Source organism: Moorena sp. SIO3B2, from assembly GCF_010692525.1.
Taxonomy (GTDB): domain Bacteria; phylum Cyanobacteriota; class Cyanobacteriia; order Cyanobacteriales; family Coleofasciculaceae; genus Moorena; species Moorena producens.
The window spans coordinates 355-58,025 of sequence record NZ_JAAHHE010000029.1; the positions used below are offsets into that span (position 1 = coordinate 355).

General features: G+C 42.8%; 51 protein-coding genes and 2 pseudogenes (1 of these 53 running past the window's edge). 32 read left to right on the forward strand and 21 right to left on the reverse strand.

Annotation, left to right across the window (positions count from 1 at the left end; all coding sequences use genetic code 11):
• Positions 1 to 1,162 precede the first annotated feature (1,162 nt).
• From F6K38_RS09875 to F6K38_RS09920, 10 genes are all read left to right on the forward strand, one after another.
• A complete protein-coding gene (locus tag F6K38_RS09875; protein ID WP_287356522.1) occupies positions 1,163 to 1,834 on the forward strand; it encodes a hypothetical protein in 672 nt (223 codons plus the stop codon).
• A 59-nt stretch (positions 1,835 to 1,893) separates the two neighbouring features.
• Positions 1,894 to 2,403 carry a hypothetical protein gene (locus F6K38_RS09880; RefSeq protein ID WP_287356524.1) on the forward strand — a complete coding sequence of 170 codons (510 nt, stop codon included), beginning with the start codon at positions 1,894 to 1,896 and terminating at the stop codon, positions 2,401 to 2,403.
• Positions 2,404 to 2,406: 3 nt separating this feature from the next.
• Positions 2,407 to 2,652 (forward strand): hypothetical protein, encoded by a 246-nt coding sequence (locus F6K38_RS09885; protein WP_287356526.1) that lies wholly within the window; start codon positions 2,407 to 2,409, stop codon positions 2,650 to 2,652.
• A gap of 66 nt (positions 2,653 to 2,718) precedes the next feature.
• Entirely contained in the window at positions 2,719 to 3,171 is a 453-nt protein-coding gene (locus F6K38_RS09890; protein WP_287356528.1) for a hypothetical protein, read from the forward strand.
• Between the two features lie 182 nt (positions 3,172 to 3,353).
• Entirely contained in the window at positions 3,354 to 5,540 is a 2,187-nt protein-coding gene (locus tag F6K38_RS09895; protein ID WP_287356529.1) for a hypothetical protein, read from the forward strand.
• Positions 5,541 to 5,559: 19 nt separating this feature from the next.
• Complete coding sequence (locus F6K38_RS09900) at positions 5,560 to 6,189, forward strand: hypothetical protein (RefSeq protein ID WP_287356530.1); 630 nt, start codon at positions 5,560 to 5,562, stop codon at positions 6,187 to 6,189.
• 78 nt (positions 6,190 to 6,267) lie between these two features.
• Positions 6,268 to 6,786, forward strand: coding sequence for a hypothetical protein (locus F6K38_RS09905; RefSeq protein WP_287356531.1), 519 nt, complete (start codon positions 6,268 to 6,270; stop codon positions 6,784 to 6,786).
• A 242-nt stretch (positions 6,787 to 7,028) separates the two neighbouring features.
• Positions 7,029 to 8,624, forward strand: coding sequence for a DEAD/DEAH box helicase (locus F6K38_RS09910; protein ID WP_287356533.1), 1,596 nt, complete (start codon positions 7,029 to 7,031; stop codon positions 8,622 to 8,624).
• A gap of 125 nt (positions 8,625 to 8,749) precedes the next feature.
• Positions 8,750 to 11,839: a hypothetical protein gene (locus tag F6K38_RS09915; protein WP_287356535.1), complete on the forward strand. Its 3,090-nt coding sequence runs from the start codon at positions 8,750 to 8,752 to the stop codon at positions 11,837 to 11,839.
• A gap of 153 nt (positions 11,840 to 11,992) precedes the next feature.
• Entirely contained in the window at positions 11,993 to 12,703 is a 711-nt protein-coding gene (locus F6K38_RS09920; protein WP_287356537.1) for a hypothetical protein, read from the forward strand.
• Positions 12,704 to 12,802: 99 nt separating this feature from the next.
• Here the strand turns inward: F6K38_RS09920 and F6K38_RS09925 are convergent, their stop codons facing one another.
• Positions 12,803 to 13,414 carry a hypothetical protein gene (locus F6K38_RS09925; protein WP_287356538.1) on the reverse strand — a complete coding sequence of 204 codons (612 nt, stop codon included), beginning with the start codon at positions 13,412 to 13,414 and terminating at the stop codon, positions 12,803 to 12,805.
• Between the two features lie 295 nt (positions 13,415 to 13,709).
• On the opposite strand from F6K38_RS09925, the gene F6K38_RS09930 reads away from it, so the two are divergent.
• Both F6K38_RS09930 and F6K38_RS09935 read left to right on the forward strand, forming a co-directional pair.
• Entirely contained in the window at positions 13,710 to 14,099 is a 390-nt protein-coding gene (locus tag F6K38_RS09930; RefSeq protein WP_287356540.1) for a hypothetical protein, read from the forward strand.
• A 588-nt stretch (positions 14,100 to 14,687) separates the two neighbouring features.
• On the forward strand, positions 14,688 to 15,368 hold the full coding sequence (locus F6K38_RS09935) for a hypothetical protein (RefSeq protein WP_287356542.1): 681 nt from the start codon (positions 14,688 to 14,690) through the stop codon (positions 15,366 to 15,368).
• A gap of 128 nt (positions 15,369 to 15,496) precedes the next feature.
• Here the strand turns inward: F6K38_RS09935 and F6K38_RS09940 are convergent, their stop codons facing one another.
• Complete coding sequence (locus tag F6K38_RS09940; RefSeq protein ID WP_287356544.1) at positions 15,497 to 15,808, reverse strand: hypothetical protein; 312 nt, start codon at positions 15,806 to 15,808, stop codon at positions 15,497 to 15,499.
• Positions 15,809 to 16,443: 635 nt separating this feature from the next.
• On the opposite strand from F6K38_RS09940, the gene F6K38_RS09945 reads away from it, so the two are divergent.
• Positions 16,444 to 16,875, forward strand: a complete 432-nt coding sequence (locus F6K38_RS09945; RefSeq protein WP_287356546.1) for a nuclease A inhibitor family protein — start codon at positions 16,444 to 16,446, stop codon at positions 16,873 to 16,875.
• A gap of 2 nt (positions 16,876 to 16,877) precedes the next feature.
• Here F6K38_RS09945 and F6K38_RS09950 read toward each other — a convergent pair whose 3' ends face one another.
• The 4 genes and pseudogenes from F6K38_RS09950 to F6K38_RS09965 all read right to left on the reverse strand — a co-directional run bounded on the left by F6K38_RS09950 (position 16,878) and on the right by F6K38_RS09965 (position 20,335).
• The gene (locus tag F6K38_RS09950) at positions 16,878 to 17,864 is read right to left on the reverse strand and encodes a DNA/RNA non-specific endonuclease (protein ID WP_287356548.1); all 987 of its coding nucleotides are present in this window, start codon (positions 17,862 to 17,864) and stop codon (positions 16,878 to 16,880) included.
• A 237-nt stretch (positions 17,865 to 18,101) separates the two neighbouring features.
• Positions 18,102 to 18,281: pseudogene (locus F6K38_RS09955) on the reverse strand (tetratricopeptide repeat protein); the annotation flags it as partial.
• Between the two features lie 267 nt (positions 18,282 to 18,548).
• Positions 18,549 to 18,692 (reverse strand): hypothetical protein, encoded by a 144-nt coding sequence (locus F6K38_RS09960; protein WP_287356565.1) that lies wholly within the window; start codon positions 18,690 to 18,692, stop codon positions 18,549 to 18,551.
• 119 nt (positions 18,693 to 18,811) lie between these two features.
• Positions 18,812 to 20,335: a hypothetical protein gene (locus tag F6K38_RS09965; protein WP_287356549.1), complete on the reverse strand. Its 1,524-nt coding sequence runs from the start codon at positions 20,333 to 20,335 to the stop codon at positions 18,812 to 18,814.
• Positions 20,336 to 21,174: 839 nt separating this feature from the next.
• Between F6K38_RS09965 and F6K38_RS09970 the strand changes: the two genes are divergently transcribed.
• Positions 21,175 to 21,336, forward strand: a complete 162-nt coding sequence (locus F6K38_RS09970; RefSeq protein WP_287356551.1) for a hypothetical protein — start codon at positions 21,175 to 21,177, stop codon at positions 21,334 to 21,336.
• A gap of 390 nt (positions 21,337 to 21,726) precedes the next feature.
• Here F6K38_RS09970 and F6K38_RS09975 read toward each other — a convergent pair whose 3' ends face one another.
• Entirely contained in the window at positions 21,727 to 22,377 is a 651-nt protein-coding gene (locus F6K38_RS09975; RefSeq protein WP_287356553.1) for a PEP-CTERM sorting domain-containing protein, read from the reverse strand.
• 239 nt (positions 22,378 to 22,616) lie between these two features.
• Here F6K38_RS09975 and F6K38_RS09980 point away from each other — a divergent pair, with 239 nt between their 5' ends.
• The gene (locus F6K38_RS09980; protein WP_287356555.1) at positions 22,617 to 23,243 is read left to right on the forward strand and encodes a hypothetical protein; all 627 of its coding nucleotides are present in this window, start codon (positions 22,617 to 22,619) and stop codon (positions 23,241 to 23,243) included.
• Positions 23,244 to 23,253: 10 nt separating this feature from the next.
• On the opposite strand, the gene F6K38_RS09985 is transcribed toward F6K38_RS09980, so the two are convergent.
• On the reverse strand, positions 23,254 to 23,685 hold the full coding sequence (locus F6K38_RS09985; protein WP_287356557.1) for a pentapeptide repeat-containing protein: 432 nt from the start codon (positions 23,683 to 23,685) through the stop codon (positions 23,254 to 23,256).
• Positions 23,686 to 23,932: 247 nt separating this feature from the next.
• On the opposite strand from F6K38_RS09985, the gene F6K38_RS09990 reads away from it, so the two are divergent.
• On the forward strand, positions 23,933 to 24,676 hold the full coding sequence (locus F6K38_RS09990; RefSeq protein ID WP_502709573.1) for a tyrosine-type recombinase/integrase: 744 nt from the start codon (positions 23,933 to 23,935) through the stop codon (positions 24,674 to 24,676).
• Between the two features lie 771 nt (positions 24,677 to 25,447).
• On the opposite strand, the gene F6K38_RS09995 is transcribed toward F6K38_RS09990, so the two are convergent.
• The 3 genes from F6K38_RS09995 to F6K38_RS10005 all read right to left on the reverse strand — a co-directional run bounded on the left by F6K38_RS09995 (position 25,448) and on the right by F6K38_RS10005 (position 30,100).
• Positions 25,448 to 25,621, reverse strand: coding sequence for a hypothetical protein (locus F6K38_RS09995; RefSeq protein ID WP_287356561.1), 174 nt, complete (start codon positions 25,619 to 25,621; stop codon positions 25,448 to 25,450).
• A gap of 190 nt (positions 25,622 to 25,811) precedes the next feature.
• Complete coding sequence (locus tag F6K38_RS10000; RefSeq protein ID WP_287356562.1) at positions 25,812 to 29,255, reverse strand: plasmid replication protein, CyRepA1 family; 3,444 nt, start codon at positions 29,253 to 29,255, stop codon at positions 25,812 to 25,814.
• A 536-nt stretch (positions 29,256 to 29,791) separates the two neighbouring features.
• Positions 29,792 to 30,100 carry a helix-turn-helix domain-containing protein gene (locus F6K38_RS10005; RefSeq protein WP_287356564.1) on the reverse strand — a complete coding sequence of 103 codons (309 nt, stop codon included), beginning with the start codon at positions 30,098 to 30,100 and terminating at the stop codon, positions 29,792 to 29,794.
• Positions 30,101 to 31,339: 1,239 nt separating this feature from the next.
• Here F6K38_RS10005 and F6K38_RS10010 point away from each other — a divergent pair.
• The 10 genes from F6K38_RS10010 to F6K38_RS10055 all read left to right on the forward strand — a co-directional run bounded on the left by F6K38_RS10010 (position 31,340) and on the right by F6K38_RS10055 (position 42,880).
• Positions 31,340 to 32,011, forward strand: a complete 672-nt coding sequence (locus F6K38_RS10010; RefSeq protein WP_287356522.1) for a hypothetical protein — start codon at positions 31,340 to 31,342, stop codon at positions 32,009 to 32,011.
• A gap of 59 nt (positions 32,012 to 32,070) precedes the next feature.
• Positions 32,071 to 32,580 carry a hypothetical protein gene (locus F6K38_RS10015; protein ID WP_287356524.1) on the forward strand — a complete coding sequence of 170 codons (510 nt, stop codon included), beginning with the start codon at positions 32,071 to 32,073 and terminating at the stop codon, positions 32,578 to 32,580.
• A 3-nt stretch (positions 32,581 to 32,583) separates the two neighbouring features.
• Positions 32,584 to 32,829: a hypothetical protein gene (locus F6K38_RS10020; protein WP_287356526.1), complete on the forward strand. Its 246-nt coding sequence runs from the start codon at positions 32,584 to 32,586 to the stop codon at positions 32,827 to 32,829.
• Positions 32,830 to 32,895: 66 nt separating this feature from the next.
• Positions 32,896 to 33,348 (forward strand): hypothetical protein, encoded by a 453-nt coding sequence (locus tag F6K38_RS10025; protein WP_287356528.1) that lies wholly within the window; start codon positions 32,896 to 32,898, stop codon positions 33,346 to 33,348.
• Between the two features lie 182 nt (positions 33,349 to 33,530).
• The gene (locus F6K38_RS10030; protein ID WP_287356529.1) at positions 33,531 to 35,717 is read left to right on the forward strand and encodes a hypothetical protein; all 2,187 of its coding nucleotides are present in this window, start codon (positions 33,531 to 33,533) and stop codon (positions 35,715 to 35,717) included.
• 19 nt (positions 35,718 to 35,736) lie between these two features.
• Positions 35,737 to 36,366, forward strand: a complete 630-nt coding sequence (locus tag F6K38_RS10035; RefSeq protein WP_287356530.1) for a hypothetical protein — start codon at positions 35,737 to 35,739, stop codon at positions 36,364 to 36,366.
• 78 nt (positions 36,367 to 36,444) lie between these two features.
• Positions 36,445 to 36,963 carry a hypothetical protein gene (locus F6K38_RS10040; protein WP_287356531.1) on the forward strand — a complete coding sequence of 173 codons (519 nt, stop codon included), beginning with the start codon at positions 36,445 to 36,447 and terminating at the stop codon, positions 36,961 to 36,963.
• Positions 36,964 to 37,205: 242 nt separating this feature from the next.
• Positions 37,206 to 38,801, forward strand: coding sequence for a DEAD/DEAH box helicase (locus tag F6K38_RS10045; protein WP_287356533.1), 1,596 nt, complete (start codon positions 37,206 to 37,208; stop codon positions 38,799 to 38,801).
• Between the two features lie 125 nt (positions 38,802 to 38,926).
• Entirely contained in the window at positions 38,927 to 42,016 is a 3,090-nt protein-coding gene (locus tag F6K38_RS10050; RefSeq protein WP_287356535.1) for a hypothetical protein, read from the forward strand.
• A gap of 153 nt (positions 42,017 to 42,169) precedes the next feature.
• Entirely contained in the window at positions 42,170 to 42,880 is a 711-nt protein-coding gene (locus F6K38_RS10055; protein ID WP_287356537.1) for a hypothetical protein, read from the forward strand.
• A gap of 99 nt (positions 42,881 to 42,979) precedes the next feature.
• Here F6K38_RS10055 and F6K38_RS10060 read toward each other — a convergent pair whose 3' ends face one another.
• Positions 42,980 to 43,591: a hypothetical protein gene (locus F6K38_RS10060; protein WP_287356538.1), complete on the reverse strand. Its 612-nt coding sequence runs from the start codon at positions 43,589 to 43,591 to the stop codon at positions 42,980 to 42,982.
• Positions 43,592 to 43,886: 295 nt separating this feature from the next.
• On the opposite strand from F6K38_RS10060, the gene F6K38_RS10065 reads away from it, so the two are divergent.
• Positions 43,887 to 44,276 carry a hypothetical protein gene (locus F6K38_RS10065; protein ID WP_287356540.1) on the forward strand — a complete coding sequence of 130 codons (390 nt, stop codon included), beginning with the start codon at positions 43,887 to 43,889 and terminating at the stop codon, positions 44,274 to 44,276.
• Between the two features lie 588 nt (positions 44,277 to 44,864).
• Positions 44,865 to 45,545 (forward strand): hypothetical protein, encoded by a 681-nt coding sequence (locus F6K38_RS10070; protein WP_287356542.1) that lies wholly within the window; start codon positions 44,865 to 44,867, stop codon positions 45,543 to 45,545.
• 128 nt (positions 45,546 to 45,673) lie between these two features.
• On the opposite strand, the gene F6K38_RS10075 is transcribed toward F6K38_RS10070, so the two are convergent.
• Positions 45,674 to 45,985 carry a hypothetical protein gene (locus F6K38_RS10075; RefSeq protein ID WP_287356544.1) on the reverse strand — a complete coding sequence of 104 codons (312 nt, stop codon included), beginning with the start codon at positions 45,983 to 45,985 and terminating at the stop codon, positions 45,674 to 45,676.
• Between the two features lie 635 nt (positions 45,986 to 46,620).
• On the opposite strand from F6K38_RS10075, the gene F6K38_RS10080 reads away from it, so the two are divergent.
• Positions 46,621 to 47,052 (forward strand): nuclease A inhibitor family protein, encoded by a 432-nt coding sequence (locus tag F6K38_RS10080; RefSeq protein WP_287356546.1) that lies wholly within the window; start codon positions 46,621 to 46,623, stop codon positions 47,050 to 47,052.
• Between the two features lie 2 nt (positions 47,053 to 47,054).
• On the opposite strand, the gene F6K38_RS10085 is transcribed toward F6K38_RS10080, so the two are convergent.
• The 4 genes and pseudogenes from F6K38_RS10085 to F6K38_RS10100 all read right to left on the reverse strand — a co-directional run bounded on the left by F6K38_RS10085 (position 47,055) and on the right by F6K38_RS10100 (position 50,512).
• Positions 47,055 to 48,041, reverse strand: a complete 987-nt coding sequence (locus F6K38_RS10085) for a DNA/RNA non-specific endonuclease (protein ID WP_287356548.1) — start codon at positions 48,039 to 48,041, stop codon at positions 47,055 to 47,057.
• 237 nt (positions 48,042 to 48,278) lie between these two features.
• Positions 48,279 to 48,458: pseudogene (locus tag F6K38_RS10090) on the reverse strand (tetratricopeptide repeat protein); the annotation flags it as partial.
• A 267-nt stretch (positions 48,459 to 48,725) separates the two neighbouring features.
• A complete protein-coding gene (locus F6K38_RS10095) occupies positions 48,726 to 48,869 on the reverse strand; it encodes a hypothetical protein (RefSeq protein ID WP_287356565.1) in 144 nt (47 codons plus the stop codon).
• 119 nt (positions 48,870 to 48,988) lie between these two features.
• Positions 48,989 to 50,512 carry a hypothetical protein gene (locus F6K38_RS10100; RefSeq protein ID WP_287356549.1) on the reverse strand — a complete coding sequence of 508 codons (1,524 nt, stop codon included), beginning with the start codon at positions 50,510 to 50,512 and terminating at the stop codon, positions 48,989 to 48,991.
• A gap of 839 nt (positions 50,513 to 51,351) precedes the next feature.
• On the opposite strand from F6K38_RS10100, the gene F6K38_RS10105 reads away from it, so the two are divergent.
• The gene (locus tag F6K38_RS10105; RefSeq protein WP_287356551.1) at positions 51,352 to 51,513 is read left to right on the forward strand and encodes a hypothetical protein; all 162 of its coding nucleotides are present in this window, start codon (positions 51,352 to 51,354) and stop codon (positions 51,511 to 51,513) included.
• A 390-nt stretch (positions 51,514 to 51,903) separates the two neighbouring features.
• On the opposite strand, the gene F6K38_RS10110 is transcribed toward F6K38_RS10105, so the two are convergent.
• The gene (locus F6K38_RS10110; protein ID WP_287356553.1) at positions 51,904 to 52,554 is read right to left on the reverse strand and encodes a PEP-CTERM sorting domain-containing protein; all 651 of its coding nucleotides are present in this window, start codon (positions 52,552 to 52,554) and stop codon (positions 51,904 to 51,906) included.
• Between the two features lie 239 nt (positions 52,555 to 52,793).
• Between F6K38_RS10110 and F6K38_RS10115 the strand changes: the two genes are divergently transcribed.
• Positions 52,794 to 53,420, forward strand: a complete 627-nt coding sequence (locus F6K38_RS10115; RefSeq protein ID WP_287356555.1) for a hypothetical protein — start codon at positions 52,794 to 52,796, stop codon at positions 53,418 to 53,420.
• Between the two features lie 10 nt (positions 53,421 to 53,430).
• On the opposite strand, the gene F6K38_RS10120 is transcribed toward F6K38_RS10115, so the two are convergent.
• Positions 53,431 to 53,862, reverse strand: a complete 432-nt coding sequence (locus F6K38_RS10120) for a pentapeptide repeat-containing protein (RefSeq protein WP_287356557.1) — start codon at positions 53,860 to 53,862, stop codon at positions 53,431 to 53,433.
• A 247-nt stretch (positions 53,863 to 54,109) separates the two neighbouring features.
• On the opposite strand from F6K38_RS10120, the gene F6K38_RS10125 reads away from it, so the two are divergent.
• Entirely contained in the window at positions 54,110 to 54,853 is a 744-nt protein-coding gene (locus F6K38_RS10125) for a tyrosine-type recombinase/integrase (RefSeq protein WP_502709573.1), read from the forward strand.
• Positions 54,854 to 55,624: 771 nt separating this feature from the next.
• Here the strand turns inward: F6K38_RS10125 and F6K38_RS10130 are convergent.
• Both F6K38_RS10130 and F6K38_RS10135 read right to left on the reverse strand, forming a co-directional pair.
• On the reverse strand, positions 55,625 to 55,798 hold the full coding sequence (locus F6K38_RS10130) for a hypothetical protein (RefSeq protein WP_287356561.1): 174 nt from the start codon (positions 55,796 to 55,798) through the stop codon (positions 55,625 to 55,627).
• 190 nt (positions 55,799 to 55,988) lie between these two features.
• Positions 55,989 to 57,671 carry the end of a plasmid replication protein, CyRepA1 family gene (locus tag F6K38_RS10135; protein ID WP_287356562.1) on the reverse strand. It continues 1,761 nt past the right edge of the window, so the window shows 1,683 of its 3,444 coding nt (coding positions 1,762–3,444); the start codon falls outside the window, past its right edge — the gene reads right to left on this strand; the stop codon is at positions 55,989 to 55,991.

Below are 57,671 nucleotides of genomic sequence, written 5' to 3' on the forward strand. Positions count from 1 at the left end.
AAATTAAAATGTCTCGCTAGTATAGAAATGTGAATGAAAAAGCGAGCACCTTAACTCCAAACACGAGTGCCCGCTTTAGTAGGCCAGAAACTAGACCTAGATTCATTATTACGTGTTTCTAGGTCGCTACAGCACCTAGAAAACTAAATGATCATGATGACGTTTTTCTTGAACGCTATCTTTGTTAGCGGTTGCACCTACGGGACGATGGCGCTGATAAGTTACTTATGTCTTAATAGCGGGCTGTAACGATGAGGTAACGATAATTGGCCTCACTACAGCAACCTCTTTTAACTAATAATCAGAATCTTTTCAGTGCCTGATAAAACGTCTGATAAATCTATCAGGCACGTCTGATAGCCTATCAGACAGCCTGATAAGCGCTATCAGACATTAATTACTGGATGTAGTTAATGCCTGATAAGTATCAAGTTTTCTTGCAATCAGACGTTAACTGATTGCCCTAGTTAATAACAATGTCTGATAAGCCTTATCAGACATCTAAGTAGTCTGATAAGGCTATTGACACTAATTATCACGTCTGATAGCGATTAAATTTTCGCGACCAGTGTTTGGAAACAGGAAAAATCAACTAGTTGATTTTCGACGATCACACGAGTCACTTATTTAAGGTCGTGTCTTTGATATTGACAATCACTGTTGCGATTAGATGTTAATAAAAGAGAGGTGGTTGTATAAAAAGCATCACAGTATATTCTGATCAGACAGACGGCAATAGGGTTGACCCCGTATTTGACCTATTGTCTGATCAGAGTGGCGACACAACGTCTGACGTCAACCTTGTTTATGACATTTTCCTTTCCTACAAACCTGAAAGGATGATGTTTAGAGAACAAGTTAAAGAGAAGTACAAAATTTCCCAAGAGCAGACCTCTAGATGGCGAAGAGGGGTAATAGATTGGGGGATATTAAACTTCCCAGAAAGTTCAGATCGAATCCTACTTTCTTACCATTTCTATATATCGCAAGGGTGCAAGAGGGGAAGTAAAATAAGAGGTCTATTGATTTACCAGACTTTCTTGTTTTGGCTGGTATCAGTTCTCATGGATTCGCCAAATATGAGATATAAGATAGCAGCATTTCAGTTGTTAAAGCTAATAAAAGTTGTAAAGCCTAGCACATTAGAAGAGAGGTACAAGCAATGGCAAATCAAGAACAACTAAACAGAACTCAAGCTTTAGACATGCTTGTAGAGGATGGAAAAAAGACTTACGAACAAGCCGACGTAGCACTAAATAAGTTAGCCAAGGCAAAGGGGATTAACTTAGATAATGGCGAGACAGTCTCCTTAGATGACGTCATTATGATTGACGAAGTAATTGGGGAAACCAACACTCAAGCTCAACGATTACTGAATGGTTCTGGAGATGGCAGCAGTACAGTTGGGGGAGAAATGGTTTATCAGTCTCCTAATGATGCAGATATGGCTTTGGGGAATTCAATTAGTGCTGCTCTAGCTCAACGTGGGGTAGACATTCCTCCAGAGCTAGTAATGGAGATGGTTCCCGATCAGTTCCAGCTTTATCGAGAGTTGTTTGGGTTTATCAACCAGACTGCCTTTGAATCGGCTGTTCAAGAGCAAGAGAACCACCTAGAGGGGAACTTGAAGCTTTATGGCCAGGCCATCAAGAACAGCTTGACTGCCTTTCGTCAAACCTTTACCCCTGGTCTAAAGGCAGGAATGGTGAACCACTTAGTTCCCCCTACCGCATCAGTTCCTCGAACCCAAATGACTTCCACTGAGGCTCTGGAAAAGTTCAAGGCCATTAATGCATCGGCAAAGCCGACGCTACGCGAACGGAAGAATAGCTAGCAAGTAGGATTAAAGCCCCCTTGTATTGACTTACAAGGGGGCTAATAGGAGGGAGACAGATGAAAAAAGATTTAATTTTCTGGTCAAATTGCATGTCGGGGTCGGTGTTAGTAATGATGATGTTTTTCTGGCCTGCGAAATGGATGGAGAATTCCGCTAAGAAACAACAAGCGATCGCAAGACAGGAGCAATTTGACCGAAGGCAAGAACAGAAAGATTACCTGCTACAAGACCAGCAGGAAGACCTAAGACGGCAAAGGGAATTAGCAGATACCAAAGCAAAACACCAAATTGTAGACGGGGGGAAAGTAGTGGTGTTGTCTGACTATATTTTTTCTCCATCTCATAACAACCCTCCACATCACTCTATGGAAAGTCTTCAGCGACATGCAGACAATGCCCCTGGCGGTCTAGCGTTGCTGACCGACGATAACACTCCTCGGTTTTGCGTAGGAGCGGCTGTAATAACTCTGAAAAGACCCGCGCTAAAGTCTTCAAATATTAAAAACGAAGTGGACTTAGCTAATTTTTACTGCAAAAAACACCAGAAATTGATGGAAAAGGTTTGATTTATGGCTAGCTCTAGAGAACGATATATAGGAACTCAAGGAACCTACACAGGTGACACTGTAACTACATATGCAGGCTCAGCTCACGCTTCAGGCTCTTATTATGCTCATGAAACAGAAGACCTTAACTACTCTTTCAAAAAAGAGGAAAAAGGCTCGGTAATGTTTCTAGAAACAATTCGATGGTTGCTCAAGAAAGGTTTTTCAATATTGGCCACTGTCGCAGCAGCTATTGGGGAATTTATTTGATTTGCTTTTGTATCGAAAGAAGCTCACTTGTTTTATGCTGTTTGTCTGCTAATAGGGTTAGTTGTCATGTCTATAGATAACTTTTATTACTACCTAGTAGATGGTCCAGGTCTATTCCCTAGCCCCTATCCAGGAGACTCTTGGATAGGACTTAAAGGAGGCGGCATGAATGGCTTGCTGTATTACTTCTCTCAAGTTGATTGGACGATGTTCGTTATCGGCTTGATATTGGCAGGAATTACTAACATGTTGCAGACATTGTGTATCACGTTTTTCTACAACCCTTATTTAAAAAATGCACATATGGCAGTGATTGTTGCAGTAATAGCCATTGGGGTTTTGTCGTATATTGCTGAGTTTATCATTGCTTTCAGTCAACGTAATCCATTGGCAGAAGGTATAGGACTATTGCTCGGCGGGTGGATTATTTTCTTGAATCTTATTAGCGTTGCTTCTATTTCTGTGGGAATTCTATTTTACTTGATGAACTTAGCCAGAAATCAACATAAGAACGCTTAAATGCTTAATATAAAGGCCGCAAGATAATTTTGCGGTTAGAAGTTAACGCAAAAAGAGTGGATCCTTTAATGGTTAACTGGCTGCGTGTAATAGGTGCTTAGCTTTGTTGTAAGGCTCCACTCTTTTAAGGTTTCAGCTGCGGCCTTTATATTTATCAATTTGCAGAAGGAGAGTATTGAACTATGTCAAAGAAACTTGTCATACAGTTTCCAAACCGGGCGCTATTGGAAAACCCTGAGCCAGAAAGTACTACCGTTAGGAAATGGGTAAAAGAAAGACTTAATTTATTGAATCAAGGGAACTGCGATCGCGAAGAAAGGGTAAATGTGTCTGAAGGAATGGGGATTGCTGCTATTGTTCTAGGTTTAGGAACTTTTAGCGCTGCACCGACTCTTGGAGCTGCTGCTCTAGCAATGGGAGGCATCTCCACCTTATTAACGCTAATAGCTGATGCCTCTCATACCAGAAAAGTTAAATTTTTTTCTTGGTCATTTAGTGAAGTAAAAGGCAGCATTAGAGATTTGCAAAATAATGCGCTACCCGAGGCCACCTCCCAAACATACACTAAGGAACAGTTAATGTCGGGAAATTATAACCGACAAATAAGCTTGCGAAGTAACCCTAGTCCTACAGCAGACAAGACAAGGACAAGCGAGTCTAAAGGTAAGTTTTTAACTCCTCTAGAAGCCTGTGAGCTGAGGTTTGTTGAATCCTCAGTTAGGGAGGTAATTTTATTTCTAGAAAAAAGAGTTCCTCCTCAGCAGCGTTGGGATACCTACTTGGAAATGTGCCAAAGCGTGTACGACGACCAGTTAGATTCCCCCTATTTCGACATGCTAGATGAGGTAGCAAGAGCTTTCCCAGTCATTCAGACCATAGACGTCCCCGGAGCTGTCCCCCAAGCAAAACACTTACCTATGGCGCAGCAGTACCTAAATAGTTACGTCCCGCCACAACAAACCCAAGGTTACAGTTATAACCAACCTCAGGATCAGGCCAACAGTCAGCCATACCAGCAGCCTGAAGAGAAGGAAGATCTGGAAGTAGTAATTCAAACCCATAGTTATCAGCGGCCAGGTTTGCAAGTAAAAAGTGGTTACGATGACCTGCTTGAGAACATTGACAAATCTGGCTGTATTGTAGGGCAGCAGAGAAGCGGAAAGACACGAGCGATCGCTAAAGCTTCCGAACAAAAAGCGGCAGAAGGCTACCGAGTATACATGGTCAATCTTGCCGCTAAAAAAGTTGATCAAGATGGACGCTGGAATCATTGTTATTGGAAAGTAGAAGTTGATATTGGCCGTCTAAAAAGTAAGCCAGCTGAAGATGTCATTGATGAGGCTAGAAATTTAATAGAAGATTACCTCGACTATGAAGGCCGCAAAATTCTGATTGTTGACGAGTGGATGTCGGTGGCGTCTAAGGCTAATAAATACCGAAAAATTTTGACTCCATTCATTGAAGACTGTAACCAAGTTGTCAATATCGCTATTAGTACGGGAATTGGTTCTGGTATTTGCATCTACTTTATTTGTCCATATTTTACGGCAGGAGGGCTTCAAGATAATGCAACTATTGTCAGCCAGCTGAGACTGATCATGACCTTCATCAACAAGGGAGAAACAGTTACTGACCCCAGTGGTAATCCTTTGACTTATGAGAGTGGGATAGCTAAAGGCATCCAAAGAAATTTTCCTACTCAATATGTAGAATTACCAGATGGAGTACCTAGTGACAACAAGAGGGTGTACTTCTCTAATGGAGTGTGGAGAGGAATGGGAGATGAGAGAAATTACAAAAAGGTCAATATTAAAACCGTTTCTGACAACTCCAGCCCAAACGTAAAAAAAAATGACCTAGTCAATTTGGCTACTGGAACACCTGAAGAGGTATTACAAGAAGCTATTTCTCGTGCTCATAGTACCGATCATAGAAAGCTATGGGACTTCGTTGAAGAGGAGCTAGGGTTTACAGATCATGAAGCTATCAAATATGTGATAGATGTTTTGGCCAAATGGATGGAGAAAAACGACCCTACCCTTGGAAAGAAGTTCATCGTCGGCAGTTCTTTTAAGGCAATAGATGCCCGTTATTCCTACTCTGGACACAAGAATAATGTAGATGAAACAATAGCTTTAAATGATGGTATGTGTTGCGTGTGTCAGGTCAAATTAGCTAAGCACGCTCATCATTTAAGCTACGACGGAAAGAACGATAAGCCCAAGAAAAATATGATTCCAGTTTGCGAAGAATGTCACGACAAGGTTTGTCATTCAGAGCTTAATTGGAAAGAAGATTTTACTAGCATATGGAAGTCTAAATCGACTCCAAGTTTTGCCCACAGAATAATCTCTGAAATGATATTGTAATAAATCAAAGGAAGTCAAAATGATTGATTCAAATAACTCAAGTCGGCAACAAGCTTACAAAGAATTAGCAGAAGTTGTTGACCTGTTAAATGACATGCTAAGCACTTACATCCTCTCAGAAGCAAAAAAACCAAAAGGAAGGGATCTAATAATAAAACCAACGCCCGAAGATGTAACTTCTCATTTGCTTCACGTAAAGGCAAAAGCGATAGAGGCAGTGTTCGGTCTGCATATACAAGAGTTGGCCAAATATTGGGGATTTAGTGGAAGAGTATATTTTAGGTTGATGGCAACAGGTCGCGGGGAAGATTTCTTTTTGTCTTGTATGGGAAAAGAGCAAATAATCGCCGCAAAAATGTTCATAGAAATGTTTATTGTTTTAATGGATAATTTTACTGAACGACCTGATGAATATTCTGTTAATAAAAAAGCCTTGCGTCGAAAAATATCACTTTTTTTCGGTACCGTCGTTCGCTACATTTCTATTATACTTGGCTGCAAGGATTCTACTAGTAGTTCTTGGGAAGGAAGTAAATCTTTCGTTTTATTTAACTTAGACGAAGTAACTAGCGAAATCTTCTTAAAGACAGAGTTGAAGCCAGAATTTCAAGAAAAGCCTTTGCCTCCGTTGTTTAATAGCCTGGACTAATCAAAAGCAAAAGCGATTGGCCGTAGGCCACGCTACGCGAACGCAGGACTGAGTGCGATCGTTCAATAAAGAACTTATGTGTCGATTGAATTTAAACACCATCAGGGCACCTCCTTTGGTGACCTAATGGATGACAAAGTGAGTTTAAAGTTAATTAATCAAGATCAAGGAGAAAATCAAATGAATCGCAATTACAGTCACCGTCAATTCAGATTTAACTGGCCAATCGGTGCAGTTGCTACAGGGCTTGTGGGACTTGCATCATTTTTTGGTTACCAAAAAGGTTACGACCAAGGGTTTAATGACAGAGCTTTTGATACAAATGAGCTAAATAAAATGGGTTACTGCATTGCCAATTTTGCTATTATAGAAAATGAAGAAAAACCAAAACAACTCCAGATTTACCCATTGTTTACGGAAGAACCACATACAACTAAAAACACAAAAGAAGCTATTCTAATGCAACATCTTTTGGTTATTAATGATGTTACTGAAGACTTGAGCCATGTACATGCTCAAGCCAATGGCTGGACGTCTCTTGAGGCTTTGGAGGCGAAGCAGTGGGATTGCTACATTCCAGACTCTAACGCGAACTAAAACAAGCGTTTCTAGTTAAGCACCTCCTAGTAATCGATAATTTCACAGACGATGAAAATTACGCGCATGTCAAAGGAAATGGATGGGTTACTACTGAATTTTTTAAATAAAGTCTATGGAATTGCCGTAAGAATTTCAAATTGTAGTTAGACACAAAATGCGATCGCACCCCATGACCGAAAGTGCGATCGCATTACAGACGAAAACAGCTAATTCTCAACCGTATTCCAAGCATTACCATTATGACTTTTGATTTTGCAATTGACCAAAAACTAACCAACTTGCCTTTTAGCCAGTTCGAGTTACGGGATTATCAGAAAGAATTAACCGAGGCTATTTTTAAGGAATGGGCGGCTGATAATCGACGGGTACTGGCACAACTGCCAACAGGTTCAGGTAAAACCGTGTGCTTCTCTGTTATCGCCAGAAAGTTTCTAGAACAAGGACTGGGAGTATTAGTTATCGCCCACCGGAAAGAATTAATTTTGCAAGCTGGGAAAAAGATCGAATCTGTCACTGGAGTACCAATAGGTTACATCAAAGCCGGTATGCTTTCTGAACCAGAGTTGGACGTACAGGTGGCATCAATCCAGTCATTGACCCGCCGCAAGCACTACCCAGATGTAGGCTTGGTAATCATAGATGAAGCCCACCATGCTGTATCCCAGAGCTATACCAAAGTTATGGAGAAGTACCCAGAGGCTTACATTCTGGGTGTTACTGCTACACCTTGCAGGACTGATGGCCAAGGCTTTAAATGGCTTTTTGACAGCTTAGTCACCGGCGTTTCCCCCCGTCGGTTAATTGATGACGGTTTCTTGAGTCCGTTCAAACTGTATGCTTCAAAGAAAGCTATTAATACCAAGGGAGTAAAGACTACCTCAGGCGGGGACTACAGCCAGGATCAGCTGGAACAGTTGGCGATGCAAATGATTAGCGATGTAGTCCCCTCCTGGCAGAAACATGCAAATGGATTGAAGACCATCATCTTTGCTGTTGGGGTAGAGCACTCTCAGGCTATCACCGCTGAGTTTATGAAGGCTGGGATAAAAGCTGAACACTTGGATGGCAAGACTTCTGACGCCCAACGGGAAGCAGCATTGAAGCGGTTTGAGTTGGGAGAAACTACTGTTTTGTCTAATTGTGGGTTATTTTCGGAAGGATTTGATCTACCCAGCATAGAGGCAGTACAGATTTGTCGTCCCACCCGTTCCCTAATAATGCACTTACAAATGCTGGGGCGCGCTCTTCGTCCTGCTCCAGGCAAAAACCATGCTGTCATCATCGACCACACGCAGAACTGGTCTAATCACGGACTCCCGGATGAAGAACGTGAATGGTCACTGGATCCTATTTCTCTGAAATACGGACGATTTATTCTGAAGTGCCCTGCTTGCAACCACTGCTTCAAGGCTCTGTCTCATGAGCAGTTGAAACCAGTTAAGCACATCATGGATAAGGACGGGAATATCACTCCTATGTATCAGTCCACTTGTCCCAATTGTTGTCATCAGTTTTTGTGGCAACAAGGCGAAGGAGTTGGTGGTGGTGGCTCTCCAGATATAGACGTAGAGGCAGGAGAGCTGGAAGAGGTAGGTATTCAAGTAAATCCCGAATTTGTAGCGTACGTTGATGAGATAGTTGAGAACCAGCAATCAACTGGCAAAAAGAAAGGATGGGTCTTCTTCCGCCTCATTGAACATCCTCGGATTCAGGAATTTGGCCTGGGGGATTGGCGGTATGTAGCTAAGCAATTGGGATACAAGCCTGGCTGGGCGTGGTTCAAGTTCCAGGAAGTGCAGGAACAATCAGTTAAATCACAAGAAATTGATTTCTAGCTATCAAACGCTTCGGCGTGTGGTCGTCGTTTTTCAGGAAAAATAGTATAATGTAAAAAGCGACCGCAGAATAAATACCAATGACTACGATCGCTATTGAAATATAAAATTCAAACAATTTCATTATGACACTTAATTTGCCACTTTACTATAAAGTGGTGTCTGCACTAGTTGATGTAGACACCACTGGTTTACCGAAGAATAGTGTAGAGGCTTGGCTAAAAAAGCCTGAAACCATTAACCTGATTGACTTTATCAAACAAACTTATAACTTTTGCTACATTACCGGCAACCATAAAGTATTCGACTGGCACTACTGGAAAAAGGAATTAAAGCTTCATCCGGACATGGTATTGGTCTTCGAGACTTTCCGGAAGCTGGAACTAGAGAGGTTGGCTAATCCGGTGGTGGAAATTCCCAGTCTTGACGAGGTGCCCGACGGCTACCATCCCGTCCATCCCGGACTCCTTAAGTACAACAAAGAAGCGATCGCGCTCGTTCTGGAAAACGGAAAGCTTCCCCCAGAAGTTCTAATAGCTGCTGACGATCGGGAATTTCTTCGGAAGTTTGATGCATTCTTCAATACCCCTGAGAAGGCTAGATGGGTATGGGAGATGAAGAAGCAGAAGATTAAGCCGTGGGAAACTGACCTTAACACTAATGCTAAATGGTGTCACCCAGACCTAGCCGCTGCTTTCCTGGACGAAGTGAAGCTGGATTCAGAATTAGACTTAGACTTAGACTCAGATTCAGGTTCTGGATCTGTTCCAGTTTCGACTCCAGACCCAGACCCGATACCTTCTCCAGAAGGTTCGTCAGAAGAACTTCCAGAGGAACCTCCAGAGAAAACTACTTTACTGGAAAGTACTTTAGAGCCTTCTGCGGAGCAGGGAAGACTCCCTCTCTTCCCAGATGTACCTGATGACTATCATCCAGTTTCCGAAGAGTACTTGAGCGAGAAAGTCCAAGTTCTTCGCGTACGCCTCAAAAATGGAAAACTTACAAAAGCTGCAATCGCTACAGATTCGACATTTCGAGCGAAATTCAAAGCCTCTATTCGGGACAATCATAAAGAGCTGTTGGAACAATTAATAAAAGCCAAAGAGAAGGCATACATTTCTGGGGAAAAGACTTTATGGTGCCATTCTCTTTTGGTGGAAGCATACCAAAGCCCTCCAGCACCTTTTACCAAAGAACCAGCAGTTGAGCCAATAACTGAGGCTGAGATTGAGGCTGAAACCGATACTGAGATTGAAGTCTCTGAATATGTTCTGTTAAATATGATCGCGTCATCTGCGGGAATAAATCCTGAGCTGTTCTCTGAATTTGTTGAGCTGGACAGCACCATTGCCTTTCAGATGGAATTAGCTGAGTACGAGGACATGGATGTAACGGAAGTCTTTGACCTTACTCACCGTAACAAGGGAGAAATCTGGATTCACCCATCGTTTGGCGAGAGGTTTGTCCAGTGGGCCATGCAACAACCCGAGCCAGCAGAAGTTATCGAGACTGTTGAGGTTGGGTTTTTCCCTCCAAAAAATGATGACGCTATCACTGTAGACGACAGTTCACGAGGAGAAGAAAAAGTAATAGAGGCTGAGGTAGTTGACCCTATAGAGGCTAGGCAACAAAGGAAACTCGGAGCAGAAGAAGCAGTTAATCGGCTATGGAAAAGACATTATGAAGCTGAACGGAAAGGGTCACTGTCTGATACTGGAAATTTTGATTTAGTCCCTATCCCTCCTGAAGAAGCTGATATTTTTATCGACTACTATATCCGACACAGAGATCAAGTAACTGTAAACTTCTCCCAGTTAGCTGTCCTTGAGCATGTAAAACATTCCGCAGTTTTTCAGGGAGACATAGTAAACGGGATGAGGGTTCACCCTGTGATCTGGGCGGAGTACCTCGAATGGTTTTCCATAGCTTTCAAAGGAAAAGACTCTCAGAAGAAGCCTCCAACTCTTCCCCCTTGTGAACCAGTAGCTAAACCAGCACCTGAACCGGTATCTGAGCCAACACCTGAACCAGCACCTGAGCCGGTATCTGTAAAAAAACAGTCACTAGACTTTTCTCTATTGTTTACAGAGCAATCTAGCCCTGCCGAACCCAAAGAGGCGGCTGATGAAGTACTAGTGGCCGACCATTACTTTATTTCCCTGAAGAAACTTTGCTGTATCGTCCAGGAGGAGCTCGCAGAACTAGGGTCTAAGGTCGTCGTAAGTATTCGTGAGATAAACAAGATCCTAGTTGATTGGGGCTACCAACGCCGGGAAGGGAACAAATGGCAAGTTCTTCCCGCTGGAAAGCCGTACAGGCTTGGAAGACAGTGGGACTGCGCTCTGGTCAAGCCACTGATAAAGGCTTTCTCTGTTATTTATTTGACAGCAAAGGAACTAAAAGACCTTGTAGGAAAGTCCGTTAAGGCTACTTCTAACAAAATTAGTGCTGCACTCGTCAAATTGGGTTACCAAGTGCGTAAGGAGGTAACTTCGGGGACTGGCAAGACTTATCGCTCGTGGTTTTCCACAGATGTCGCGATCGCAGCAGGCAAGGCTAAGCAACGAGGTTCTCGCATCCTGTGGCATCCGGACGTTGTCGATGAAGTAATCAAAGAGCTAGAAGGTTCCTCTGAGTCTGCTCCTCACCCGGCAAATACTGCTTCTCCATTAATCAAAAGGGTTGGAGAGTACTGCTTAAGCTTTTTAACTGAGGTAATGGATAAAGGACTCTCTTTTGTTAATTCTGTATTGGAAGATATCGAGAGTGATGGAACTTTGGAAGAAAATCCTGGGGTTATCCCTGAAGACCCTGGAGATACCTTCTTTGAGGATTTGATGGACTCTATCGAGGTTAGCCCAGAAGAAGAGCTTTCAGAAGTTGTTTCGACTGCTATTCCCGTTGTTTTACCTGACCCTGAGCCTGAAAAGTTTGGGTCGAATATAGTACCCTCTTATGAACTGATCGCGACTCAACCAGAATACATTGCGGAATCAATTGCACATGCTGAGATTAGGGCAGGAAATTTTCATAATATTGCTAGGGATTTGCATCCTGATCTTCGTAAATTGCCAAAAGAGTATGCAACCAGGGGAATGCAAATTTTAAACAATGCAAGAGATGAACAAGAATCTGGATCTAGCAATTATTCTCTGACTAACCATTATCAAGAGGAGGAAGCAGCAGAGGAAGATATGGAGGATATTCCTTTTTGATGAAAATACCTGCAAGTTATTGATGACTTGCAGGTAATCACTATTTACATTTATTAGATTTAATCTAGACACATTATCCCACAAAAAGCTTGCGCTAAACCTGAAGCTAGGCTAATATAAAACCAACAACACCGGCGTCCTCTTATCGGTGTAATGCCGGAGACTCAGGGGGTGCAGCTACCAGTCAACCCCAAGATAGAAAAAGTGATGGCAAGCGTTAACTACGACAGCCTCAAGCAGTATTGTAAATTGTTTGACTGGCACAAAAATGACAAGGATCTAATCAATGCAGCCAGAATAATAGGCATTGAGTGTCAAATAGCTTCTCAGAATTATTTAAAAACAGAAATACGGTTTCACTCCAAGATGGAAGTGCTAGAGACTTTGATGTCCGAGTACTCTATAACCTTTCAGCGGCAACTGGTTTTTCTCATTTTCGACGGTTCCTGGATAAGGAATTATCGAAACCAAGCTACAGCAAATTTCCCAAATTTTGCATTGTACTTTGACTTTAGGTTTCGTAACAACAAGCTAGAATATTGCCTATTCTTTAAGCCATTAGTTGGCGCTCCTATCTTACCCAAAGACTCCATGCTTCCCACTAGGTTAATATGGAAGCGTTGGGAGGATTTTTGCACTTATCCGGGCGTTAATTATACGAACAAGATGGATGGATATTTAAGGGATTTCTCTAGTTTAGAAAGAAGGTACCACCCTCCTAACGAGCGCGTTAAGTCTGTACATCTGACTAAGGGAGAAAAGCGACTAACTCCATTGGTAGACATGGTTGACAATTGGCCACAAAGCGATATCAACGAGTTACTAGCCCCTGGCAGTGGAAACCCTTTCTTTCCAATGTTATAATGACACTGTAGACCACAGTACTCCCCGTGGGCTACTCCAGCTTTCCTAAAGCAAATACCTAGAAAAATCCCCTGCAATTCCCTGCGGGGGATTTTTGGCTTATCTCTTCTGGTTCATCCAGCCAACTGCTCCTACGAAAATGGAAGGAACAAAGCCATTCTCGTCCTGTACAATTTCAATCAAATCCGCATAAGCTCTAATAGCTCCGTGGAAGTCCATGCCTTTGAGCACGGCATCAATTCCATCATTAAAGTATCGATTCAATCCTTCCTCAATAGTCCATTTGTGCTTGCTGTGGCTTCTCTTACAAGCCTCAATAATTTCAGGAGCTTTCCGATGATAAAACAGCTGATCGAAGCCATTAGTCCTGTCGTCCTGTACCAGTTCTTCTCCATCAAGTTCTACCAAATTAACGAAGAAGGATTCCTCTTTTAGCGTTGACATAATGCCAGGAAATTCCTCTACTGTCCCCTGCGAATGGTAGACAACGGCATCTAATTTTAAAAATTGCCGAATCATTTCCTCTGGGAAGAAGTTAACGAAGTATATGGTATCTGTCTCTTCTACTTTTAGCTTCTTCCGGAGCTTCACCAGCTGGCAGTCTTCGACTAGAGAACTGTTCCCATGCAGATAAGTAACTGCGATCGCTCCCACCTCTGGATTTTCGCAGGTCAGTGGCTTTGGGATGTCCTGATAGCAAATGTAGCGCATTTTTCTGTTTTCTCAATCACTGTGCTTAACAGTAATCAATTGTGGCAAGGGAATTGGGACAATACAACTGGAGTGATCTCTGTGGTTCCTATCGGCAGGGGTTCGTCTTTGGCGAGGCTAAGACCGTAGGTCTGTTGTTGGGCACGGATTAGTAATGTACAAAATCAAACAAGGTTGCTGTTTTCCGCATGAGGGTAGGACAAGTCTTTGTTCTTATTGGGTCTTTAAGGCGAAATTCAATCGCAAAGTAACTAAGGCGATATACTTAAAACTGTTATATTACTGGAGTTTAGATATGCCTTATAAGAAGCTAACGGGGAAAAGGATGGCTTTTTTCTTGGCTGAACTAAAAATCCATGGTTCGGAACAAAAAGCCAGAGCAGCCTTGGATATTTCTTTTAATAATTACTGCTATGGTAAAGAAACAATTCCCGGCTTTTCCAAAAGGATAGAGGAAGAAGTAAAAAGGTTTAACGAGACAGAAATATATCTGGATTTGCAATTGGAAGATGTCGCACAAGCTTGTCAATATGCTAAAGGTTTAAAGAAGAAAGGAATCAATGATTATAAAGTTACTCATAGTTCACAACAAGTTGTTACCACCGAAAAGTTTGATGGTAACAACAACCTGATCAGCAGAACGGTTAAAAGAACACCGGCCAATGAAATAATAACGTGGGGTTAGGCTACGGCTAGCTGTAAAAACCGCCGCAACCCTTGATGTAGCGGCGAAGGGATTTTCCTCCCTTCGGCAAAACTTGAAGATTCATAGGTGGGTACCTAGAGTACTTTTCATTGGCTAAATACCTTATAGAAAAAGGAGTTGAGCCTGGGTACCTAGAATCGTTCTCATTAGAGAGATTCCAGACTGGATTAGCTAAAGGCGCGAGAAGCCCCACATCTCAATAGACATCTCCAGAAACTCGGTTTTGACCCAGGCAGTGCAAGGGTTTGAGGTTAATTTTTGGAGATGTCTAATGCGAAGCACAGTGGTCGTGAAAACTATGCCTAAAGCGCTGAAAACCTTACTGGGAGAGAATTTCACAGTGGTCGCGGGTTGCTACGAAATGGAATCAGAAAGAGGGACAGGATGTCGGGCTCTCTCTTTACTTTATTTTATGAAGGCGTCATCACTTTACTATGCTGTCGTTGAAAATATCCTCTGATGGCGATATAATACACGAAGAAGCGACCGCACTAGTCTTACAAACATGCGATCGCTCACAATCACTGTGACTTACAGTGATTCAACAAACTACTCTAAGAATAACACATGGAAAATATACTACGAGTTCGGAAGTCCATCATCCGCATTGCTCCCGACGAGATTCTCGACACTTACACAGCGGACGAGATAGATCCAATCACTGGATTTTTCATTAACTACCTTAGTAGCAGGGGAACAGCAAACGTAGTAAAAGCATCGCTTAACACAGTGTCCTTGAAAACGATGTCTAAACTCCTGAAAAGCCTGCTGGGGAAGGATTTCACAGTGACCCAAGGGGCTTATATTATGGAATCAGGAGGGGTCACTGATGTGTCGCTTTGGAAGATCAATGATTCCATTACTTACTGGGGATATTGGGCTCATCACGCGAAGCAGGTCAAGCCCAAGACAAAAGAAGCTGCCATTAGAATAATCATGGCGTCTGCCAAATCTAATTTCCAGATAATGGCTGATGAAGCTTTTGGGCGAGCTTATACTCCGGGAAAAGCTCAAGACTTGTTCCTCCAGAATCAGCAGTTAAAAGAAGAGAAGGCGATGCATCACCACAATGCAGAGAGCTGGCGATACCTGTATGAAGAACAGAAGCAGAAGCAAGAGCAGAACGAAGAACTGCTCCAAGACCTTTCTTTTGGGATGGCTGAGGACGACCTGCTGGCAGCAGAGAATGCGCAGTTGAGGCGGAAGCTCTGGGATCTAGGCATTGACCCAGACTCTATGATTGGTTAACAGGAAGCTAGGCATATCGCTTCATCCACACACCCCGGCAATTGCTGGGGTTTTCTCTTGGTGGGCGATGAAGCTAACGCTTCCGCTAAAAGCGATCGCTGCATTTTTGGAGAAATCAGTCCACACATTTATGGAAGATTCAGGCCATGTGGAGCATTCGCGCTCACTTCATCGACTACCGAAGCAGGCGCAATCCTAGGCATAGCAACAGCTTTCGCGGTCACAATCCATTCCGGCAATTTTCCCCAAGAATAATCTGAAACTAGCTCCTGGCAAGGCTTCCAAAACCGGCAATGGGCAAAGGTGAATAATACTGTTCTCGTTCCGACAAGGGAGAGACTTAAGGATGTGGACAGAGTGTCCAAGGTTGTCCGTACATCCCTGAGGATTAACGGACAACCTTGGACAATTCGCCTTTTTTGCTTGTGGCCAGTCGTCACAAACAAAAACCTATCACCCATTATTAACAGCAGAGCCAAAAACAGGCAAAGTTAGTGCTATCAAGCGGTATTCTTTGATTCTTGATTATAGGACTCTCTTATCCTTCCATTTGCTAATTCTCCACTGGTTGAGGGAGAATTAAATATGTGGTATGCAATTTCGCGAGTCTAATCTGACGCGCGACCCGGGGAGCAAAAGAGGTGGGAGGCCATTGCGGTCGTTAAATCGGACGACCGACCCAGGGAGTAAGAGAGAAAGCCCAAACATTTGGCGTTGATTATCGCGACAGATGAATTACTTGTCAACTTTAGGTTAGCAACTAAAAAGATAACCAAAAGTGTACATAATGCCGTTAATAGGTATTGAGGGAAATAAGATGGCTTTTTGTTTGTTACAAATAAGTCTTACGCTCGTCCTAGTGCTACTATCGGAATAGCTACGGTATTGCATTGCGCGACTAATTCAAGTAATTCCCTTGCCCTTACTACTGCTGTACCTCTTACTCGGCATCCAGCAGCAGTTTATTTGTCTACTCTGGGAAGGGGTCCTGCTCCACTATGAGACAAGCTTTAGATGCGTACGCTTCCATGCTTACCAATGGCGTACGCATCTATTTCCCATTCTTTTTTTCTAGGTGAAAAAGCCTCGTTGGCAATACAATAGTACCGTCCATTCTCCGCTGCCTCCCATGACTGACCTGCTCTCACAACTCAACAGCGTAATTGACAACTTATACTGGCTCAGCGCAAGTGACGAATTGTGGGAACTCTTGACCCTTGATGAGGAACCCACAGCTGAAGTGATCGCTAAACTTTCAGGAAAGGCACCAGTAAAAACTAGGGACTTCGAGACATTCTTCCTCAATGCCACCACAGAACAAGACTGGCATGGCCAGGAAGATAGAGAAGACGTAAAACGCTACAAAGACTTGGTGAAATTATTACAAGAAAACCTCGAAGCGATCGTCATCTACACAGCAGGAGAAGCTGAAGCCGATGTTTTCGTAACAGGCTTGGCTGAGTCCGAACAATGGATTGCCCTAAAAACTATGGAAGTAGAATCGTAAGTCTACTGTTGATAAACTTTGCTCTCAAGGACTTCCTCAATCTCATCGGGTAATTCTTTAAAGAAGTCATAGCCTGTTAGTTTTTCTATCCTATTAACTGTTGTGAGATAATCCTGCCAGTCTGTGTTCTTCACCGACTCGTTATTCGGGATATTTACAGCAATGGTCTGGCTGGGACTGCCATTTGCACCAGCAACCAGAATCACCTTCCATGTACTCTCTGGAACAGTGACACCATTCCCAATGGTGCCGATATTTCCTAGAGGGCCTGCCACAATATAAACCGCTTTATTACCGAGCTCAGTAATAATATCCCGTTCATATCCCTCTAGTTCCCTCCAAACCTCTCTGTTATTCGAGGGACTTTGGGGCATTATGTTCGACATGTAGAATGTGGCGCTGTTATCTTCCTTATTGCTGTCTCTGTCAGCACTAGGAGCAATGTGCCCCCGGTCATACCCACTTCTTCTGTAGTCTCGTGGTGTGGGCTGATAGCATGGTAAATCGGGGTCTGGGCGAAAATCATCAGCACGCTCAACATCTCCCAGGTAGCTGGCGTCCACCATCCACGACACCCAGTTAGCGAGGTTGCGAGAGCAATTATATGAGATTACAAACTGCTCCTTGGGGATTAGATAATTATTGAGTACAGTATCAGCATCACTGGGATTGCCAAACTTAATTTGTTTTAGCACCAATTTCGACAATGACTTAGGTTGAGAAAGCTCACTCGCTTCAGGCTCAACTTTTTCAGTTTTAGGTGTACCAGGGAGACTAGTGCAGACAATGCCATCACCGTCCTTGTCTAATCTGAAAAAGTCTTTGACAAAGACATTGAATACAGCCTGTGCTTCAGGCTGCGTTGCGAAGTCACTGCAATTGCAATCGTTTAGGACACATTCAGGTAAATTCAAAGCTTCGACTTTAGGAGTGAAGAAGACCAAACCCAACCAGGCGATCGCCACCACTATTAAAAATATTCGTTTCATCTGTACCGTTTTTTCTGTACCGTTTTGTATCATCACACGAGAAAAATAAGTTTTCTAGGTGAATAACGTGATCGCTCACTTTAGCATAAAGACCAGCTGATAGTGATAACTTATGCTAAATCTAACCATAGTAGAGGCAGTGCATTGGGATTTGGATGGTGCATGATTCTCGCCTTGGAGATGCTACGCGATTGACATGCAGGTCACGCTACGCGAACGCGGAAAGCGGAAAGTGGGCTAATCGTATTTTTGTAGAACTGTAAGTTGTAGGGTTGTGAGATTGCGGTTGATCAGGAGAGTATTGGGATGAATTTTACCTAATACCTGCTCGGCTATTTTTAAGGCTTGTTGGTAGAGGGGTTCCGCTTTTTCGTACCGACCCTGGTTATCGTACAGTCCTGCCAGGTTGTTGAGGCTGGATGCTACATAAGGGTGGTTTTGAGTCTAATGGGAACTAGTTCCGTTGCTGGCATTCAGGTAGCGGAACAGGGTCAGAAGTTACCGTAAGGATAGTGAAGCCTTTATGGTTAGTCGGCTATGCATAAAAGAGGTGCGACCCGTGGCGAATTAAATTCGCCACGGGTCGCACCTTTGGTTAAAACTGTTTGATTAAGGCTTCACTATTTCTTAGTGCAAGATGTGAGTCATCTCACTTGGCGAAGGTTTGACCCTTCGCCAAAAAATTTATATAGAATTTGCCCAACGTTTAAATCCTTGCATAGCTAGATTAGCCATGATTACCCAACGGTTATTTTGTGATAACTTTCCCTCAAAGGGCAGTTCAAAATCTTCCGGTTGGCTGGGGGCTGACTCAACTTTTTGGTACATTTTCCCTGATGGCGGTGCAAGGGTTTTGACAGATTTTACCAGATTTCCTTGAACTTAAGCAACTGTTAAGGTGGCTCAAAGCATTGATGCCATTGGGTTTCCGGTTTTTCCAGCAAGCCCTACTTAATAGATGAGCACTTGGTAGGTTTCCTTTTCTTCAAAGCAGCGTTAGTTCCTAAACCAGCAATTGCAAGCAGGGCTAAAACCGAAGTCGGTTCATAAACCACTGCACTAGCAATTCTGAGCTCAGTAATCTGCGTAGACCATATATCTTCAGCCGAAACAAACTCCTGGAAAGTCCAGAAAGTAAAGGGATCAGTAGGATCAACAACTGTCGCACTGTAGTCGCCCCAGCGATTGCGGCGTAGGGGATCATCCCTGCCAATCAACTCATAGTCGGCAACACCTTCCTCTAACAACAGTGGGTCACTAAAGGTCGTAATTCCACCAACTGTTTGACCAGCAACTGCATAGCTGCTAACAAATTGTTCCTCACCCGAACCCGATCCACTAAAACCGATTACAACATCGTTATATTCGTTAACGGCAATAGAACCATAGTAAAAGCTAAGTTCAGGGCTAGCAATCAAACCTTCTTGAAGGAGTTGGTTAGTAGCTTCATCAATTTCAAACCAACGTAGTGCTGAACGACCAAAGTTTTCTACTGACTGAACCCCCCAAATTGAGCCATTTATCAAAACTAGATTTGAGCTAAAGCGATTATTTCCTGTATCAATGTTTTGCTTAGGACCTGGTTGTTCGGCACTTGGTGGTGAAGAAAACCGCATAACATCAACTGTACCGCTCGGTATAAGTGTTGGTGAGTTTATGTTTCCTGTAATATTTGAGCGTCTAAATTGGTTGTCGGATATATTGGATAAAAGAATTGCAGGTATATCCGTATTGTCTAAATTAACAACTGGCTGGTTGTTAAAACCAATATCTGACCTGTTTTCAAAAGTTGGTTTTTCATCATTAATTCTTGGCGTGTCTGCTAGCAAATCATTTTTTGGTAGTGCTACAACCGCAGCCAAAGATCGTACTCCGTCATCATCTCCACTATCTGGAATATCGAACAAAGTAGTAGATATATAAACCCCATTTTTGTCAAATCCTAATGTGGGAAAATCAGCCCAACGCTGATCAGTTGAATCGCTATCAATGCTAAAGCCAGTCCACCCATCAATGGGATTGGAGGACTCAGATACAGCAAAAAGGATATTGTTAGCGTTCTGTGCATTATCTACTGATGTGGCAAACCACCGCTCACTAAAGGGGTCGTAAAGCACCCGAGGATCAAATGATTTCGATAGAGCCGTTGTATCCCCCATTGGAGTAACATTTGCTCTTTTCCAAAATTCATCAAGTGAAATATCCACATCAGGTGAAAGACTTTTAACATCTTCACCTGTTGGTTTTTCATAGATTTTATAACGTCCATTGATTAGTTCAACAATATGATCCAAACCAACTGCACCCATTGTGTCCGGTGGGACAAAACCAGTATCAACTCCAAATGTGCTACTTGTAAAGTTTGACCCTATATCAAGGGTCAGATTGATTGCTTCTGCACTACCAGAAATACCAAGAATAGCTGTTGAGGCAATCGCTGTTGATGTAATGGTTCTATAAATAAGTTTCATGTTTGATTTTCCTAGTCAAAAACAAGCCAATAGTAAGCAGCAAGGAGTTAATCAATTGATCAAATCCTTACAGCTTTACTTGGAAATAAAATATTTTCCACTTCACCCACTAGAATCTAATCTGAGGGGGTAACATGAGCAATGAAAAGCTTACTAGATAAGGCTTTGAGGCCATTTATCTTAGCCTAGATCAACTCGCAAATTGACCCTACGAATGATTTTCTGGAACCTCAAACCCTTATAACTATGTCCAACGTCAGTCCAAAATACCATGTATCTTTTTGTAACAGATCGGCTGAACGTATTATCCAGTAAGGATTTTAACTTGCATGTCACCCCCTCAGGAATCTAATATTCAAGGGAGTGTTAAACACCATGTCTATTCAGGCAACCACAATCTTTGGCAGTAAGGGAACCCGAAAATAATCAAGAAACAGCTATCTTACCGATGGGGAGTAAACTAGCTCCCTATTTTCTTTCTAGTGATTAGAATAATTCATTTACTAGATAAAAATCAAGCTTTATTAGGGATAAATTATCAAATATGATGTAAGTATTAATTGTGAAGACTAAAGTGTGAAGTAATTATCAATTATGAAGATTAAACTAGAAAAGATCAAGAATCAATTAAAACTAAACTATGAAAAAATAAGCTTTATTAGGGATAAGTTATCAAATATAGCAATCCTAAATCATTTGTAAAATCAGCAAAATCTGGAATTGTTGCTGGGCAAGCGTTATAGCGAACGCTTTGGCCAATATATTTCACGAATCATTTAGGACTGCTATATGATGTAAGTATTAATTGTGAAGACTAAAGTGTGAAGTAATTATCAAATATGAAGATTAAACTAGAGATTATGGCTCTTCCGGATCTGTGGTTTAAAACGTATCAAAAGGCACGAAATCGAAAATCAACGTGGCTGGAACTGGCGGAATTACGTGATATAAGCTTGCCTTATCACCGCCAAGCCGGAAGAGCCGAGATTATTAAGGATTAATTAAAATTAAACTATGAAAAATCAAACCCTATTAGGGACAAATTATCAAATATAAAGTAAGTATTAATTATGAAGATTAAACTATGAAGTAAAAGGTGGGAGTGGTAAGTATAGGGGAAGCTCAATAAATTTATGACCAAGTGATAGTGAAGTTCCTTGTCTGGGGATTACCGGCACAATTTGCGAAAAATCAAGAGTAGGAGACAGCAGTCCAAGCGAAATGTCTACCTAGTTCCCATGGAAAGCCATACTCAAATCGGAGTGTCTACCTAATACCGACATAAGAATTATGTGTTTTAAATAAAAATCAACTTAGTCCCTTTTGATTTGTGTCGGAAATAGGAACTAGGTCAATTTATAGGCGGAATTTGTAATGCCGGTAATATTACATTATTTGGATGACTTCAGATTGCGCTTGAGGATTGAGGCTGCGCTGAGGGTACTGAGGGTGAGGAAGCCGATGGTGGAGGTAGGTTCGGGGACTGGTACAGAAACCACAGAGCCACTCACTAATGCCCGGTTCCCAAACGGAGGGGATGTAGATAAACTGCTGAACTCCGAATCTCCGCCAAGTCCGGCTGTCCTTTGAAGATCAATAGACCCTCCAGCTTCTGTTAAAGGTTGCGCAAAATCAATAAAAAGAGAACGCATACTATCTATTCTGAATTGGGGTCCACCAAAAATTGGAACAAGGACAGTTGCGTTACTCCTTAAACTTAATGATCTCGAATCACTACTACCTAGAACAAATGAGGTTGATGGTGAATAGATGAATGGCGGAAATAAAGCGGTATCACCACCAGTAGGCTCAATAAGGAAATTTGAATATTCCCCATTGGAAAAGTCGAATTGTCCAATCAAATCTGCACCGTCATCAAATTTAACATTTTGGAATACCCAAGTCAGCGCAGAGGCAGGATTTTGGGAAGAGAAGAAAGCTACCATAGCCCCAGTCAATGTGGAAGCTGTAAATAACAGTGCTTTCCTAAAATCCTTGGGAGAGGTACTTGCTAGTTTCTGAACTACGTTGGATCTAAACATAAATTTTTCTAAAATATCCTGTTATATATAACTAACAACAGTATAATAAGTGACTACCAAAAAATAGTCAACAATAATCCCGATTCTTCACGAAATCTTTAAACGATGTTTCCGATTCCCGATTCCCGATTCCCGATTCCCGATTCCCTACTCCCTATTTCCTCTGGATGGATATAAAATGTTCAGTGGACATCCGGTGGACATCCAGTGGACATTCAACGAACATCCAGCAAATGGTTATGACTCAAGAAATAGACAAGTTTCCTATCAAGGATTTACAGACCCGATACAATATAGGTCGCAGTGCTCTTTACGAGCGATTTAAGCATGCCAATATCAAGCCCAACAAAGAGGGGACTCGCTCCTTTATATCCGGTGAACAACTGGAAGAATTGGATCGTTTAAACACCCATTTGGAAAGGGGTGGAACCTTTGAAGATTTTGAGCCATTATTAACCGAAGGGTTTACGGAAGATAGTCAGGAAGGTATCTCCCTGGACAGTTCACCGGACAGTTCGCCGGACGTTCACCGAACAAGGTTTTGGAACGCAGAACGGGAAGCATTAGAAGTGTTCATTAATACCATTGCTTCTGGTATTGAGAGAGCTAATATCAACAGAATGCAGCCCTTGAGTCCCATAGAATACATGCAGCAGTTGAAGATGGCTGCTGAGGAACGGTGGTTATTGACCACATCGGAGGTCAGAGAATTGATAAAAGTAAAACCTCACACCAGGAAGGGTGAGGATACCTACAGGAGGGGTTCCTGGGTGTTTGTTAAATCGGGGAAGATTGGAAGGGAAACTGCTTGGCGTGTGGAGCAGGAAACAGGGGATAGGGAACAGGGAACAGGGAATGATAACTGATAGCTTACTCCTAAGCTTCTGTCCATCCCTCAATGGTAGCCATCAAGATGTTAACCAAGGGATGGTCTAGGGCTTCCTTGAAAGCTTCCACTCCTCCAGCTTTCAAAGAATTGATTACCTTAGCTTTTAGGGTTGGGTTATTCTCAATTCGGTCAACAACTTCACTGACGACTATCATCTTTTCTTTGCTTGTTGTAGTGGGATTAGTCTGGGATAGTTGCTCCATAAGTTGCTGGATTTCTGCTGCTGCTTCGGCTAGGTTTTTGTCAGCTCCCTCGTGGTTAGTTTGATTAGCATAGCTTTGCTGACTACTAACAGAATCAGCTTCACTAAAATCTGCCCCGGAAAGGTCTTTTCCCCGGAATGACTGACCTCTAAGATTTACCCTTTGGAAATCCCTTTCTCCTGCTGCATATCGTCTCAGAACTTCTTTAGCTTTCATTAGCCAGAATCATATATAGGAGAGGGGATAGGGAAGTTTAGTTGTATTACTTTAGTATAGTAAGTAGTTCTTGTCAATAAACTGGAAATAGTTCTTAATAAACCCTGACTGATTGTGTTTATTAACTGAGAGACTGTTTTGAAACGATTGACCGTAGTCCACGCTACGCGATCGCACCCACATTGTATTGACTCGGGGACACCCAAGCTGTTCAATGGTACGAAATGGGTGTATTGAGGCGTGCGGCATGAAAATCGACCGCCATGGCCAGGCAAAGATTTTAACCACAGAGGAAATTCAGATCCTGTTCAACGAAGGGGCAACCCTTAACCCGCCACGAGACCGGGCGCTGTTTGCCGTAATGCTCTACACTGCCTGTCGGGTCAATGAAGCGGTGACCTTAAGGATAAGGGATGTTTACGATCGCAAAGGTTCCGTGCGTCCCGTGGTTCTATTCAGGAAAGGAAATACAAAGGGAAAGCTTGCCACCCGGACCATCCCGGTACTAGAAGATTTGCGAAAACACTTAACGGACTACCACCCTCCGAAATGGGGAAACTATCTATTCCCAGGGAGACACGGGAAAGGGCACATCACCTCAGATGCCGCCAGCTGGATCCTTCGGGAGGCGTGTAAGCGTGTGGATATAGAAGGGGTCAGTACTCATAGTTTCCGCAGGACAGCACTCACCCAGCTAAGTAACGCTGGAATTCCCCTGCGGGTAATCCAGGAAATATCCGGGCATCGGACATTGGATGAGTTGTACAAGTACTTGGAGGTGCGACCGGATCAGGTAAGGGGAGCTATCAGTGCCTTGTCAATGCTTAGTCCGGTTGAGTCCGCCGAGCCGAATGAACAAAAGCCGGATTACACCGTTAAACCAGGATTTTCTGCAGCAAAGCGCGTACGCATCAACAGCGAAAAACTTTCCACACCCACTTCAAAGGGGGTTCACATCAATCGCATCTGCAAGGCCATTAAAACCAACTAGCAAAGGGCTTCTCGGGGGTAACATCAAGGGTAATCTCGATTGCTATCGCAGAGGTATTCAGCCCAGTCTGGGCAAGAGTTTCAATACTAATCTCAGCCGTTTTCGCAGAGGCGGAGCTGTAGACTCACATGGACTTGCAGAATCAGTAGTTAAAGCTGCTGGTTTTTCCATATTTGACGCGATCGCTTTCCTCCGGGGCCATGTGATCGCTCCTCTGATTAAAGGGTTATATGTGTCCAAAATTGTCTACCCATCATCGATGCTGCAAAAAAGGTCCAGAAGGCGGGGCTATACATACTTCTGTTTATTGGAGGGTTACACGGTGATGATACCGCCGTCCCCCTCAAAGTCTAGTTGAAAAATGGGTTCATCAATCTCACCGGCATAATATTCGATCAGACTGCTCTTGAACTCGGCAAAATTTGTAGTTTCGACGAGAATTATTCAAAATCGCCGCGATCGTTGTCGTTGCAGTACTTCACGGGAAAACATGGGAGCCAATAAGACTTTGTACTACTTTAGGCCATAAGGGGCTTTATACTACTTTACTGTATTGTTAGCTGTCGGTTGTTCTCTTTTGCTGCGATGGAAAAAGACAACAGTTAGTTGATTACTCCTGGCTCTTAAAGAGACCCAACAAAGATGCCACCATGAAATCATCCAAGGATAATCACTATTGCTTTTTGTGCCCCCAATGGGTACTACTGGGGGCTTTTCTATTGAGGGTGTGCCGATCGACTGTCCATAATTAGACCACTAGTAGGATTGCTGTTAACAATGGGTGGTATCCTGGACGCCTTTCTTTTCTCTGTATATGGTTGTGAGACTAGGGTCTGAATTGGTACCCTGCACCCTAGTCTTCACATGCTCCATCAGTTCCCGCCATTGCCCCACCTCCAAAAGCTGCCATTGCTCCACTTCCGGATGGGCCATCGCCACCACCACTCAATCCACCCCTCCTGCCGCGCAATATTAATTAGAAGAGTTTTTTATCTATCTATATTTATTGTTTTTTAGACACTTAAAAAGTAAAGACAACAGAATATACCGACTTTTGTAATAAAATCGGTATATTCTGTTAAATGCTTTTGTTATCTTTACTTTTTTTTAGGGTGTGAATGAGCGGCAATAGCGGCTACACAATCGCTCTATCTTTTGGCCAGACTATAGGATTCTCTATTTCCCGTCCCATCACCAGGAGTTCTAAAATTCTTGGTGGTCCATTTTCCTCTAGCTCCTTCTCCCTTTCTTTTTGCCTCTCTTCATCCTTCTTCAGCCTGTACTCAAAGACTTGATCCTTAATCTTTAGTGATCCAGTCGTCTGAGAAATCTGATAAAAGTAATGGCGCTTCTCCTTCCGTTGAGATTGTCTCTCGTTCGTTCTTTTCATCTTTATCCCGAAAGCAGTCCAAAGAAATTTTTTAAATAAGTTATAGGGAGTACTCTCTGGTTTGTAGTCCCCAAGTCCAACCCTCCTTAGCTGTTTCCTTACTTCAGGGTGAGTTATCCCTTGCTTAAACTTGATCAATTCAGGGGATTCGTTTGTGTATTTCTTCTCACCGTCGGATAGGTCAATCCTGCACCATTTCTCAGACGTCATGAACTCAAGGACTATCTTGGCTACTTTCTTCTTAGGCGTTATCAAAGGGTTGATAACGTCAGGCAGGAGGAAAGCCCCTTCGTTTACATGTGGAGTAACCAAGGCTTTGTCCCGTGCCTCTAAGAATTTCTCTCCTACTGTCGTGAAGTACAGTAGTTCAATCTTTGGACCGATCCCCTTGTCGTCTAGTTCTATGAGCTCTTCACTTACAAAACCGTATCGCTTTTGAATCTTGTGCTTCCGAACCCTGTCCCGATCTTCTTTAGTCTTTTGTAAGCGGTCGCATGCCTGCTGGAAGTCCTCTTCATCGGTAAAGTCTTCCGCTTTAACGATCTCAGCCTTGTGTTTTTCGTACATGTTGTTCCGACAATCAGTAAGGGAGGCACTTAGATTTTTTGGGTTCATCCCAGATAATTCAATATCTCTATCTGTAATATATCCAGGGAGTACTTTTTGCCCCTCTCTCTTCAATCCCTCTATTACATGCTCCCGGTAATCTGGAGCTATTTCATTGAACCTAGTAGCCAATTCGGATAGTGTTCTCATCGCTAGTTCTGGCACAAAAGGAGCACTAGGGTCTTCTTGGTAAAGCCTTTGATCTTCATCATTCAAAAAGCCCAGTCTATAGCTTTGGTCTATCCATGCTTGCTGTAAGTCATTGTAAAATTTCTTGTGTTCCGCCCAGTAGCAGTCAGGAAGAGTGACCCCCTTCTTTCCATACCTTCTTTTGCTGTCTTTGGTCACATAAAAATAGCGAGGAACAGGCTTTCTCACTCGCCCAGCCGCTTGCCGCAGGCTGTTCTCGGGGATTATCCCATTTCCAAACGCAAAAACCGCTGTAAAGTGATCGACGTCAATACTTACCCCTGTTTCTAAAGTAGGAGTGGCTATTATTATTGCCCCAGGATTCGCTTCACAATATTCATTTATAGAGCTAGCTATGCCCTGAGCTGGGTGTCCTGGCTCTGCCACGCTGTCAGCATCACACCTCAAAAACTTGCGGTGTGGAAAAAGAGATTTCAGGAACTTTTCCATATCGTAGGAGCCCCATTTTGATTGATAATTCTTGGCCGATAGGAATATGTAAGGGGTTCCGCCATCAGCAATATGCGCCACTAATTTAGTTAACCATTCATCCTTTGACTCAAAAATAAAGGAAGTATACCCTGGAAGCTTTATTGTGTTGTGAATTATGATTGGCTCTTCAGCTTTTGTTGTATTTTTTAAATAATTGACTGAAACGTCATCCAAGTCCGCGTCTAAAGCAATGACCAGAGAGGCATTTCTCAGTATCTCAACAAAAGTCGTGATAATCTGGATTCTTTTTTTCTTGCAAGTCTCCCCTAATAGTAAATGAAGGAGAATCTGAGTCCATTCATCTAATAAGACAACACACCCAACCCAGTCCCTGGCTATTATTTGAGCTTTTGACTCTGGATGGCAAGAATCTATGCAAAGTGCCAAGGCATTAAGGAGTCTTCGCATCTGTGCTGTAGTGTCATCGATATAGAAAATACCTAAGTTCTTTGCCAAGCTTCTGGCTAGCTGTTCTCTGTTAGACAAACTAAAAATTGGAAGACCCATTTCAGTAAATCCTGGCAGGTATTCATTTAGTACTGTAGACTTGCCTGTATTCTTTGGAGACTTAATGCCCAGAAACCCCGACTCTAGTGCTTCTTCATGAGATGGCAAGTTATCAAAAGTCAACCATCGTTTCTTGATTTCAATAAACCTTTTGCCTTCTCCCTTGGTTAAGCATCTTCTTGGGTCTACCTTCCAAGTAGCAAAAGGGTTTGCCACTTCAACTAGTTTTTCAAAAGCCTCTTGTCCGTGAGCATACAGAAAGTCATCTACCCCTTTTCCTTGGCTGGGGAGCCATTCAACTATGTTGACTTTACATCCGCGTCTTTTGAGTTTTGATCCTATCACCAACAATGACTTGTGTACATTCTGTCTCGTCTTTTTCTTCTCGTCCTGGTCTAACGCTAAGTTCCATCCCCGACCTGGCTGACAGTACTCTAGGAGTTCTTCTTTGAGAGGAGGAGTCTGGTTTGGATAGTCACTCTTTTTCTCTGAATGCATAGTTATACCAGCGATTCCTAATGCCGGATACCCAGCACTAATCGCAGACAAAGTCTTCTTCCACCCCTCAGTTAATAGGATGGGGACTTCTGGGTGTTTTTTTAGCCAATCCCAAAAAATCGTGCCTCCGTGTACTTCTCGTCCCCTAAATTCCTCGGCTTTTTCGGGGAGGTTCGCCTTTAGCCAACGTCGGGCGTCCTTTCCGTATGGGAGTTTGTCTAATAGTCCATGCTTTGTAGCTATCTCAATTGCTGACTGCTCACAAATTGAAGGCTTGATAATCCCAGCCTCTTGTCCAGGAGGACGGACGTACTTTACTGGATTGCGATTGACCTGCTCTTCTGTACCTAACTCATTCAGTCTATTCTTTTTCCAATAGAATGGACTTCTCTCTAGTGGACCTTTCTCTTTCTTTTTCTTGGAGTAGAAAGGATTATCTGGTTTTGCTGATATTCCACGGGTTTCCGGGTAAAACCAAGCTCCATCGCCAATATAGTTAAACCTCCACAGCTCCCGCTTGGCTACGTGCCCACCGTTCTGTCTTTCTAGTTCCTTTGACTCTAAGGTTTGGTTCACCCAAGAGTCTCTAGCCCCTTGTCCGTCATCTGACCACATCTCTGAGGCTTCTATCACATGGTCTGCGATCGCTGAGAGCTTCAACTCTTTGTAGTGTCGATCGAATATGTGGGGAAATGGTGACTTTCCTATTTCGCCTTGCTCTTGACTTGTCTCTCCGTTTTGGGTAGACTTGGGAAGTATGCTTGATGGATCTCGGGGCGGTAAGTATAGAGCTTCAGGGAACCGATCATCTTCCTGAGGAGAGTTTTCAATTCTGGTATTAACAGATAAGCTTAAAACGAAAGGGTGAAAATTTTTAGAATTATAAAGATTTTTCACTTTTTTAGAATTGTAAAAGTTTTTGGGCTAGGCCGCGCGGTCTAGCCATTTTTTTTTGGCTGTTGGAGTCATGATACCGCTAGACTTGGCTTTCGTCTCTAAAAATATCGGATCTCAGGACAAAAATCCAGTTTGCGCTAAGTTGACTTGGTTTAGTTGACTGAAAGTATTTCTTGGTTTTATCAAGCTAACTTGGCTTAGTTGACTAAGGAATAGCCGATTTGTCATAAGTTGACTTTGTTTATTTAATTGAAAAATAGTCGAGTAACCATAAGCAGACTTTGTTTAGTTGACCTAAAAAAAAAGTTGATTGTTTTGAATAACTTATCGGTCATTGCAAAACATATAAATTATTTGTATCAATCACCTGCATAACCTTTCCGGGTGTCCTCCTATGGACGAGGAGAGTGTCAAGGGTTTGTCCCAGTGGTGCGATCTCGCAACGTCGGCGTAGCCAAATTGCGGGATTACCAATGTAAAGTAAAGTGCTTTATCGAGAAACCCAAGTTCTTCGCGATCGCCTCAAGAATGAAAAATCAATCGCTCACCTCCGACTCCCCCTTGTTCTCTTGATGGATGTGGGTCGAATCTGAGATGGTACTGGAGGCAGTGTCGCAGCAAAGCATTTTTACTCCTAAGTCAACTTGCAGTGCTTCCTCTATATTGCGGAGGGTAGTCTCTGGAATGCGTGTTATGACCCCACCTTCTATCGCATACCAATAAGCTCTGGTCATGTTTGCTGCTTTACTTAGCTCTGTAACTTTGAGCTTGGCCTCTTTTCTTATTCTCTTGATCTTGGCTGCTAATCCTTCTATGTATATGGTCTTGATGTACTGTATTTCCACTGGTTTGAGCGCTTTTTATCTATAGTACATCTCAAATTTAAGTCATTTTTAAAATAAATGTCAAATTTCACTTGACAAAATTAAAATGTCTCGCTAGTATAGAAATGTGAATGAAAAAGCGAGCACCTTAACTCCAAACACGAGTGCCCGCTTTAGTAGGCCAGAAACTAGACCTAGATTCATTATTACGTGTTTCTAGGTCGCTACAGCACCTAGAAAACTAAATGATCATGATGACGTTTTTCTTGAACGCTATCTTTGTTAGCGGTTGCACCTACGGGACGATGGCGCTGATAAGTTACTTATGTCTTAATAGCGGGCTGTAACGATGAGGTAACGATAATTGGCCTCACTACAGCAACCTCTTTTAACTAATAATCAGAATCTTTTCAGTGCCTGATAAAACGTCTGATAAATCTATCAGGCACGTCTGATAGCCTATCAGACAGCCTGATAAGCGCTATCAGACATTAATTACTGGATGTAGTTAATGCCTGATAAGTATCAAGTTTTCTTGCAATCAGACGTTAACTGATTGCCCTAGTTAATAACAATGTCTGATAAGCCTTATCAGACATCTAAGTAGTCTGATAAGGCTATTGACACTAATTATCACGTCTGATAGCGATTAAATTTTCGCGACCAGTGTTTGGAAACAGGAAAAATCAACTAGTTGATTTTCGACGATCACACGAGTCACTTATTTAAGGTCGTGTCTTTGATATTGACAATCACTGTTGCGATTAGATGTTAATAAAAGAGAGGTGGTTGTATAAAAAGCATCACAGTATATTCTGATCAGACAGACGGCAATAGGGTTGACCCCGTATTTGACCTATTGTCTGATCAGAGTGGCGACACAACGTCTGACGTCAACCTTGTTTATGACATTTTCCTTTCCTACAAACCTGAAAGGATGATGTTTAGAGAACAAGTTAAAGAGAAGTACAAAATTTCCCAAGAGCAGACCTCTAGATGGCGAAGAGGGGTAATAGATTGGGGGATATTAAACTTCCCAGAAAGTTCAGATCGAATCCTACTTTCTTACCATTTCTATATATCGCAAGGGTGCAAGAGGGGAAGTAAAATAAGAGGTCTATTGATTTACCAGACTTTCTTGTTTTGGCTGGTATCAGTTCTCATGGATTCGCCAAATATGAGATATAAGATAGCAGCATTTCAGTTGTTAAAGCTAATAAAAGTTGTAAAGCCTAGCACATTAGAAGAGAGGTACAAGCAATGGCAAATCAAGAACAACTAAACAGAACTCAAGCTTTAGACATGCTTGTAGAGGATGGAAAAAAGACTTACGAACAAGCCGACGTAGCACTAAATAAGTTAGCCAAGGCAAAGGGGATTAACTTAGATAATGGCGAGACAGTCTCCTTAGATGACGTCATTATGATTGACGAAGTAATTGGGGAAACCAACACTCAAGCTCAACGATTACTGAATGGTTCTGGAGATGGCAGCAGTACAGTTGGGGGAGAAATGGTTTATCAGTCTCCTAATGATGCAGATATGGCTTTGGGGAATTCAATTAGTGCTGCTCTAGCTCAACGTGGGGTAGACATTCCTCCAGAGCTAGTAATGGAGATGGTTCCCGATCAGTTCCAGCTTTATCGAGAGTTGTTTGGGTTTATCAACCAGACTGCCTTTGAATCGGCTGTTCAAGAGCAAGAGAACCACCTAGAGGGGAACTTGAAGCTTTATGGCCAGGCCATCAAGAACAGCTTGACTGCCTTTCGTCAAACCTTTACCCCTGGTCTAAAGGCAGGAATGGTGAACCACTTAGTTCCCCCTACCGCATCAGTTCCTCGAACCCAAATGACTTCCACTGAGGCTCTGGAAAAGTTCAAGGCCATTAATGCATCGGCAAAGCCGACGCTACGCGAACGGAAGAATAGCTAGCAAGTAGGATTAAAGCCCCCTTGTATTGACTTACAAGGGGGCTAATAGGAGGGAGACAGATGAAAAAAGATTTAATTTTCTGGTCAAATTGCATGTCGGGGTCGGTGTTAGTAATGATGATGTTTTTCTGGCCTGCGAAATGGATGGAGAATTCCGCTAAGAAACAACAAGCGATCGCAAGACAGGAGCAATTTGACCGAAGGCAAGAACAGAAAGATTACCTGCTACAAGACCAGCAGGAAGACCTAAGACGGCAAAGGGAATTAGCAGATACCAAAGCAAAACACCAAATTGTAGACGGGGGGAAAGTAGTGGTGTTGTCTGACTATATTTTTTCTCCATCTCATAACAACCCTCCACATCACTCTATGGAAAGTCTTCAGCGACATGCAGACAATGCCCCTGGCGGTCTAGCGTTGCTGACCGACGATAACACTCCTCGGTTTTGCGTAGGAGCGGCTGTAATAACTCTGAAAAGACCCGCGCTAAAGTCTTCAAATATTAAAAACGAAGTGGACTTAGCTAATTTTTACTGCAAAAAACACCAGAAATTGATGGAAAAGGTTTGATTTATGGCTAGCTCTAGAGAACGATATATAGGAACTCAAGGAACCTACACAGGTGACACTGTAACTACATATGCAGGCTCAGCTCACGCTTCAGGCTCTTATTATGCTCATGAAACAGAAGACCTTAACTACTCTTTCAAAAAAGAGGAAAAAGGCTCGGTAATGTTTCTAGAAACAATTCGATGGTTGCTCAAGAAAGGTTTTTCAATATTGGCCACTGTCGCAGCAGCTATTGGGGAATTTATTTGATTTGCTTTTGTATCGAAAGAAGCTCACTTGTTTTATGCTGTTTGTCTGCTAATAGGGTTAGTTGTCATGTCTATAGATAACTTTTATTACTACCTAGTAGATGGTCCAGGTCTATTCCCTAGCCCCTATCCAGGAGACTCTTGGATAGGACTTAAAGGAGGCGGCATGAATGGCTTGCTGTATTACTTCTCTCAAGTTGATTGGACGATGTTCGTTATCGGCTTGATATTGGCAGGAATTACTAACATGTTGCAGACATTGTGTATCACGTTTTTCTACAACCCTTATTTAAAAAATGCACATATGGCAGTGATTGTTGCAGTAATAGCCATTGGGGTTTTGTCGTATATTGCTGAGTTTATCATTGCTTTCAGTCAACGTAATCCATTGGCAGAAGGTATAGGACTATTGCTCGGCGGGTGGATTATTTTCTTGAATCTTATTAGCGTTGCTTCTATTTCTGTGGGAATTCTATTTTACTTGATGAACTTAGCCAGAAATCAACATAAGAACGCTTAAATGCTTAATATAAAGGCCGCAAGATAATTTTGCGGTTAGAAGTTAACGCAAAAAGAGTGGATCCTTTAATGGTTAACTGGCTGCGTGTAATAGGTGCTTAGCTTTGTTGTAAGGCTCCACTCTTTTAAGGTTTCAGCTGCGGCCTTTATATTTATCAATTTGCAGAAGGAGAGTATTGAACTATGTCAAAGAAACTTGTCATACAGTTTCCAAACCGGGCGCTATTGGAAAACCCTGAGCCAGAAAGTACTACCGTTAGGAAATGGGTAAAAGAAAGACTTAATTTATTGAATCAAGGGAACTGCGATCGCGAAGAAAGGGTAAATGTGTCTGAAGGAATGGGGATTGCTGCTATTGTTCTAGGTTTAGGAACTTTTAGCGCTGCACCGACTCTTGGAGCTGCTGCTCTAGCAATGGGAGGCATCTCCACCTTATTAACGCTAATAGCTGATGCCTCTCATACCAGAAAAGTTAAATTTTTTTCTTGGTCATTTAGTGAAGTAAAAGGCAGCATTAGAGATTTGCAAAATAATGCGCTACCCGAGGCCACCTCCCAAACATACACTAAGGAACAGTTAATGTCGGGAAATTATAACCGACAAATAAGCTTGCGAAGTAACCCTAGTCCTACAGCAGACAAGACAAGGACAAGCGAGTCTAAAGGTAAGTTTTTAACTCCTCTAGAAGCCTGTGAGCTGAGGTTTGTTGAATCCTCAGTTAGGGAGGTAATTTTATTTCTAGAAAAAAGAGTTCCTCCTCAGCAGCGTTGGGATACCTACTTGGAAATGTGCCAAAGCGTGTACGACGACCAGTTAGATTCCCCCTATTTCGACATGCTAGATGAGGTAGCAAGAGCTTTCCCAGTCATTCAGACCATAGACGTCCCCGGAGCTGTCCCCCAAGCAAAACACTTACCTATGGCGCAGCAGTACCTAAATAGTTACGTCCCGCCACAACAAACCCAAGGTTACAGTTATAACCAACCTCAGGATCAGGCCAACAGTCAGCCATACCAGCAGCCTGAAGAGAAGGAAGATCTGGAAGTAGTAATTCAAACCCATAGTTATCAGCGGCCAGGTTTGCAAGTAAAAAGTGGTTACGATGACCTGCTTGAGAACATTGACAAATCTGGCTGTATTGTAGGGCAGCAGAGAAGCGGAAAGACACGAGCGATCGCTAAAGCTTCCGAACAAAAAGCGGCAGAAGGCTACCGAGTATACATGGTCAATCTTGCCGCTAAAAAAGTTGATCAAGATGGACGCTGGAATCATTGTTATTGGAAAGTAGAAGTTGATATTGGCCGTCTAAAAAGTAAGCCAGCTGAAGATGTCATTGATGAGGCTAGAAATTTAATAGAAGATTACCTCGACTATGAAGGCCGCAAAATTCTGATTGTTGACGAGTGGATGTCGGTGGCGTCTAAGGCTAATAAATACCGAAAAATTTTGACTCCATTCATTGAAGACTGTAACCAAGTTGTCAATATCGCTATTAGTACGGGAATTGGTTCTGGTATTTGCATCTACTTTATTTGTCCATATTTTACGGCAGGAGGGCTTCAAGATAATGCAACTATTGTCAGCCAGCTGAGACTGATCATGACCTTCATCAACAAGGGAGAAACAGTTACTGACCCCAGTGGTAATCCTTTGACTTATGAGAGTGGGATAGCTAAAGGCATCCAAAGAAATTTTCCTACTCAATATGTAGAATTACCAGATGGAGTACCTAGTGACAACAAGAGGGTGTACTTCTCTAATGGAGTGTGGAGAGGAATGGGAGATGAGAGAAATTACAAAAAGGTCAATATTAAAACCGTTTCTGACAACTCCAGCCCAAACGTAAAAAAAAATGACCTAGTCAATTTGGCTACTGGAACACCTGAAGAGGTATTACAAGAAGCTATTTCTCGTGCTCATAGTACCGATCATAGAAAGCTATGGGACTTCGTTGAAGAGGAGCTAGGGTTTACAGATCATGAAGCTATCAAATATGTGATAGATGTTTTGGCCAAATGGATGGAGAAAAACGACCCTACCCTTGGAAAGAAGTTCATCGTCGGCAGTTCTTTTAAGGCAATAGATGCCCGTTATTCCTACTCTGGACACAAGAATAATGTAGATGAAACAATAGCTTTAAATGATGGTATGTGTTGCGTGTGTCAGGTCAAATTAGCTAAGCACGCTCATCATTTAAGCTACGACGGAAAGAACGATAAGCCCAAGAAAAATATGATTCCAGTTTGCGAAGAATGTCACGACAAGGTTTGTCATTCAGAGCTTAATTGGAAAGAAGATTTTACTAGCATATGGAAGTCTAAATCGACTCCAAGTTTTGCCCACAGAATAATCTCTGAAATGATATTGTAATAAATCAAAGGAAGTCAAAATGATTGATTCAAATAACTCAAGTCGGCAACAAGCTTACAAAGAATTAGCAGAAGTTGTTGACCTGTTAAATGACATGCTAAGCACTTACATCCTCTCAGAAGCAAAAAAACCAAAAGGAAGGGATCTAATAATAAAACCAACGCCCGAAGATGTAACTTCTCATTTGCTTCACGTAAAGGCAAAAGCGATAGAGGCAGTGTTCGGTCTGCATATACAAGAGTTGGCCAAATATTGGGGATTTAGTGGAAGAGTATATTTTAGGTTGATGGCAACAGGTCGCGGGGAAGATTTCTTTTTGTCTTGTATGGGAAAAGAGCAAATAATCGCCGCAAAAATGTTCATAGAAATGTTTATTGTTTTAATGGATAATTTTACTGAACGACCTGATGAATATTCTGTTAATAAAAAAGCCTTGCGTCGAAAAATATCACTTTTTTTCGGTACCGTCGTTCGCTACATTTCTATTATACTTGGCTGCAAGGATTCTACTAGTAGTTCTTGGGAAGGAAGTAAATCTTTCGTTTTATTTAACTTAGACGAAGTAACTAGCGAAATCTTCTTAAAGACAGAGTTGAAGCCAGAATTTCAAGAAAAGCCTTTGCCTCCGTTGTTTAATAGCCTGGACTAATCAAAAGCAAAAGCGATTGGCCGTAGGCCACGCTACGCGAACGCAGGACTGAGTGCGATCGTTCAATAAAGAACTTATGTGTCGATTGAATTTAAACACCATCAGGGCACCTCCTTTGGTGACCTAATGGATGACAAAGTGAGTTTAAAGTTAATTAATCAAGATCAAGGAGAAAATCAAATGAATCGCAATTACAGTCACCGTCAATTCAGATTTAACTGGCCAATCGGTGCAGTTGCTACAGGGCTTGTGGGACTTGCATCATTTTTTGGTTACCAAAAAGGTTACGACCAAGGGTTTAATGACAGAGCTTTTGATACAAATGAGCTAAATAAAATGGGTTACTGCATTGCCAATTTTGCTATTATAGAAAATGAAGAAAAACCAAAACAACTCCAGATTTACCCATTGTTTACGGAAGAACCACATACAACTAAAAACACAAAAGAAGCTATTCTAATGCAACATCTTTTGGTTATTAATGATGTTACTGAAGACTTGAGCCATGTACATGCTCAAGCCAATGGCTGGACGTCTCTTGAGGCTTTGGAGGCGAAGCAGTGGGATTGCTACATTCCAGACTCTAACGCGAACTAAAACAAGCGTTTCTAGTTAAGCACCTCCTAGTAATCGATAATTTCACAGACGATGAAAATTACGCGCATGTCAAAGGAAATGGATGGGTTACTACTGAATTTTTTAAATAAAGTCTATGGAATTGCCGTAAGAATTTCAAATTGTAGTTAGACACAAAATGCGATCGCACCCCATGACCGAAAGTGCGATCGCATTACAGACGAAAACAGCTAATTCTCAACCGTATTCCAAGCATTACCATTATGACTTTTGATTTTGCAATTGACCAAAAACTAACCAACTTGCCTTTTAGCCAGTTCGAGTTACGGGATTATCAGAAAGAATTAACCGAGGCTATTTTTAAGGAATGGGCGGCTGATAATCGACGGGTACTGGCACAACTGCCAACAGGTTCAGGTAAAACCGTGTGCTTCTCTGTTATCGCCAGAAAGTTTCTAGAACAAGGACTGGGAGTATTAGTTATCGCCCACCGGAAAGAATTAATTTTGCAAGCTGGGAAAAAGATCGAATCTGTCACTGGAGTACCAATAGGTTACATCAAAGCCGGTATGCTTTCTGAACCAGAGTTGGACGTACAGGTGGCATCAATCCAGTCATTGACCCGCCGCAAGCACTACCCAGATGTAGGCTTGGTAATCATAGATGAAGCCCACCATGCTGTATCCCAGAGCTATACCAAAGTTATGGAGAAGTACCCAGAGGCTTACATTCTGGGTGTTACTGCTACACCTTGCAGGACTGATGGCCAAGGCTTTAAATGGCTTTTTGACAGCTTAGTCACCGGCGTTTCCCCCCGTCGGTTAATTGATGACGGTTTCTTGAGTCCGTTCAAACTGTATGCTTCAAAGAAAGCTATTAATACCAAGGGAGTAAAGACTACCTCAGGCGGGGACTACAGCCAGGATCAGCTGGAACAGTTGGCGATGCAAATGATTAGCGATGTAGTCCCCTCCTGGCAGAAACATGCAAATGGATTGAAGACCATCATCTTTGCTGTTGGGGTAGAGCACTCTCAGGCTATCACCGCTGAGTTTATGAAGGCTGGGATAAAAGCTGAACACTTGGATGGCAAGACTTCTGACGCCCAACGGGAAGCAGCATTGAAGCGGTTTGAGTTGGGAGAAACTACTGTTTTGTCTAATTGTGGGTTATTTTCGGAAGGATTTGATCTACCCAGCATAGAGGCAGTACAGATTTGTCGTCCCACCCGTTCCCTAATAATGCACTTACAAATGCTGGGGCGCGCTCTTCGTCCTGCTCCAGGCAAAAACCATGCTGTCATCATCGACCACACGCAGAACTGGTCTAATCACGGACTCCCGGATGAAGAACGTGAATGGTCACTGGATCCTATTTCTCTGAAATACGGACGATTTATTCTGAAGTGCCCTGCTTGCAACCACTGCTTCAAGGCTCTGTCTCATGAGCAGTTGAAACCAGTTAAGCACATCATGGATAAGGACGGGAATATCACTCCTATGTATCAGTCCACTTGTCCCAATTGTTGTCATCAGTTTTTGTGGCAACAAGGCGAAGGAGTTGGTGGTGGTGGCTCTCCAGATATAGACGTAGAGGCAGGAGAGCTGGAAGAGGTAGGTATTCAAGTAAATCCCGAATTTGTAGCGTACGTTGATGAGATAGTTGAGAACCAGCAATCAACTGGCAAAAAGAAAGGATGGGTCTTCTTCCGCCTCATTGAACATCCTCGGATTCAGGAATTTGGCCTGGGGGATTGGCGGTATGTAGCTAAGCAATTGGGATACAAGCCTGGCTGGGCGTGGTTCAAGTTCCAGGAAGTGCAGGAACAATCAGTTAAATCACAAGAAATTGATTTCTAGCTATCAAACGCTTCGGCGTGTGGTCGTCGTTTTTCAGGAAAAATAGTATAATGTAAAAAGCGACCGCAGAATAAATACCAATGACTACGATCGCTATTGAAATATAAAATTCAAACAATTTCATTATGACACTTAATTTGCCACTTTACTATAAAGTGGTGTCTGCACTAGTTGATGTAGACACCACTGGTTTACCGAAGAATAGTGTAGAGGCTTGGCTAAAAAAGCCTGAAACCATTAACCTGATTGACTTTATCAAACAAACTTATAACTTTTGCTACATTACCGGCAACCATAAAGTATTCGACTGGCACTACTGGAAAAAGGAATTAAAGCTTCATCCGGACATGGTATTGGTCTTCGAGACTTTCCGGAAGCTGGAACTAGAGAGGTTGGCTAATCCGGTGGTGGAAATTCCCAGTCTTGACGAGGTGCCCGACGGCTACCATCCCGTCCATCCCGGACTCCTTAAGTACAACAAAGAAGCGATCGCGCTCGTTCTGGAAAACGGAAAGCTTCCCCCAGAAGTTCTAATAGCTGCTGACGATCGGGAATTTCTTCGGAAGTTTGATGCATTCTTCAATACCCCTGAGAAGGCTAGATGGGTATGGGAGATGAAGAAGCAGAAGATTAAGCCGTGGGAAACTGACCTTAACACTAATGCTAAATGGTGTCACCCAGACCTAGCCGCTGCTTTCCTGGACGAAGTGAAGCTGGATTCAGAATTAGACTTAGACTTAGACTCAGATTCAGGTTCTGGATCTGTTCCAGTTTCGACTCCAGACCCAGACCCGATACCTTCTCCAGAAGGTTCGTCAGAAGAACTTCCAGAGGAACCTCCAGAGAAAACTACTTTACTGGAAAGTACTTTAGAGCCTTCTGCGGAGCAGGGAAGACTCCCTCTCTTCCCAGATGTACCTGATGACTATCATCCAGTTTCCGAAGAGTACTTGAGCGAGAAAGTCCAAGTTCTTCGCGTACGCCTCAAAAATGGAAAACTTACAAAAGCTGCAATCGCTACAGATTCGACATTTCGAGCGAAATTCAAAGCCTCTATTCGGGACAATCATAAAGAGCTGTTGGAACAATTAATAAAAGCCAAAGAGAAGGCATACATTTCTGGGGAAAAGACTTTATGGTGCCATTCTCTTTTGGTGGAAGCATACCAAAGCCCTCCAGCACCTTTTACCAAAGAACCAGCAGTTGAGCCAATAACTGAGGCTGAGATTGAGGCTGAAACCGATACTGAGATTGAAGTCTCTGAATATGTTCTGTTAAATATGATCGCGTCATCTGCGGGAATAAATCCTGAGCTGTTCTCTGAATTTGTTGAGCTGGACAGCACCATTGCCTTTCAGATGGAATTAGCTGAGTACGAGGACATGGATGTAACGGAAGTCTTTGACCTTACTCACCGTAACAAGGGAGAAATCTGGATTCACCCATCGTTTGGCGAGAGGTTTGTCCAGTGGGCCATGCAACAACCCGAGCCAGCAGAAGTTATCGAGACTGTTGAGGTTGGGTTTTTCCCTCCAAAAAATGATGACGCTATCACTGTAGACGACAGTTCACGAGGAGAAGAAAAAGTAATAGAGGCTGAGGTAGTTGACCCTATAGAGGCTAGGCAACAAAGGAAACTCGGAGCAGAAGAAGCAGTTAATCGGCTATGGAAAAGACATTATGAAGCTGAACGGAAAGGGTCACTGTCTGATACTGGAAATTTTGATTTAGTCCCTATCCCTCCTGAAGAAGCTGATATTTTTATCGACTACTATATCCGACACAGAGATCAAGTAACTGTAAACTTCTCCCAGTTAGCTGTCCTTGAGCATGTAAAACATTCCGCAGTTTTTCAGGGAGACATAGTAAACGGGATGAGGGTTCACCCTGTGATCTGGGCGGAGTACCTCGAATGGTTTTCCATAGCTTTCAAAGGAAAAGACTCTCAGAAGAAGCCTCCAACTCTTCCCCCTTGTGAACCAGTAGCTAAACCAGCACCTGAACCGGTATCTGAGCCAACACCTGAACCAGCACCTGAGCCGGTATCTGTAAAAAAACAGTCACTAGACTTTTCTCTATTGTTTACAGAGCAATCTAGCCCTGCCGAACCCAAAGAGGCGGCTGATGAAGTACTAGTGGCCGACCATTACTTTATTTCCCTGAAGAAACTTTGCTGTATCGTCCAGGAGGAGCTCGCAGAACTAGGGTCTAAGGTCGTCGTAAGTATTCGTGAGATAAACAAGATCCTAGTTGATTGGGGCTACCAACGCCGGGAAGGGAACAAATGGCAAGTTCTTCCCGCTGGAAAGCCGTACAGGCTTGGAAGACAGTGGGACTGCGCTCTGGTCAAGCCACTGATAAAGGCTTTCTCTGTTATTTATTTGACAGCAAAGGAACTAAAAGACCTTGTAGGAAAGTCCGTTAAGGCTACTTCTAACAAAATTAGTGCTGCACTCGTCAAATTGGGTTACCAAGTGCGTAAGGAGGTAACTTCGGGGACTGGCAAGACTTATCGCTCGTGGTTTTCCACAGATGTCGCGATCGCAGCAGGCAAGGCTAAGCAACGAGGTTCTCGCATCCTGTGGCATCCGGACGTTGTCGATGAAGTAATCAAAGAGCTAGAAGGTTCCTCTGAGTCTGCTCCTCACCCGGCAAATACTGCTTCTCCATTAATCAAAAGGGTTGGAGAGTACTGCTTAAGCTTTTTAACTGAGGTAATGGATAAAGGACTCTCTTTTGTTAATTCTGTATTGGAAGATATCGAGAGTGATGGAACTTTGGAAGAAAATCCTGGGGTTATCCCTGAAGACCCTGGAGATACCTTCTTTGAGGATTTGATGGACTCTATCGAGGTTAGCCCAGAAGAAGAGCTTTCAGAAGTTGTTTCGACTGCTATTCCCGTTGTTTTACCTGACCCTGAGCCTGAAAAGTTTGGGTCGAATATAGTACCCTCTTATGAACTGATCGCGACTCAACCAGAATACATTGCGGAATCAATTGCACATGCTGAGATTAGGGCAGGAAATTTTCATAATATTGCTAGGGATTTGCATCCTGATCTTCGTAAATTGCCAAAAGAGTATGCAACCAGGGGAATGCAAATTTTAAACAATGCAAGAGATGAACAAGAATCTGGATCTAGCAATTATTCTCTGACTAACCATTATCAAGAGGAGGAAGCAGCAGAGGAAGATATGGAGGATATTCCTTTTTGATGAAAATACCTGCAAGTTATTGATGACTTGCAGGTAATCACTATTTACATTTATTAGATTTAATCTAGACACATTATCCCACAAAAAGCTTGCGCTAAACCTGAAGCTAGGCTAATATAAAACCAACAACACCGGCGTCCTCTTATCGGTGTAATGCCGGAGACTCAGGGGGTGCAGCTACCAGTCAACCCCAAGATAGAAAAAGTGATGGCAAGCGTTAACTACGACAGCCTCAAGCAGTATTGTAAATTGTTTGACTGGCACAAAAATGACAAGGATCTAATCAATGCAGCCAGAATAATAGGCATTGAGTGTCAAATAGCTTCTCAGAATTATTTAAAAACAGAAATACGGTTTCACTCCAAGATGGAAGTGCTAGAGACTTTGATGTCCGAGTACTCTATAACCTTTCAGCGGCAACTGGTTTTTCTCATTTTCGACGGTTCCTGGATAAGGAATTATCGAAACCAAGCTACAGCAAATTTCCCAAATTTTGCATTGTACTTTGACTTTAGGTTTCGTAACAACAAGCTAGAATATTGCCTATTCTTTAAGCCATTAGTTGGCGCTCCTATCTTACCCAAAGACTCCATGCTTCCCACTAGGTTAATATGGAAGCGTTGGGAGGATTTTTGCACTTATCCGGGCGTTAATTATACGAACAAGATGGATGGATATTTAAGGGATTTCTCTAGTTTAGAAAGAAGGTACCACCCTCCTAACGAGCGCGTTAAGTCTGTACATCTGACTAAGGGAGAAAAGCGACTAACTCCATTGGTAGACATGGTTGACAATTGGCCACAAAGCGATATCAACGAGTTACTAGCCCCTGGCAGTGGAAACCCTTTCTTTCCAATGTTATAATGACACTGTAGACCACAGTACTCCCCGTGGGCTACTCCAGCTTTCCTAAAGCAAATACCTAGAAAAATCCCCTGCAATTCCCTGCGGGGGATTTTTGGCTTATCTCTTCTGGTTCATCCAGCCAACTGCTCCTACGAAAATGGAAGGAACAAAGCCATTCTCGTCCTGTACAATTTCAATCAAATCCGCATAAGCTCTAATAGCTCCGTGGAAGTCCATGCCTTTGAGCACGGCATCAATTCCATCATTAAAGTATCGATTCAATCCTTCCTCAATAGTCCATTTGTGCTTGCTGTGGCTTCTCTTACAAGCCTCAATAATTTCAGGAGCTTTCCGATGATAAAACAGCTGATCGAAGCCATTAGTCCTGTCGTCCTGTACCAGTTCTTCTCCATCAAGTTCTACCAAATTAACGAAGAAGGATTCCTCTTTTAGCGTTGACATAATGCCAGGAAATTCCTCTACTGTCCCCTGCGAATGGTAGACAACGGCATCTAATTTTAAAAATTGCCGAATCATTTCCTCTGGGAAGAAGTTAACGAAGTATATGGTATCTGTCTCTTCTACTTTTAGCTTCTTCCGGAGCTTCACCAGCTGGCAGTCTTCGACTAGAGAACTGTTCCCATGCAGATAAGTAACTGCGATCGCTCCCACCTCTGGATTTTCGCAGGTCAGTGGCTTTGGGATGTCCTGATAGCAAATGTAGCGCATTTTTCTGTTTTCTCAATCACTGTGCTTAACAGTAATCAATTGTGGCAAGGGAATTGGGACAATACAACTGGAGTGATCTCTGTGGTTCCTATCGGCAGGGGTTCGTCTTTGGCGAGGCTAAGACCGTAGGTCTGTTGTTGGGCACGGATTAGTAATGTACAAAATCAAACAAGGTTGCTGTTTTCCGCATGAGGGTAGGACAAGTCTTTGTTCTTATTGGGTCTTTAAGGCGAAATTCAATCGCAAAGTAACTAAGGCGATATACTTAAAACTGTTATATTACTGGAGTTTAGATATGCCTTATAAGAAGCTAACGGGGAAAAGGATGGCTTTTTTCTTGGCTGAACTAAAAATCCATGGTTCGGAACAAAAAGCCAGAGCAGCCTTGGATATTTCTTTTAATAATTACTGCTATGGTAAAGAAACAATTCCCGGCTTTTCCAAAAGGATAGAGGAAGAAGTAAAAAGGTTTAACGAGACAGAAATATATCTGGATTTGCAATTGGAAGATGTCGCACAAGCTTGTCAATATGCTAAAGGTTTAAAGAAGAAAGGAATCAATGATTATAAAGTTACTCATAGTTCACAACAAGTTGTTACCACCGAAAAGTTTGATGGTAACAACAACCTGATCAGCAGAACGGTTAAAAGAACACCGGCCAATGAAATAATAACGTGGGGTTAGGCTACGGCTAGCTGTAAAAACCGCCGCAACCCTTGATGTAGCGGCGAAGGGATTTTCCTCCCTTCGGCAAAACTTGAAGATTCATAGGTGGGTACCTAGAGTACTTTTCATTGGCTAAATACCTTATAGAAAAAGGAGTTGAGCCTGGGTACCTAGAATCGTTCTCATTAGAGAGATTCCAGACTGGATTAGCTAAAGGCGCGAGAAGCCCCACATCTCAATAGACATCTCCAGAAACTCGGTTTTGACCCAGGCAGTGCAAGGGTTTGAGGTTAATTTTTGGAGATGTCTAATGCGAAGCACAGTGGTCGTGAAAACTATGCCTAAAGCGCTGAAAACCTTACTGGGAGAGAATTTCACAGTGGTCGCGGGTTGCTACGAAATGGAATCAGAAAGAGGGACAGGATGTCGGGCTCTCTCTTTACTTTATTTTATGAAGGCGTCATCACTTTACTATGCTGTCGTTGAAAATATCCTCTGATGGCGATATAATACACGAAGAAGCGACCGCACTAGTCTTACAAACATGCGATCGCTCACAATCACTGTGACTTACAGTGATTCAACAAACTACTCTAAGAATAACACATGGAAAATATACTACGAGTTCGGAAGTCCATCATCCGCATTGCTCCCGACGAGATTCTCGACACTTACACAGCGGACGAGATAGATCCAATCACTGGATTTTTCATTAACTACCTTAGTAGCAGGGGAACAGCAAACGTAGTAAAAGCATCGCTTAACACAGTGTCCTTGAAAACGATGTCTAAACTCCTGAAAAGCCTGCTGGGGAAGGATTTCACAGTGACCCAAGGGGCTTATATTATGGAATCAGGAGGGGTCACTGATGTGTCGCTTTGGAAGATCAATGATTCCATTACTTACTGGGGATATTGGGCTCATCACGCGAAGCAGGTCAAGCCCAAGACAAAAGAAGCTGCCATTAGAATAATCATGGCGTCTGCCAAATCTAATTTCCAGATAATGGCTGATGAAGCTTTTGGGCGAGCTTATACTCCGGGAAAAGCTCAAGACTTGTTCCTCCAGAATCAGCAGTTAAAAGAAGAGAAGGCGATGCATCACCACAATGCAGAGAGCTGGCGATACCTGTATGAAGAACAGAAGCAGAAGCAAGAGCAGAACGAAGAACTGCTCCAAGACCTTTCTTTTGGGATGGCTGAGGACGACCTGCTGGCAGCAGAGAATGCGCAGTTGAGGCGGAAGCTCTGGGATCTAGGCATTGACCCAGACTCTATGATTGGTTAACAGGAAGCTAGGCATATCGCTTCATCCACACACCCCGGCAATTGCTGGGGTTTTCTCTTGGTGGGCGATGAAGCTAACGCTTCCGCTAAAAGCGATCGCTGCATTTTTGGAGAAATCAGTCCACACATTTATGGAAGATTCAGGCCATGTGGAGCATTCGCGCTCACTTCATCGACTACCGAAGCAGGCGCAATCCTAGGCATAGCAACAGCTTTCGCGGTCACAATCCATTCCGGCAATTTTCCCCAAGAATAATCTGAAACTAGCTCCTGGCAAGGCTTCCAAAACCGGCAATGGGCAAAGGTGAATAATACTGTTCTCGTTCCGACAAGGGAGAGACTTAAGGATGTGGACAGAGTGTCCAAGGTTGTCCGTACATCCCTGAGGATTAACGGACAACCTTGGACAATTCGCCTTTTTTGCTTGTGGCCAGTCGTCACAAACAAAAACCTATCACCCATTATTAACAGCAGAGCCAAAAACAGGCAAAGTTAGTGCTATCAAGCGGTATTCTTTGATTCTTGATTATAGGACTCTCTTATCCTTCCATTTGCTAATTCTCCACTGGTTGAGGGAGAATTAAATATGTGGTATGCAATTTCGCGAGTCTAATCTGACGCGCGACCCGGGGAGCAAAAGAGGTGGGAGGCCATTGCGGTCGTTAAATCGGACGACCGACCCAGGGAGTAAGAGAGAAAGCCCAAACATTTGGCGTTGATTATCGCGACAGATGAATTACTTGTCAACTTTAGGTTAGCAACTAAAAAGATAACCAAAAGTGTACATAATGCCGTTAATAGGTATTGAGGGAAATAAGATGGCTTTTTGTTTGTTACAAATAAGTCTTACGCTCGTCCTAGTGCTACTATCGGAATAGCTACGGTATTGCATTGCGCGACTAATTCAAGTAATTCCCTTGCCCTTACTACTGCTGTACCTCTTACTCGGCATCCAGCAGCAGTTTATTTGTCTACTCTGGGAAGGGGTCCTGCTCCACTATGAGACAAGCTTTAGATGCGTACGCTTCCATGCTTACCAATGGCGTACGCATCTATTTCCCATTCTTTTTTTCTAGGTGAAAAAGCCTCGTTGGCAATACAATAGTACCGTCCATTCTCCGCTGCCTCCCATGACTGACCTGCTCTCACAACTCAACAGCGTAATTGACAACTTATACTGGCTCAGCGCAAGTGACGAATTGTGGGAACTCTTGACCCTTGATGAGGAACCCACAGCTGAAGTGATCGCTAAACTTTCAGGAAAGGCACCAGTAAAAACTAGGGACTTCGAGACATTCTTCCTCAATGCCACCACAGAACAAGACTGGCATGGCCAGGAAGATAGAGAAGACGTAAAACGCTACAAAGACTTGGTGAAATTATTACAAGAAAACCTCGAAGCGATCGTCATCTACACAGCAGGAGAAGCTGAAGCCGATGTTTTCGTAACAGGCTTGGCTGAGTCCGAACAATGGATTGCCCTAAAAACTATGGAAGTAGAATCGTAAGTCTACTGTTGATAAACTTTGCTCTCAAGGACTTCCTCAATCTCATCGGGTAATTCTTTAAAGAAGTCATAGCCTGTTAGTTTTTCTATCCTATTAACTGTTGTGAGATAATCCTGCCAGTCTGTGTTCTTCACCGACTCGTTATTCGGGATATTTACAGCAATGGTCTGGCTGGGACTGCCATTTGCACCAGCAACCAGAATCACCTTCCATGTACTCTCTGGAACAGTGACACCATTCCCAATGGTGCCGATATTTCCTAGAGGGCCTGCCACAATATAAACCGCTTTATTACCGAGCTCAGTAATAATATCCCGTTCATATCCCTCTAGTTCCCTCCAAACCTCTCTGTTATTCGAGGGACTTTGGGGCATTATGTTCGACATGTAGAATGTGGCGCTGTTATCTTCCTTATTGCTGTCTCTGTCAGCACTAGGAGCAATGTGCCCCCGGTCATACCCACTTCTTCTGTAGTCTCGTGGTGTGGGCTGATAGCATGGTAAATCGGGGTCTGGGCGAAAATCATCAGCACGCTCAACATCTCCCAGGTAGCTGGCGTCCACCATCCACGACACCCAGTTAGCGAGGTTGCGAGAGCAATTATATGAGATTACAAACTGCTCCTTGGGGATTAGATAATTATTGAGTACAGTATCAGCATCACTGGGATTGCCAAACTTAATTTGTTTTAGCACCAATTTCGACAATGACTTAGGTTGAGAAAGCTCACTCGCTTCAGGCTCAACTTTTTCAGTTTTAGGTGTACCAGGGAGACTAGTGCAGACAATGCCATCACCGTCCTTGTCTAATCTGAAAAAGTCTTTGACAAAGACATTGAATACAGCCTGTGCTTCAGGCTGCGTTGCGAAGTCACTGCAATTGCAATCGTTTAGGACACATTCAGGTAAATTCAAAGCTTCGACTTTAGGAGTGAAGAAGACCAAACCCAACCAGGCGATCGCCACCACTATTAAAAATATTCGTTTCATCTGTACCGTTTTTTCTGTACCGTTTTGTATCATCACACGAGAAAAATAAGTTTTCTAGGTGAATAACGTGATCGCTCACTTTAGCATAAAGACCAGCTGATAGTGATAACTTATGCTAAATCTAACCATAGTAGAGGCAGTGCATTGGGATTTGGATGGTGCATGATTCTCGCCTTGGAGATGCTACGCGATTGACATGCAGGTCACGCTACGCGAACGCGGAAAGCGGAAAGTGGGCTAATCGTATTTTTGTAGAACTGTAAGTTGTAGGGTTGTGAGATTGCGGTTGATCAGGAGAGTATTGGGATGAATTTTACCTAATACCTGCTCGGCTATTTTTAAGGCTTGTTGGTAGAGGGGTTCCGCTTTTTCGTACCGACCCTGGTTATCGTACAGTCCTGCCAGGTTGTTGAGGCTGGATGCTACATAAGGGTGGTTTTGAGTCTAATGGGAACTAGTTCCGTTGCTGGCATTCAGGTAGCGGAACAGGGTCAGAAGTTACCGTAAGGATAGTGAAGCCTTTATGGTTAGTCGGCTATGCATAAAAGAGGTGCGACCCGTGGCGAATTAAATTCGCCACGGGTCGCACCTTTGGTTAAAACTGTTTGATTAAGGCTTCACTATTTCTTAGTGCAAGATGTGAGTCATCTCACTTGGCGAAGGTTTGACCCTTCGCCAAAAAATTTATATAGAATTTGCCCAACGTTTAAATCCTTGCATAGCTAGATTAGCCATGATTACCCAACGGTTATTTTGTGATAACTTTCCCTCAAAGGGCAGTTCAAAATCTTCCGGTTGGCTGGGGGCTGACTCAACTTTTTGGTACATTTTCCCTGATGGCGGTGCAAGGGTTTTGACAGATTTTACCAGATTTCCTTGAACTTAAGCAACTGTTAAGGTGGCTCAAAGCATTGATGCCATTGGGTTTCCGGTTTTTCCAGCAAGCCCTACTTAATAGATGAGCACTTGGTAGGTTTCCTTTTCTTCAAAGCAGCGTTAGTTCCTAAACCAGCAATTGCAAGCAGGGCTAAAACCGAAGTCGGTTCATAAACCACTGCACTAGCAATTCTGAGCTCAGTAATCTGCGTAGACCATATATCTTCAGCCGAAACAAACTCCTGGAAAGTCCAGAAAGTAAAGGGATCAGTAGGATCAACAACTGTCGCACTGTAGTCGCCCCAGCGATTGCGGCGTAGGGGATCATCCCTGCCAATCAACTCATAGTCGGCAACACCTTCCTCTAACAACAGTGGGTCACTAAAGGTCGTAATTCCACCAACTGTTTGACCAGCAACTGCATAGCTGCTAACAAATTGTTCCTCACCCGAACCCGATCCACTAAAACCGATTACAACATCGTTATATTCGTTAACGGCAATAGAACCATAGTAAAAGCTAAGTTCAGGGCTAGCAATCAAACCTTCTTGAAGGAGTTGGTTAGTAGCTTCATCAATTTCAAACCAACGTAGTGCTGAACGACCAAAGTTTTCTACTGACTGAACCCCCCAAATTGAGCCATTTATCAAAACTAGATTTGAGCTAAAGCGATTATTTCCTGTATCAATGTTTTGCTTAGGACCTGGTTGTTCGGCACTTGGTGGTGAAGAAAACCGCATAACATCAACTGTACCGCTCGGTATAAGTGTTGGTGAGTTTATGTTTCCTGTAATATTTGAGCGTCTAAATTGGTTGTCGGATATATTGGATAAAAGAATTGCAGGTATATCCGTATTGTCTAAATTAACAACTGGCTGGTTGTTAAAACCAATATCTGACCTGTTTTCAAAAGTTGGTTTTTCATCATTAATTCTTGGCGTGTCTGCTAGCAAATCATTTTTTGGTAGTGCTACAACCGCAGCCAAAGATCGTACTCCGTCATCATCTCCACTATCTGGAATATCGAACAAAGTAGTAGATATATAAACCCCATTTTTGTCAAATCCTAATGTGGGAAAATCAGCCCAACGCTGATCAGTTGAATCGCTATCAATGCTAAAGCCAGTCCACCCATCAATGGGATTGGAGGACTCAGATACAGCAAAAAGGATATTGTTAGCGTTCTGTGCATTATCTACTGATGTGGCAAACCACCGCTCACTAAAGGGGTCGTAAAGCACCCGAGGATCAAATGATTTCGATAGAGCCGTTGTATCCCCCATTGGAGTAACATTTGCTCTTTTCCAAAATTCATCAAGTGAAATATCCACATCAGGTGAAAGACTTTTAACATCTTCACCTGTTGGTTTTTCATAGATTTTATAACGTCCATTGATTAGTTCAACAATATGATCCAAACCAACTGCACCCATTGTGTCCGGTGGGACAAAACCAGTATCAACTCCAAATGTGCTACTTGTAAAGTTTGACCCTATATCAAGGGTCAGATTGATTGCTTCTGCACTACCAGAAATACCAAGAATAGCTGTTGAGGCAATCGCTGTTGATGTAATGGTTCTATAAATAAGTTTCATGTTTGATTTTCCTAGTCAAAAACAAGCCAATAGTAAGCAGCAAGGAGTTAATCAATTGATCAAATCCTTACAGCTTTACTTGGAAATAAAATATTTTCCACTTCACCCACTAGAATCTAATCTGAGGGGGTAACATGAGCAATGAAAAGCTTACTAGATAAGGCTTTGAGGCCATTTATCTTAGCCTAGATCAACTCGCAAATTGACCCTACGAATGATTTTCTGGAACCTCAAACCCTTATAACTATGTCCAACGTCAGTCCAAAATACCATGTATCTTTTTGTAACAGATCGGCTGAACGTATTATCCAGTAAGGATTTTAACTTGCATGTCACCCCCTCAGGAATCTAATATTCAAGGGAGTGTTAAACACCATGTCTATTCAGGCAACCACAATCTTTGGCAGTAAGGGAACCCGAAAATAATCAAGAAACAGCTATCTTACCGATGGGGAGTAAACTAGCTCCCTATTTTCTTTCTAGTGATTAGAATAATTCATTTACTAGATAAAAATCAAGCTTTATTAGGGATAAATTATCAAATATGATGTAAGTATTAATTGTGAAGACTAAAGTGTGAAGTAATTATCAATTATGAAGATTAAACTAGAAAAGATCAAGAATCAATTAAAACTAAACTATGAAAAAATAAGCTTTATTAGGGATAAGTTATCAAATATAGCAATCCTAAATCATTTGTAAAATCAGCAAAATCTGGAATTGTTGCTGGGCAAGCGTTATAGCGAACGCTTTGGCCAATATATTTCACGAATCATTTAGGACTGCTATATGATGTAAGTATTAATTGTGAAGACTAAAGTGTGAAGTAATTATCAAATATGAAGATTAAACTAGAGATTATGGCTCTTCCGGATCTGTGGTTTAAAACGTATCAAAAGGCACGAAATCGAAAATCAACGTGGCTGGAACTGGCGGAATTACGTGATATAAGCTTGCCTTATCACCGCCAAGCCGGAAGAGCCGAGATTATTAAGGATTAATTAAAATTAAACTATGAAAAATCAAACCCTATTAGGGACAAATTATCAAATATAAAGTAAGTATTAATTATGAAGATTAAACTATGAAGTAAAAGGTGGGAGTGGTAAGTATAGGGGAAGCTCAATAAATTTATGACCAAGTGATAGTGAAGTTCCTTGTCTGGGGATTACCGGCACAATTTGCGAAAAATCAAGAGTAGGAGACAGCAGTCCAAGCGAAATGTCTACCTAGTTCCCATGGAAAGCCATACTCAAATCGGAGTGTCTACCTAATACCGACATAAGAATTATGTGTTTTAAATAAAAATCAACTTAGTCCCTTTTGATTTGTGTCGGAAATAGGAACTAGGTCAATTTATAGGCGGAATTTGTAATGCCGGTAATATTACATTATTTGGATGACTTCAGATTGCGCTTGAGGATTGAGGCTGCGCTGAGGGTACTGAGGGTGAGGAAGCCGATGGTGGAGGTAGGTTCGGGGACTGGTACAGAAACCACAGAGCCACTCACTAATGCCCGGTTCCCAAACGGAGGGGATGTAGATAAACTGCTGAACTCCGAATCTCCGCCAAGTCCGGCTGTCCTTTGAAGATCAATAGACCCTCCAGCTTCTGTTAAAGGTTGCGCAAAATCAATAAAAAGAGAACGCATACTATCTATTCTGAATTGGGGTCCACCAAAAATTGGAACAAGGACAGTTGCGTTACTCCTTAAACTTAATGATCTCGAATCACTACTACCTAGAACAAATGAGGTTGATGGTGAATAGATGAATGGCGGAAATAAAGCGGTATCACCACCAGTAGGCTCAATAAGGAAATTTGAATATTCCCCATTGGAAAAGTCGAATTGTCCAATCAAATCTGCACCGTCATCAAATTTAACATTTTGGAATACCCAAGTCAGCGCAGAGGCAGGATTTTGGGAAGAGAAGAAAGCTACCATAGCCCCAGTCAATGTGGAAGCTGTAAATAACAGTGCTTTCCTAAAATCCTTGGGAGAGGTACTTGCTAGTTTCTGAACTACGTTGGATCTAAACATAAATTTTTCTAAAATATCCTGTTATATATAACTAACAACAGTATAATAAGTGACTACCAAAAAATAGTCAACAATAATCCCGATTCTTCACGAAATCTTTAAACGATGTTTCCGATTCCCGATTCCCGATTCCCGATTCCCGATTCCCTACTCCCTATTTCCTCTGGATGGATATAAAATGTTCAGTGGACATCCGGTGGACATCCAGTGGACATTCAACGAACATCCAGCAAATGGTTATGACTCAAGAAATAGACAAGTTTCCTATCAAGGATTTACAGACCCGATACAATATAGGTCGCAGTGCTCTTTACGAGCGATTTAAGCATGCCAATATCAAGCCCAACAAAGAGGGGACTCGCTCCTTTATATCCGGTGAACAACTGGAAGAATTGGATCGTTTAAACACCCATTTGGAAAGGGGTGGAACCTTTGAAGATTTTGAGCCATTATTAACCGAAGGGTTTACGGAAGATAGTCAGGAAGGTATCTCCCTGGACAGTTCACCGGACAGTTCGCCGGACGTTCACCGAACAAGGTTTTGGAACGCAGAACGGGAAGCATTAGAAGTGTTCATTAATACCATTGCTTCTGGTATTGAGAGAGCTAATATCAACAGAATGCAGCCCTTGAGTCCCATAGAATACATGCAGCAGTTGAAGATGGCTGCTGAGGAACGGTGGTTATTGACCACATCGGAGGTCAGAGAATTGATAAAAGTAAAACCTCACACCAGGAAGGGTGAGGATACCTACAGGAGGGGTTCCTGGGTGTTTGTTAAATCGGGGAAGATTGGAAGGGAAACTGCTTGGCGTGTGGAGCAGGAAACAGGGGATAGGGAACAGGGAACAGGGAATGATAACTGATAGCTTACTCCTAAGCTTCTGTCCATCCCTCAATGGTAGCCATCAAGATGTTAACCAAGGGATGGTCTAGGGCTTCCTTGAAAGCTTCCACTCCTCCAGCTTTCAAAGAATTGATTACCTTAGCTTTTAGGGTTGGGTTATTCTCAATTCGGTCAACAACTTCACTGACGACTATCATCTTTTCTTTGCTTGTTGTAGTGGGATTAGTCTGGGATAGTTGCTCCATAAGTTGCTGGATTTCTGCTGCTGCTTCGGCTAGGTTTTTGTCAGCTCCCTCGTGGTTAGTTTGATTAGCATAGCTTTGCTGACTACTAACAGAATCAGCTTCACTAAAATCTGCCCCGGAAAGGTCTTTTCCCCGGAATGACTGACCTCTAAGATTTACCCTTTGGAAATCCCTTTCTCCTGCTGCATATCGTCTCAGAACTTCTTTAGCTTTCATTAGCCAGAATCATATATAGGAGAGGGGATAGGGAAGTTTAGTTGTATTACTTTAGTATAGTAAGTAGTTCTTGTCAATAAACTGGAAATAGTTCTTAATAAACCCTGACTGATTGTGTTTATTAACTGAGAGACTGTTTTGAAACGATTGACCGTAGTCCACGCTACGCGATCGCACCCACATTGTATTGACTCGGGGACACCCAAGCTGTTCAATGGTACGAAATGGGTGTATTGAGGCGTGCGGCATGAAAATCGACCGCCATGGCCAGGCAAAGATTTTAACCACAGAGGAAATTCAGATCCTGTTCAACGAAGGGGCAACCCTTAACCCGCCACGAGACCGGGCGCTGTTTGCCGTAATGCTCTACACTGCCTGTCGGGTCAATGAAGCGGTGACCTTAAGGATAAGGGATGTTTACGATCGCAAAGGTTCCGTGCGTCCCGTGGTTCTATTCAGGAAAGGAAATACAAAGGGAAAGCTTGCCACCCGGACCATCCCGGTACTAGAAGATTTGCGAAAACACTTAACGGACTACCACCCTCCGAAATGGGGAAACTATCTATTCCCAGGGAGACACGGGAAAGGGCACATCACCTCAGATGCCGCCAGCTGGATCCTTCGGGAGGCGTGTAAGCGTGTGGATATAGAAGGGGTCAGTACTCATAGTTTCCGCAGGACAGCACTCACCCAGCTAAGTAACGCTGGAATTCCCCTGCGGGTAATCCAGGAAATATCCGGGCATCGGACATTGGATGAGTTGTACAAGTACTTGGAGGTGCGACCGGATCAGGTAAGGGGAGCTATCAGTGCCTTGTCAATGCTTAGTCCGGTTGAGTCCGCCGAGCCGAATGAACAAAAGCCGGATTACACCGTTAAACCAGGATTTTCTGCAGCAAAGCGCGTACGCATCAACAGCGAAAAACTTTCCACACCCACTTCAAAGGGGGTTCACATCAATCGCATCTGCAAGGCCATTAAAACCAACTAGCAAAGGGCTTCTCGGGGGTAACATCAAGGGTAATCTCGATTGCTATCGCAGAGGTATTCAGCCCAGTCTGGGCAAGAGTTTCAATACTAATCTCAGCCGTTTTCGCAGAGGCGGAGCTGTAGACTCACATGGACTTGCAGAATCAGTAGTTAAAGCTGCTGGTTTTTCCATATTTGACGCGATCGCTTTCCTCCGGGGCCATGTGATCGCTCCTCTGATTAAAGGGTTATATGTGTCCAAAATTGTCTACCCATCATCGATGCTGCAAAAAAGGTCCAGAAGGCGGGGCTATACATACTTCTGTTTATTGGAGGGTTACACGGTGATGATACCGCCGTCCCCCTCAAAGTCTAGTTGAAAAATGGGTTCATCAATCTCACCGGCATAATATTCGATCAGACTGCTCTTGAACTCGGCAAAATTTGTAGTTTCGACGAGAATTATTCAAAATCGCCGCGATCGTTGTCGTTGCAGTACTTCACGGGAAAACATGGGAGCCAATAAGACTTTGTACTACTTTAGGCCATAAGGGGCTTTATACTACTTTACTGTATTGTTAGCTGTCGGTTGTTCTCTTTTGCTGCGATGGAAAAAGACAACAGTTAGTTGATTACTCCTGGCTCTTAAAGAGACCCAACAAAGATGCCACCATGAAATCATCCAAGGATAATCACTATTGCTTTTTGTGCCCCCAATGGGTACTACTGGGGGCTTTTCTATTGAGGGTGTGCCGATCGACTGTCCATAATTAGACCACTAGTAGGATTGCTGTTAACAATGGGTGGTATCCTGGACGCCTTTCTTTTCTCTGTATATGGTTGTGAGACTAGGGTCTGAATTGGTACCCTGCACCCTAGTCTTCACATGCTCCATCAGTTCCCGCCATTGCCCCACCTCCAAAAGCTGCCATTGCTCCACTTCCGGATGGGCCATCGCCACCACCACTCAATCCACCCCTCCTGCCGCGCAATATTAATTAGAAGAGTTTTTTATCTATCTATATTTATTGTTTTTTAGACACTTAAAAAGTAAAGACAACAGAATATACCGACTTTTGTAATAAAATCGGTATATTCTGTTAAATGCTTTTGTTATCTTTACTTTTTTTTAGGGTGTGAATGAGCGGCAATAGCGGCTACACAATCGCTCTATCTTTTGGCCAGACTATAGGATTCTCTATTTCCCGTCCCATCACCAGGAGTTCTAAAATTCTTGGTGGTCCATTTTCCTCTAGCTCCTTCTCCCTTTCTTTTTGCCTCTCTTCATCCTTCTTCAGCCTGTACTCAAAGACTTGATCCTTAATCTTTAGTGATCCAGTCGTCTGAGAAATCTGATAAAAGTAATGGCGCTTCTCCTTCCGTTGAGATTGTCTCTCGTTCGTTCTTTTCATCTTTATCCCGAAAGCAGTCCAAAGAAATTTTTTAAATAAGTTATAGGGAGTACTCTCTGGTTTGTAGTCCCCAAGTCCAACCCTCCTTAGCTGTTTCCTTACTTCAGGGTGAGTTATCCCTTGCTTAAACTTGATCAATTCAGGGGATTCGTTTGTGTATTTCTTCTCACCGTCGGATAGGTCAATCCTGCACCATTTCTCAGACGTCATGAACTCAAGGACTATCTTGGCTACTTTCTTCTTAGGCGTTATCAAAGGGTTGATAACGTCAGGCAGGAGGAAAGCCCCTTCGTTTACATGTGGAGTAACCAAGGCTTTGTCCCGTGCCTCTAAGAATTTCTCTCCTACTGTCGTGAAGTACAGTAGTTCAATCTTTGGACCGATCCCCTTGTCGTCTAGTTCTATGAGCTCTTCACTTACAAAACCGTATCGCTTTTGAATCTTGTGCTTCCGAACCCTGTCCCGATCTTCTTTAGTCTTTTGTAAGCGGTCGCATGCCTGCTGGAAGTCCTCTTCATCGGTAAAGTCTTCCGCTTTAACGATCTCAGCCTTGTGTTTTTCGTACATGTTGTTCCGACAATCAGTAAGGGAGGCACTTAGATTTTTTGGGTTCATCCCAGATAATTCAATATCTCTATCTGTAATATATCCAGGGAGTACTTTTTGCCCCTCTCTCTTCAATCCCTCTATTACATGCTCCCGGTAATCTGGAGCTATTTCATTGAACCTAGTAGCCAATTCGGATAGTGTTCTCATCGCTAGTTCTGGCACAAAAGGAGCACTAGGGTCTTCTTGGTAAAGCCTTTGATCTTCATCATTCAAAAAGCCCAGTCTATAGCTTTGGTCTATCCATGCTTGCTGTAAGTCATTGTAAAATTTCTTGTGTTCCGCCCAGTAGCAGTCAGGAAGAGTGACCCCCTTCTTTCCATACCTTCTTTTGCTGTCTTTGGTCACATAAAAATAGCGAGGAACAGGCTTTCTCACTCGCCCAGCCGCTTGCCGCAGGCTGTTCTCGGGGATTATCCCATTTCCAAACGCAAAAACCGCTGTAAAGTGATCGACGTCAATACTTACCCCTGTTTCTAAAGTAGGAGTGGCTATTATTATTGCCCCAGGATTCGCTTCACAATATTCATTTATAGAGCTAGCTATGCCCTGAGCTGGGTGTCCTGGCTCTGCCACGCTGTCAGCATCACACCTCAAAAACTTGCGGTGTGGAAAAAGAGATTTCAGGAACTTTTCCATATCGTAGGAGCCCCATTTTGATTGATAATTCTTGGCCGATAGGAATATGTAAGGGGTTCCGCCATCAGCAATATGCGCCACTAATTTAGTTAACCATTCATCCTTTGACTCAAAAATAAAGGAAGTATACCCTGGAAGCTTTATTGTGTTGTGAATTATGATTGGCTCTTCAGCTTTTGTTGT

Bases quoted from the DNA above. Each gene is read 5' to 3' on its own strand.
- F6K38_RS09875 (WP_287356522.1), top strand. From the start codon at position 1,163: ATGGCAAATCAAGAACAACTAAACAGAACTCAAGCTTTAGACATGCTT.
- F6K38_RS09880 (WP_287356524.1), top strand. From the start codon at position 1,894: ATGAAAAAAGATTTAATTTTCTGGTCAAATTGCATGTCGGGGTCGGTG.
- F6K38_RS09885 (WP_287356526.1), top strand. From the start codon at position 2,407: ATGGCTAGCTCTAGAGAACGATATATAGGAACTCAAGGAACCTACACA.
- F6K38_RS09890 (WP_287356528.1), top strand. From the start codon at position 2,719: ATGTCTATAGATAACTTTTATTACTACCTAGTAGATGGTCCAGGTCTA.
- F6K38_RS09895 (WP_287356529.1), top strand. From the start codon at position 3,354: ATGTCAAAGAAACTTGTCATACAGTTTCCAAACCGGGCGCTATTGGAA.
- F6K38_RS09900 (WP_287356530.1), top strand. From the start codon at position 5,560: ATGATTGATTCAAATAACTCAAGTCGGCAACAAGCTTACAAAGAATTA.
- F6K38_RS09910 (WP_287356533.1), top strand. From the start codon at position 7,029: ATGACTTTTGATTTTGCAATTGACCAAAAACTAACCAACTTGCCTTTT.
- F6K38_RS09915 (WP_287356535.1), top strand. From the start codon at position 8,750: ATGACACTTAATTTGCCACTTTACTATAAAGTGGTGTCTGCACTAGTT.
- F6K38_RS09920 (WP_287356537.1), top strand. From the start codon at position 11,993: ATGCCGGAGACTCAGGGGGTGCAGCTACCAGTCAACCCCAAGATAGAA.
- F6K38_RS09925 (WP_287356538.1), bottom strand. From the start codon at position 13,414: ATGCGCTACATTTGCTATCAGGACATCCCAAAGCCACTGACCTGCGAA.
- F6K38_RS09930 (WP_287356540.1), top strand. From the start codon at position 13,710: ATGCCTTATAAGAAGCTAACGGGGAAAAGGATGGCTTTTTTCTTGGCT.
- F6K38_RS09935 (WP_287356542.1), top strand. From the start codon at position 14,688: ATGGAAAATATACTACGAGTTCGGAAGTCCATCATCCGCATTGCTCCC.
- F6K38_RS09950 (WP_287356548.1), bottom strand. From the start codon at position 17,864: ATGAAACGAATATTTTTAATAGTGGTGGCGATCGCCTGGTTGGGTTTG.
- F6K38_RS09960 (WP_287356565.1), bottom strand. From the start codon at position 18,692: ATGTACCAAAAAGTTGAGTCAGCCCCCAGCCAACCGGAAGATTTTGAA.
- F6K38_RS09965 (WP_287356549.1), bottom strand. From the start codon at position 20,335: ATGAAACTTATTTATAGAACCATTACATCAACAGCGATTGCCTCAACA.
- F6K38_RS09970 (WP_287356551.1), top strand. From the start codon at position 21,175: ATGAAGATTAAACTAGAGATTATGGCTCTTCCGGATCTGTGGTTTAAA.
- F6K38_RS09975 (WP_287356553.1), bottom strand. From the start codon at position 22,377: ATGTTTAGATCCAACGTAGTTCAGAAACTAGCAAGTACCTCTCCCAAG.
- F6K38_RS09980 (WP_287356555.1), top strand. From the start codon at position 22,617: ATGACTCAAGAAATAGACAAGTTTCCTATCAAGGATTTACAGACCCGA.
- F6K38_RS09985 (WP_287356557.1), bottom strand. From the start codon at position 23,685: ATGAAAGCTAAAGAAGTTCTGAGACGATATGCAGCAGGAGAAAGGGAT.
- F6K38_RS09990 (WP_502709573.1), top strand. From the start codon at position 23,933: ATGAAAATCGACCGCCATGGCCAGGCAAAGATTTTAACCACAGAGGAA.
- F6K38_RS10010 (WP_287356522.1), top strand. From the start codon at position 31,340: ATGGCAAATCAAGAACAACTAAACAGAACTCAAGCTTTAGACATGCTT.
- F6K38_RS10015 (WP_287356524.1), top strand. From the start codon at position 32,071: ATGAAAAAAGATTTAATTTTCTGGTCAAATTGCATGTCGGGGTCGGTG.
- F6K38_RS10020 (WP_287356526.1), top strand. From the start codon at position 32,584: ATGGCTAGCTCTAGAGAACGATATATAGGAACTCAAGGAACCTACACA.
- F6K38_RS10025 (WP_287356528.1), top strand. From the start codon at position 32,896: ATGTCTATAGATAACTTTTATTACTACCTAGTAGATGGTCCAGGTCTA.
- F6K38_RS10030 (WP_287356529.1), top strand. From the start codon at position 33,531: ATGTCAAAGAAACTTGTCATACAGTTTCCAAACCGGGCGCTATTGGAA.
- F6K38_RS10035 (WP_287356530.1), top strand. From the start codon at position 35,737: ATGATTGATTCAAATAACTCAAGTCGGCAACAAGCTTACAAAGAATTA.
- F6K38_RS10045 (WP_287356533.1), top strand. From the start codon at position 37,206: ATGACTTTTGATTTTGCAATTGACCAAAAACTAACCAACTTGCCTTTT.
- F6K38_RS10050 (WP_287356535.1), top strand. From the start codon at position 38,927: ATGACACTTAATTTGCCACTTTACTATAAAGTGGTGTCTGCACTAGTT.
- F6K38_RS10055 (WP_287356537.1), top strand. From the start codon at position 42,170: ATGCCGGAGACTCAGGGGGTGCAGCTACCAGTCAACCCCAAGATAGAA.
- F6K38_RS10060 (WP_287356538.1), bottom strand. From the start codon at position 43,591: ATGCGCTACATTTGCTATCAGGACATCCCAAAGCCACTGACCTGCGAA.
- F6K38_RS10065 (WP_287356540.1), top strand. From the start codon at position 43,887: ATGCCTTATAAGAAGCTAACGGGGAAAAGGATGGCTTTTTTCTTGGCT.
- F6K38_RS10070 (WP_287356542.1), top strand. From the start codon at position 44,865: ATGGAAAATATACTACGAGTTCGGAAGTCCATCATCCGCATTGCTCCC.
- F6K38_RS10085 (WP_287356548.1), bottom strand. From the start codon at position 48,041: ATGAAACGAATATTTTTAATAGTGGTGGCGATCGCCTGGTTGGGTTTG.
- F6K38_RS10095 (WP_287356565.1), bottom strand. From the start codon at position 48,869: ATGTACCAAAAAGTTGAGTCAGCCCCCAGCCAACCGGAAGATTTTGAA.
- F6K38_RS10100 (WP_287356549.1), bottom strand. From the start codon at position 50,512: ATGAAACTTATTTATAGAACCATTACATCAACAGCGATTGCCTCAACA.
- F6K38_RS10105 (WP_287356551.1), top strand. From the start codon at position 51,352: ATGAAGATTAAACTAGAGATTATGGCTCTTCCGGATCTGTGGTTTAAA.
- F6K38_RS10110 (WP_287356553.1), bottom strand. From the start codon at position 52,554: ATGTTTAGATCCAACGTAGTTCAGAAACTAGCAAGTACCTCTCCCAAG.
- F6K38_RS10115 (WP_287356555.1), top strand. From the start codon at position 52,794: ATGACTCAAGAAATAGACAAGTTTCCTATCAAGGATTTACAGACCCGA.
- F6K38_RS10120 (WP_287356557.1), bottom strand. From the start codon at position 53,862: ATGAAAGCTAAAGAAGTTCTGAGACGATATGCAGCAGGAGAAAGGGAT.
- F6K38_RS10125 (WP_502709573.1), top strand. From the start codon at position 54,110: ATGAAAATCGACCGCCATGGCCAGGCAAAGATTTTAACCACAGAGGAA.